This is a genomic window from Streptomyces sp. NPDC045998 (assembly GCF_056430285.1).
Window position 1 is genome coordinate 1 of record NZ_JBWKLJ010000009.1, and the last position, 54,752, is coordinate 54,752.

Here is a 54,752-nt window from a genome sequence, read left to right on the forward strand (position 1 = left end):
CGCCCGGTTACATTCCGAACCCGGAAGCTAAGCCTTTCAGCGCCGATGGTACTGCAGGGGGGACCCTGTGGGAGAGTAGGACGCCGCCGAACAATTTTTGGGGAAAGCCCCGCACCTTCTGGTGCGGGGCTTTTCTGCGTTCAGCGGCTGAACGCCAGCACCCCTGTGTACGGGCCCGCCCGTGCTGACGGTAAAGTCAGGGGGCATCGTTGGCACGTTCCCCCAGGAGGCCCCGGGTGGAGGTACAGGAGACCCGCGTTCAGACGGACCGGGTGCTCACCATCCCCAACATCCTGAGCATGGCTCGCCTGGTCGGCGTACCGCTCTTCCTGTGGCTGATCCTGCGCCCCGTCTTCGGCGGGCCGAATAGCGATGGCTGGGCTCTCCTCGTACTGATGCTCAGCGGTGTCAGCGACTATCTCGACGGCAAACTCGCCCGTCGATGGAACCAGATCAGCAGCCTCGGACGCCTGCTCGACCCGGCCGCCGACCGGCTCTACATCCTTTCGACGCTCCTCGGGCTCACCTGGCGCGAGATCCTCCCTCTGTGGTTGACGACCGCACTATTGGCTCGCGAGCTGATGCTGCTGGTGATGGTGGGAATCCTCCGCCGGCACGGCTATCCCCCGCCGCAGGTGAACTTCCTCGGCAAGGCCGCCACGTTCAACTTGATGTACGCGTTTCCGCTCCTTCTGCTCAGTGACGGGGACGGGTGGCTTGCATCACTCGCTGAAGTTTTCGGGTGGGCGTTCGCCGGATGGGGTACAACTCTCTATTGGTGGGCAGGGATCCTCTATGTGATCCAAGTCCGCCGACTTGTCAAGGCGGATACCACAGCCGATTGAGCCTGTCCCTCTGGTGCGGCGCAGCAACGAAGCGCGCCCCGAAGACAAGACGGCCAGTTACCGGATGGGTGAAGTCGGCTAGACCGTCGTCTCTGCAAGGAGGACGCTTCCGACATGAAAGCCGTTGTGATGGCTGGTGGTGAAGGCACGCGCCTTCGCCCCATGACCTCGAGCATGCCCAAGCCACTCCTGCCGGTGGCCAACCGGCCGATCATGGAGCACGTGCTGCGGCTGCTCAAGCGGCATGGGCTCACTGAGACCGTTGTTACCGTGCAGTTCCTCGCCTCGCTCGTGAAGAACTACTTCGGCGACGGCGAAGAGCTCGGCATGGAGCTCACCTATGCCAATGAGGAGAAGCCACTCGGCACCGCGGGGAGTGTCAAGAACGCCGAGGAGGCGCTGAAGGACGACGCCTTCCTCGTCATCTCCGGTGACGCGCTCACCGACTTCGACCTGACCGACCTCATCAGGTTCCACAAGGAAAAGGGCGCCCTCGTCACGGTGTGCCTGACCCGGGTGCCGAACCCGCTCGAATTCGGCATCACCATCGTGGACGAGGAAGGAAAGGTGGAGCGCTTCCTGGAGAAGCCCACCTGGGGACAGGTCTTCTCGGACACGGTGAACACCGGCATCTACGTCATGGAGCCGGAAGTCTTCGACTACGTCCAGCCGGACGTCCCCGTCGACTGGTCCGGCGATGTCTTCCCGCAGCTGATGAAGGAAGGCAAGCCGATCTACGGCTATGTCGCCGAGGGCTACTGGGAGGACGTCGGCACGCACGAGAGCTATGTGAAGGCCCAGGCCGACGTCCTCGAGGGCAAGGTCGACGTCCAGCTCGACGGCTTCGAGATCTCGCCCGGCGTGTGGGTCGCCGAAGGTGCCGAGGTGCACCCCGACGCCGTCCTGCACGGGCCCCTGTACATCGGGGACTACGCCAAGGTCGAGGCCGATGTGGAGATCCGCGAGCACACCGTCGTCGGGTCGAACGTGGTGGTGAAGAGCGGCGCCTTCCTCCACAAGGCGGTTGTTCACGACAACGTCTACATCGGGCAGCACAGCAACCTGCGGGGCTGTGTGATCGGCAAGAACACCGACATCATGCGGGCCGCCCGCATCGAGGACGGCGCCGTCATCGGTGATGAGTGCCTCGTCGGTGAAGAATCGATCGTTCAGGGCAACGTACGGGTTTATCCGTTCAAGACCATCGAGGCCGGCGCCTTCGTCAACACGTCCGTCATCTGGGAGTCGCGCGGACAGGCGCACCTCTTCGGGGCCCGCGGCGTGTCCGGCATCCTCAACGTGGAGATCACGCCCGAGCTGGCGGTCCGGCTCGCGGGCGCGTACGCCACGACCCTGAAGAAGGGCGCGACCGTCACCACGGCGCGTGACCACTCCAGGGGTGCGAGAGCGCTCAAGCGGGCGGTGATCTCGGCGCTGCAGGCCAGCGCCATCGACGTACGCGACCTGGAGAACGTGCCGCTGCCCGTCGCACGTGAGCAGACGGCTCGCGGCAGCGCCGGCGGCATCATGATCCGGACGTCGCCCGGGGTGCCCGACTCCGTGGACATCATGTTCTTCGACGAGCGGGGCGCGGACCTGTCGCAGGGCGGGCAGCGGAAGCTGGACCGCGTCTACGCGCGCCAGGAGTACCGGCGGGCCTTCCCCGGCGAGATCGGCGACCTGTCCTTCCCGTCCAGCGTCTTCGACTCGTACACCGGGTCCCTGCTGCGCAACGTCGACACGACGGGCATCGCCGAGGCGGGCCTCAAGGTCGTCGTGGACGCCTCCAACGGCAGCGCCGGGCTCGTTCTGCCGAGCCTCCTCGGACGGCTCCAGGTGGACTCGCTGACGATCAACCCCGGACTCGACGAGTCCCGGCCCACGGAGACGGCTGAGTCCCGGCGCGCCGGGCTCGTACGGCTCGGGGAGATCGTGGCCTCGGCGCGGGCGGCCTTCGGTGTGCGGTTCGACCCGGTCGGCGAGCGCATCTCGCTGGTCGACGAGCGGGGCCGGATCATCGAGGACGACCGGGCCCTGCTGGTCCTGCTCGACCTGGTGGCCGCCGAACGGCGCAGCGGGCGGGTCGCGCTGCCGGTGACCACGACGAGGATCGCCGAGCAGGTCGCGGCGTACCACGGCACGCAGGTGGAGTGGACGACCACGTCGCCGGACGACCTGACCCGCGTCGGCCGCGAGGAGTCGACCATCTTCGGCGGCGACGGGCGCGGCGGCTTCATCGTGCCCGAGTTCAGCAGCGTCTTCGACGGTACGGCGGCGTTCGTGCGGCTGATCGGGCTGGTGGCCCGTACGCAACTCACGCTCAGCCAGATCGACGCGCGCATACCCCGCGCCCATGTGCTGCGGCGCGACCTGGCCACCCCGTGGGCGGTCAAGGGTCTCGTGATGCGGCGGGTCGTGGAGGCGGCCGGGGACCGGCACGTCGACACGACCGACGGCGTGCGGGTGGTCGAGGCCGACGGCCGGTGGGTGATGGTGCTGCCCGACCCGGCGGAGGCCGTCACCCATCTGTGGGCCGAAGGCCCGGATGACGCGTCCGCGCAGGCACTGCTCGACGAGTGGGCCGCCGTGGTGGAGAGCGCCGGTCGCTGACGCTCGGAACGGATCCTGACGCGGATCGGATACGGATGTGCCGGGAGGTGCCCAGGGGCGCCCCCCGGCACACCGGTGGGGCCATTCGGCGGTAGCAGCCGCGACGTGCGACGATGTGCGGCATGTCGCAGCAGCCCCCCGTTCGGAGCACAGGTTCCCCGCCTCCGCGTCCCGACGCGTCCATGTCGCTGCTGACCAATGTCATGGACCACGCGCTCGACGACGGGTACGCGGAGGCCTCGGCCCGCCGCACCGCCGAGGGCGGCGGCCTGCCGCGCACACTGCGGGCCAAGCTCGGGCTCGCGGCGGGGCTGGTACTGGCCGCCGCGGTGGTCACGCTCGGCGCCGCGCAGGCGCAGATCTCGGCCCCGGTCGTCGCCAAGGAGCGCGAGGAGCTCATCGACCGGATCGAGTCGGAGACGACCGCGGCCGACAAGCTCGAGGAGCGGATCGAGGCGCTCCGCACCGAGGTGGGGGAGCGGCAGCGCAAGGCGCTGCAGGAGCACGGCGGGGACCAGGGGGAGCTCGTGGCGCTGCTCTCCGGGGCGACGGAGGTACGCGGCCCCGGCGTCAAGCTGGTCGTCGACGACGCCAAGGAATCCGAGCAGGGCGGCGACGGGCCGCGTGAGAGCAGCGGTTTCGCGGACACCGGGCGGGTGCGCGACCGCGACATGCAGCGCGTGGTCAACGGATTGTGGCAGTCGGGCGCCGAGGCGGTCGCGATCAACGGGCAGCGGCTGACCGCCCTGTCGGCGATCCGCGCGGCGGGCGACGCCATACTGGTCGACAACAAACCGCTGGTGCCGCCGTACACGGTGCTGGCGGTGGGGGACGGGAAGAAGCTGAGCGCCGCGTTCCAGGACAGCCCCGACGGGCAGTACCTGCACGCGCTGCAGGAGAACTTCGGTATCCGTACCAGCATTTCGGATCAGGGCGAGGTGCGCCTGCCGGCCGCGTCGAGCCTGATCGTACGCACAGCAGAGCCGAGTCCCGCCGGAGCCGGCACGGATGCCGGGCGGGGCGCGGCCGACACAGGGAAGGGCACATCTTGATCGCCGTACTGGGCCTCGTCGTGGGAGTCGTGGTCGGCCTGTTCATCCGGCCCGAGGTGCCGGCGGTCGTCGAGCCCTACCTGCCGATCGCCGTCGTGGCGGCGCTCGACGCGGTCTTCGGAGGGCTGCGGGCCATGCTCGACGGCATCTTCGTGGACAAGGTCTTCGTCGTCTCCTTCCTCTCCAACGTCGTCGTGGCGGCGCTGATCGTGTTCCTGGGCGACAAGCTCGGCGTCGGCGCGCAGCTGTCCACGGGCGTGGTCGTGGTGCTGGGCATCCGCATCTTCTCCAACGCCGCCGCCATCCGGCGGCATGTGTTCCGGGCGTGAGGCCGATGAGCGAGAACGAACCGACTCCGCACGAGAAGCCGGCTCCCCCGCCGACTCCGGGGCAGGGTGGCCGGGGGCCGCAGAGCCCGGAGCCGCGGCGGCCGGAGCCCCAGCGGCCGGAGCCGCCGGCTCCGCAGGCCATGCCCCCGCAGGAGCTGCCGCCCGAGGTGAAGGGCCCGGAGGCGGACGGTCCGGAGCCGCCGTCGCCGGCGGCGGCGCAGCCGTACGCCGCCGAGCCCGGCCCCGGCCGGCCCGCCGATCCGGAGATGACCGGGCGGCAGCGGCTCGCGGCCGGGCTGTGGCCGCCGCGCGTCACGCGCGCCCAACTCATCGTCGCCGTACTGCTCTTCGTCCTCGGCCTGGGTCTCGCCATCCAGGTCCGCTCGACCAGCGACAACAGCGCCCTCCGCGGCGCCCGCCAGGAGGACCTGGTGCGCATCCTGGACGAGCTGGACGACCGGACGCAGCGGCTGGAGGCCGAGAAGGCGCGCCTGGAGGACCAGCGCACCGAGCTGGTGAACAGCTCCGACCAGGCGGAAGAGGCCCGCAAGCAGACCCAGGAGAAGGAGCGTCAGCTGGGTATCCTCGCCGGTACGGTGGCGGCGCAGGGTCCCGGGATCACGCTCACCATCGACGACGGCGCCGGGGCGGTCGAGCCGGACATGCTGCTGGACGCCGTCCAGGAGCTGCGCGCGGCGGGCGCCGAGGCGATCCAGGTCAACGACGTCCGGGTCGTCGCCGACACGTACATCTCCGGTGAGGCCGGGGACATCGAGGTGGACGGCCGGAAGATCGGCGCACCGTACCGCTTCAAGGTCATCGGGAAGCCCCAGGACCTGGAGCCCGCGCTGAACATTCCGGGAGGTGTCGTACAGACGCTGGAGAAGGAGCAGGCCACCGCGTCGGTGACCAGGTCCGAGAAGATCGTCGTGGATGCCTTGCGAGCGGCGGAGCGGCCTCACTACGCTCGGTCGTCATCGCAGTGAGGCGGGGGTGCATGGGGGCCGCGAGACAAGGGCATGAGGTTGCGGGGGGTCGGCGCATCACCCGCATGGTGCGTGGTGGAAACTGTCCGGAGGATACGGACGTTGTGAGGGTGTCCGGGTCGGCAGGTGTGTTCAGTCAGGGTTCGTCCTGCCCCACGGGCGGGTCTGTTTCGGTCAAGGGGAATCGCCCGTGAAGTTGTTTGCGAAGTTGTTCGGCAAGAGCGCACGCGAGGACGGCAGCAGTGCCAAGCACCGCGCGTCGCGCCACGCCCAGAATGAGGAGCAGGGCGGCGAGCGCCCGCTGTTCCGCGATGAGGTCGCCGGTCCGGGCGGTGTTCCCGGGGGGCAGGGCGCGTCTGTTGACCCTGCTGGTTCCGGCCGCATAGGTTTCGGGGAACCATCGACCTCGAGTACGGGCGGAGACTCGTCCATGCCGGTTTGTACGAGGTGCGGGCACCGTAACGCCGAGGCGAGCCGGTTCTGCTCCAACTGTGGCGCCCCGCTGCGTCCGGGTGTCCCGGCGGAGCGCGCGTCCGAGACGACGTCGACGATCTCGATCTCGGGCCTGGAGGCGTACGACTCCGAGGCCACCGGTCAGACGCAGCTGCCGTCGCTGTCGCCCGAGGCGCAGGCGGCCGTGGAGGCGTTGCCGCTCGGTTCGGCGCTCCTGGTGGTGCGCCGCGGGCCGAACTCGGGCAGTCGCTTCCTGCTGGACTCCGACCTGACGACTGCGGGGCGTCATCCGCAGAGCGACATCTTCCTCGACGACGTGACGGTGTCGCGGCGTCATGTGGAGTTCCGCAGGTCGCCGGAGGGCAGCTTCACGGTCGCGGACGTCGGCAGCCTCAACGGCACGTACGTCAACCGCGAGCGGATCGACTCGGTGGCGCTGTCCAACGGCGACGAGGTGCAGATCGGCAAGTACCGGCTGGTCTTCTACGCGAGCCAGCGGGGCGTGTGACCCGGCAGGGGAGGCGCATGCCGCGACCACCGACGGGCGGTGCCGGACACGGCACCGCCGGGGCGGCCGACCAGCTGGTGAGCATCGGGACGGTGCTCACCCGGCTGCGGGAAGAGTTTCCCGAAGTGACCATCTCCAAGATCCGTTTCCTGGAGGCGGAGGGGCTCGTCGAGCCGCAGCGGACGGCTTCCGGATACCGGAAGTTCAGTCCTGCGGATGTGGAGCGGCTCGCGCGGATCCTGCGCATGCAGCGGGACCACTACCTGCCGCTCAAGGTGATCCGCGAGCACCTCGACGCCCTGGAGCGCGGGGAACAGGTGCGGCTGCCCGCCCCGACCCCCGGTGGACCGCGCGAGTCCGTGGACGCCGGCCCGTGGGAGCCGGACTTCGACACGCCGACGGCGGCCAGGATCGGCCGTGCGGAGCTCCTCGCGGCCGCCGGCGTCGGCGAGGACGAGCTCGCCGAGTGGGAGTCGTACGGGCTGATCACGCCCGTGGCGGACGGCGCGTACGACGCCGAGGCGGTGACCATCGCCAAGCTCGTCGCGGAGCTGGGCGGATTCGGTCTGGAACCGCGTCATCTGAGGGCCGTGAAGGCCGCAGCCGAGCGCGAGGCCGGGCTGGTCGAGCAGGTCGTCGCGCCACTGCGCCGGCACCGGAATCCGCAGACCAGAGCGCATGCGGAGGCGACCGCGAAGGAGCTCGCGGCCCTGTCCGTACGGCTTCACGCGGCGCTGCTGCAGACGGCTCTGGGTGTCCGGTTGCACTGAGCTCCGAGGGGTCCGGAGGGGCCCCGACTACCCAAACCGGTCCAGCACGTCCTAGGGTTGCAATGTGAACGAGCTCGATGTTGTCGGTGTCCGGGTGGAAATGCCGTCCAACCAGCCGATCGTGCTCCTGCGTGAAGTGGGAGGCGACCGGTACCTCCCCATCTGGATCGGTCCCGGGGAGGCGACGGCGATCGCCTTCGCCCAGCAGGGCATGGCCCCTGCGCGACCGCTCACCCATGACCTCTTCAAGGACGTTTTGGAGGCCGTGGGTCAGGAGCTGACCGAAGTCCGGATCACGGATCTGCGGGACGGGGTCTTCTACGCGGAGCTGGTCTTCGCCAGCGGTGTCGAGGTGAGCGCCAGGCCGTCCGACGCCATAGCGCTGGCCCTGCGGACCGGTACGCCCATCTACGGAAGTGACGGGGTGCTGGACGACGCCGGGATCGCGATTCCGGACGAGCAGGAGGACGAAGTGGAGAAGTTCCGCGAGTTCCTCGACCAGATCTCGCCCGAGGACTTCGGCACCAACAGTCAGTGACCCGGCCGCTTTCGGTGACGCCGGCGCGGTGGATCCGCGGCGGCGTCGACCGGGTATCGCCGCTCCGAGCGGTGACGCGCCCCGCCTCCAGCGCATTCGGTGAGGTGTTCCCGGAAGAGGGACACGACAAACCACCCTCAGGGTGATTATCACTCGGCGTGCCGAGTGTGGCGATCGTTGACGCACCCCGGGTGACTGCCTACCGTCGAGATGGCAGGTCAAGGACGGAGGGTCGGCGTGATGAGCAGCGGCGACGGTGCGGTTGGGGGTATCCCCGGACGAAGTCCGGGGCAGAGCGGGCCGTATCCGCTTCACGGAAACGCGTCCGTCCACGGGGTGGTTCAGCAGGAGGCGGCCGATCCGACGGCCGACGTCATCGGATACCGGGGCCCGACCGCCTGCGCGGCGGCCGGCATCACCTACCGGCAGCTCGACTACTGGGCCCGTACGGGTCTCGTCGAGCCCAGCGTGCGGCCCGCGTACGGGTCGGGGACGCAGCGGCTCTACAGCTTCCGCGACGTCGTCGTCCTGAAGATCGTCAAACGGTTCCTGGACACCGGCGTCGCGCTGCAGAACATCCGCGCCGCCGTCCAGCACCTGCGCGCCCGGGGCGATCGCGACCTGGAGCGCATGACGCTGATGAGTGACGGCGCCACGGTGTACGAGTGCTCGTCGCCCGACGAGGTCGTCGATCTCCTCCAGGGCGGTCAGGGTGTCTTCGGGATCGCCGTGGGCGTGGTGTGGCGGGATGTCGAGGCGGCGCTGTCGCAGCTGCACGGGGAGCGCGTCGACACCGGCGAGACGCTCATCGGGCACAATCCGGCTGACGAGCTGGCGCGGCGCAGGCGCGACAGGGCCGTGTGACGGCGGCGTGGCCGCGTTTGCCGTCGGGCTCCCGCGCGGGCTCGCACGTGCGTGCGGGCGATTGTCAGTGGCGTAGGGCAGCATCGGTGATGTGAGAGCCGCGCCGACGATTCTGCATCTGGACATGGATGCCTTCTTCGCCGCCGCCGAGCAGGCGGCGAAGCCGAGCCTGCGCGGAAAGCCCGTGGTGGTGGGCGGCCTCGGGCCGCGCGGGGTCGTCGCCACCGCCTCGTACGAGGCGCGGCGCTTCGGGGTGCACTCGGCGATGCCGATGGCCCAGGCGCGGCGGCTGGCGCCGAACGCCGCGTACCTGGTGCCGCGCTTCACGCTCTACCGGGCGGTGAGCGACCAGGTCATGGAGCTGTTGCGGCGGCTGTCGCCGCTGGTGGAGCCGCTGAGCCTGGACGAGGCGTTCGTCGACCTGGAGGCGGGCCAGGCGGGCGGTACGGCCCGGGACGCGGCGACCGCGCGGGCGACCGGGGAGCGGCTGCGCGCGGACATCCGGGCGGTCACGGGGCTGACCGGCTCCGTCGGCCTCGCGGGCTCCAAGATGCTGGCGAAGATCGCGTCGGAGCAGGCGAAGCCCGACGGGCTGGTGCTCATCGAGCCCGGGACCGAGCGCGAGCTGCTCGGGCCGATGTCGGTGCGGATCCTGCCGGGAGTCGGCCCCGCCACCGGCGAGCACCTGCGGCGGGCCGGGATGACGACCGTGGCCGACCTCGCGGAGGCGGGCGAGGACGAGCTCGTACGGCTCCTGGGCAAGGCGCACGGGGCCTCGCTGTACCGGATGGCCCTGGGGCACGACGACCGGCCCGTGGTGGCCGAGCGGGACGCCAAGTCCGTCTCCGTCGAGGACACCTTCGACGTGGACCTGCACGACCGCGTGCGGGTGCGCCTGGAGGTGGAGCGTCTGGCCGACCGGTGCGTGCGCCGGCTGCGTGGCGCCGGGCGCTCCGGGCGGACGGTGGTGCTCAAGGTGCGCCGGTACGACTTCTCGACGCTGACCAGATCCGAGACCCTGCGCGGACCGACGGACGACCCCGCGGTGGTGCGGGAGGCGGCGGCCCGGCTGCTGGAGTCCGTGGACACCACGGGCGGCGTGCGGCTGCTGGGCGTGGGCGTGACGGGGCTGGCGGACTACACCCAGGAGGACCTGTTCGCCCAGGCCGCCCTGGTGGAGGCTCCGGTGGGCGCACAGGGCGACGTGGCCCCGGAGCCGCAGGAACCGGCCGCAAGGGCAGGAGCGGGGGGAGACGAGGGCGGCGAACCGGGGGCCGCGGAGGACACCGGCGGGGAGCGCAGGTGGCTGGCCGGGCAGGACGTACGGCACGCGGAGTACGGGCCGGGGTGGGTGCAGGGCAGCGGGGTGGGGCGCGTGACCGTGCGGTTCGAGGAGCCGGGCTCGCCCCCGGGCCGGGTGCGGACCTTCCGGACCGACGACCCGGACCTGGAGCTGTCGGACCCGCTGCCGCTGGTCGCGCGGGAGGCGGCGGTGGAGCGGGCGCCGTCGCCCTGACGGGCGGGCCGGGCGGGCCGGACGCCCGGGGCCCGCGGCCTGCAGGGCCGCCATGCCGGAGCGTGGCGTGCCGGGCGTGTCCGGCCGCCGGTGCCGCGGGTTCCGGAAGGCGCGTCAGCCGTCGCGGCCGGCCAGGTTGCCGAGGCCGGGGTCGGGGTCCGGGTCCGGCGGAGACGGGAGCTCCAGGCCGTAGTGGTGGTAGAGCTGGAGCTCCTGCTCGGGGGAGAGGTGGCGGCCCACGCCGAAGTCCGGGGCGTCCTTGATCAGGGCGCGGTCGTAGGGGACGTGCAGGCCGTCGTCGGCGAGGTCGCTGGGGGCCAGGGGGACGAAGGCGTCGCGGCCGAAGAGGCCGGTACGGACGGCGGCCCACTCGGGGACGCCCGTCGCGTCGTCCAGGTACACCTCGTCGACGGTCCCGATCTTGTGGCCGTTGCGGTCGTAGGCCTTGCGGCCGATCAGGCTCCGCGGATCGATATCGGTCTGCACGGTCCCTCCAACAGGTCGCACCGGCTCGCAATTGCGCTACATCACTACGAAAGTGCACATCGGTGACGTCGGCCACTCGAGGGATCGGGCCCGGACCTCGCTGGTAGGCTGGCAGACGGCTGTTGACCCCATGCGGGAGAGTCCTTCGGAGAAACCTTTCGGAGGCGCCGAAGGAGCAAATCCTCCCCGGAATCTCTCAGGCACCCGGTACCGCATGGACGAGGTCACTCTGGAAAGCAGGGCGGGCGTCGGACGGCATCCGCTCTCACCGACGGTGAAAGCCGGGCGGCCCCCCGTGGCGCCCGGTGAAGCTCTCAGGTTGAGATGACAGAGGGGGAGGCCGTCCGGGCACCCGCGCCATGGTGCCCCTCGCAGGTCGTGACGACCAGGAGGCCTCCGTAGATGACCGCCAACCGTACTCCGCTCTCCGAGCTTGAGCAGGGCATCCCCTTCGAGCAGCGGCACATCGGCCCCGACGCCGAGGCCCGCGCCAAGATGCTCGCGCAGGTCGGCTACGGCTCGCTCGACGAGCTCACCGCCGCCGCCGTGCCGGATGTGATCAAGACCGCCGAGGCGCTCGGCCTGCCGGCCGCGCGCACCGAGGCCGAGGTCCTCGCCGAGCTGCGCTCGCTTGCCGACCGCAACCAGGTGCTCGCCCCGATGATCGGGCTCGGCTACTACGGCACCTTCACGCCCCCGGTCATCCTGCGCAACGTCATGGAGAACCCCGCCTGGTACACGGCGTACACGCCCTACCAGCCGGAGATCTCGCAGGGCCGCCTGGAGGCGCTGCTCAACTTCCAGACCATGGTCGCCGACCTGACCGGCCTGCCCACCTCCGGCGCCTCGCTGCTCGACGAGGGCACCGCCGCCGCCGAGGCCATGTCGCTGGCCCGCCGCGTCGGCAAGGTCAAGGGCGGTGTCTTCCTCGTCGACGCCGACGCCCTGCCGCAGACCATCGCCGTCATCGAGACCCGGGCGGAGCCGACCGGTGTCGAGGTCGTCGTCGCCGACCTCGCCGAGGGGATCCCGGCGGAGGTGGCCGAGCGCGGCGTCTTCGGCGTGCTGATCCAGTACCCGGGCGCCTCCGGTGCCGTACGGGACATCAAGCCGGTCATCGACCGGGCCCACGAGCTCGGTGCCGTCGTCACCGTCGCCGCCGACCTGCTCGCGCTGACGCTGCTCACCTCGCCCGGCGAGCTGGGTGCCGACATCGCCGTGGGCACCACCCAGCGGTTCGGCGTGCCGATGGGCTTCGGCGGTCCGCACGCCGGCTACATGGCCGTGCGCGACACCTTCGCCCGCTCCCTCCCGGGCCGGCTCGTCGGCGTCTCCGTCGACGCCGACGGCAACCGGGCGTACCGCCTGGCGCTCCAGACCCGCGAGCAGCACATCCGCCGCGAGAAGGCCACCAGCAACATCTGCACCGCGCAGGTGCTGCTCGCCGTCATGGCCGGCATGTACGCCGTGTACCACGGCCCCGACGGGCTGAAGCAGATCGCCCAGCGCGTGCACCGGTACGCCACGATCCTCGCCGAGGGGCTGCGCGCCGGCGGCGTCGAGGTCGTCCACTCGAGCTTCTTCGACACCGTGACCGTCCGGGTGCCGGGCAAGGCCGCCGAGGCCGTCGCCGCCGCCCGCGAGAACGGCGTCAACCTCCGCCTCGTCGACGCCGACCACGTCTCGGTCGCCTGCGACGAGACCACCGGCCGCGCGCAGCTCGCCGCCGTGTGGGAGGCCTTCGGCGTACGCGGCGACATCGAGTCGCTGGACGCCGAGACCGCGGAGGCGCTGCCCGAGGCGCTGCTGCGCTCGGACGCGTACCTCACCCACCCGGTCTTCCACGCGCACCGCTCGGAGACCGCGATGCTGCGCTACCTGCGCAAGCTCGCCGACCGCGACTACGCGCTGGACCGGGGCATGATCCCGCTCGGCTCCTGCACGATGAAGCTGAACGCCACCACCGAGATGGAGCCGGTGACCTGGCCCGAGTTCGGTCAGATGCACCCCTTCGCGCCGGCCGACCAGGCGCAGGGCTACCTCACCCTCATCCGTGAGCTGGAGGAGCGCCTCGCCGAGGTCACCGGCTACGACAAGGTGTCGATCCAGCCCAACGCCGGTTCGCAGGGCGAGCTCGCCGGTCTGCTCGCGGTGCGCGCGTACCACCGCGCCAACGGCGACACGCAGCGCACCGTCTGTCTGATCCCGTCGTCCGCGCACGGCACCAACGCCGCCAGCGCGGTGATGGCCGGGATGAAGGTCGTCGTCGTCAAGACCGCCGACGACGGCGAGATCGACGTCGAGGACCTGCGCGCCAAGATCGAGCAGTACCGCGACGAGCTCTCTGTCCTGATGATCACCTACCCGTCGACGCACGGCGTCTTCGAGGAGCACGTCGCCGACATCTGCGCCCAGGTGCACGAGGCCGGCGGCCAGGTGTACGTGGACGGCGCCAACCTCAACGCGCTGGTCGGGCTGGCGAAGCCGGGCGAGTTCGGCGGCGACGTCTCGCACCTCAACCTGCACAAGACCTTCTGCATCCCGCACGGCGGCGGCGGTCCCGGTGTCGGTCCGGTCGGCGTCCGCGCCCACCTCGCCCCGTACCTGCCGAACCACCCGCTCCAGCCGGGCGCCGGCCCGGAGACGGGCGTCGGCCCGATCTCGGCCGCCCCGTGGGGCTCAGCCGGCATCCTGCCGATCTCGTGGGCGTACGTCCGGCTCATGGGCGGCGAGGGCCTCAAGCGCGCCACGCAGGTGGCGGTGCTCGCGGCCAACTACATCGCCAAGCGCCTGGAGCCGCACTACCCGGTGCTGTACACCGGCCCGGCCGGACTCGTCGCGCACGAGTGCATCGTCGACCTGCGTCCGATCTCCAAGGCGACCGGCGTCAGCGTCGACGACATCGCCAAGCGCCTGATCGACTACGGCTTCCACGCGCCGACCATGTCGTTCCCGGTGGCCGGCACGCTGATGATCGAGCCGACCGAGAGCGAGGACCTGGCCGAGCTCGACCGGTTCTGCGACACGATGATCGCGATCCGCGGCGAGATCGAGAAGGTCGCCTCGGGCCAGTGGCCCGCCGAGGACAACCCGCTGCGCAACGCCCCGCACACCGCGGCCGCGCTGGGCGGCGAGTGGTCGCACGCGTACAGCCGTGAGGAGGCGGTCTTCCCGGCCGGGGTGTCCGCCGCGGACAAGTACTGGCCGCCGGTGCGCCGGATCGACGGCGCGTTCGGCGACCGCAACCTGGTCTGCTCGTGCCCGCCGCTGGACGAGTACGACAACTGACGGCGTCGGTCATGACGAAGGGCCGGTACGGATCACTCCGTACCGGCCCTTCGCCGTGCGCCGGCCGGCTCAGGCGGCCGTCATGACCTGTGCGGTGCCGAGCGGTCGGTGCGGCGCGATGATCTGGCCGTCCGGCAGAAGTTCACCGGTGTCCTCGAAGAGGAGGACGCCGTTGCACAGCAGGCTCCAGCCCTGTTCCGGGTGGTGCGCCACCAGGCGGGCCGCCTCTCGGTCGGCGGAGTCGGCGGTCGGGCAGGGTGGCTGGTGCTGGCACATGGATGGGTTCTTTCGCTGCGGTGTGGTGTCTGTCCTGCGGCTCGATGCGGTGTTCATGGCCGCCCCCCGTAGTGTCGGTCGATCCGGTCCCAGTGTTGCCCCACGGGCGTCCGTCCGCAGGGATTTCGCGGCAGCTCTTCCTACTGCCTAAGGACGTATCACCCGTGCGGATGGTTCAACTCAAACCCCCTGTCCCTTCGGGTGGTTCGGGGTGGCCCCAGTGGGCTAGCCCGTACGGGCCACCCCGCGGCGTCACGCGGTTGACTCCAGCAGTGGCGGCGGTCCGAGGCGCAGCGTCAGGACCGGCAGCAGGTCCGCGACCCGGTACGGGAGGTGGGCGGCGATCCCGGGCGGCGCGGGCGCCAGCGGCACCAGCAGGTCCGTCGGGGCGGGGCTGCCGGTGGCCGGGTCGGCGTCCGGGTCGCCGTGCAGCCACAGCGTGAGCATGTACAGCTCCGGCACGGACAGCAGCCGTGGCTGGTAGTGCGTCGTCATCGTCTCGGCCTGGTGCAGGGCGCGCTCGGTCGAGGCGAGGTAGGGCCCCTCGAAGAAGTGCGAGAAGGCCCACCCGTCCGGGGTGAGCCTCGTGTCCGCGGCGGCGACGGGGCGGTCGCCGCCGCGGATCAGGAACCGCCAGCCGGTCAGGCGCGTGCGGGGCGCGCCGGCGGCCGGAACGATCTGGTCCCGTACGTCCAGCACGTCCAACTCGTGGACGGGCAACGGGAGTTCGGGGCTCAGCGGTCCCTGGACGGACCGCAGAGCGGGGGTGTGGGCCTCACGGACGGCGGCGGAGCCGAGCGCCATGAGAACACTGCGAAGGGCGGGCGCGGGTGCCTGGGAGACATGGAGCGGCATGGTTGGGTCGCCTCTCACTCAAGAGACAGGTGATGCGGGGGAGGTGCGGACGGCACTGTCGGCGACGGGGTCAGAGGGCGGGCCGGTGCGGGGGCCGTCGGGCCATGGCCGGGCGCCGACTCTCTGCCTCGTTCGCGGAGTTTATACGACGCGTGTTCACGTGATGTTTCCGCTAGCTGTCGCCGATATTGCGAACAAGCCCGGATCGGGACTTTGTTATGCGGAGTTTCTGTAGATTTCCCGTGAACCCCACCGCCCCGGCCTGCGCCGCTGCTCAGGGCGCGGTCGGCCGAATCTCGCCGGTGTTTATCATCGGAAGTCAGCGGGACTTGCCCGTGGTAACCACGCGCTGCGGCTTGCCCCCGGAATGTGCCGGACGGTCTTCCTATCCAGCCTACCCGCCACACGGTGTCGGCGGGGGCGTTACAGATCAGTCCGGCTGGGCATTATCGTCCGTGACGCGGGCGGCCGACGCCGCGCGCCACCCACGAGGAGGGACGCTTCGATGGGGGAGAAGGTCGTGGCGGGCGCGTTCGACCTGTCCGATCGGCAGAGGTATCGCCACAAGCTCCAGCAGTGTCTTACGGCCCTTGAGCGACTCCTCGCCGAGAAGAGGTTCGACCGCCCCAAGAATCTGATGGGCTTGGAGATCGAGCTGAATCTGGCGGGCTCGGACGGCCTGCCGCGGATGATGAATGCCGAGGTGCTGGAGCGCATAGCGAGCCGGGATTTCCAAACGGAACTCGGAATGTTCAACCTGGAAGTGAACATCGCCCCGCACCGGCTCGGCGGCCGTGTTTTCGATCAGCTCGCCGAGGAGCTGCGCACCGGCCTCGGGTACGCGCACCGCAAGGCCCAGGAGGTCGACGCCGGGATCGTGATGATCGGGATCCTGCCCACGCTCACCGAGGGCGATCTCGTCTCCGGGAACCTGTCGGACGTCGACCGGTACATGCTGCTCAACGACCAGATCGTGGCCGCGCGGGGTGAGGACTTCGCGCTCGACATCGAGGGCGTCGAGCACCTCAGCTCCACCGCCAGCTCCATCACGCCCGAGGCCGCCTGCACCTCCGTACAGCTGCACCTCCAGGTCACGCCGGCGCGGTTCCCGGACGTGTGGAACGCGGCGCAGGCCATCGCCGCCGTGCAGATCGCCGTCGGCGCCAACGCGCCGTTCCTCTTCGGGCGCGAGCTGTGGCGGGAGTCCCGGCCGCCGCTGTTCACGCAGGCCACCGACACCCGGCCGCCCGAGCTCCAGGCGCAGGGCGTACGGCCGCGGACGTGGTTCGGCGAGCGGTGGGTCTCCTCTGCGTACGAGCTCTTCGAGGAGAACGTGCGGTACTTCCCCGCCCTCCTGCCCATCTGTGACGACGAGGAGCCGCTGCGGGTCCTCGACGGCGGCGCCGTACCGTCCCTCCAGGAGCTCGTCCTGCACAACGGCACGGTCTACCGCTGGAACCGGCCGGTGTACGGGGTGGTCGACGGCGTACCGCACCTGCGGGTGGAGAACCGGGTGCTGCCGGCGGGGCCGACCGTCGACGACGTACTGGCCAACGCGGCCTTCTACTACGGGCTCGTACGGGCTCTGGCGGAGGAGGCGCGGCCGCTGTGGCGGCGGATGCCGTTCGCGGACGCGGCCGCCAACTTCGACACCGCGTGCCGGTACGGCATCGACGCCGAGCTGCGCTGGCCCCGCCCGGGGCGCGGCGGCGGGAGCACGACCGTACCGGCGGTGAAGCTCGTACGGGACGAGCTGCTGCCGCTCGCGTCGGCGGGGCTCGACGCGTGGGGCGTCGAGCGCGCGGACCGGGACCGGTACCTGGGGATCATCGAGGAGCGGTGCAAGCGGCGGGTGAACGGCGCGTCCTGGCAGGTGGAGACGTTCCACCGGGCGCTGGCGGCGGGTCTGGGGCGCGACGCCGCGCTGGCCGCCACCACGCGCCGCTACTGCGAGCTGATGCGGCAGGGCGAGCCCGTGCACACCTGGCCGGTGGGGTTCCCGGCGCCGTAGGGTCTGTCTTCCGGATCAACCCGGGGCAGTGAAGTGGAGACAGGTGTGCAGGCAGAGGCGGGGCGCGTGGCCGATTCCCTTCCCGAGGAGGGGGCGGGGGGCCCTCGAAGGTTCGTCCGTTCCGAGCTGCTGCTCGTGCTGGCCCTCTCGCTCGGGGCCAGTGCGGTCGCCTCGCTGATCAGCTTCGTCGGGGCGCTGACCAAACCGGGCGGCCTGAAGGACCAGGCGGCCCACCTCAACAGCTCGGCGGCGCCCGGGCGGCCGTGGCTCGACCTCGCCTGGCAGCTGTTCGGCATCGCGACGGCGCTCGTCCCGGTCCTGCTCGTGGCGCACCTGCTGCTCAGGGAGGGGACCGGCCTGCGCGCCATCGGCTTCGACCGCCGCAGGCCGTGGAGCGACCTGGGCCGCGGGGCGCTGGTCGCGGCGGGCATTGGCAGCGCGGGCCTGGCCTTCTACCTGGTGGCGCGGGCGGCCGGGTTCAATCTGACCGTCGTCCCCGAGTCGCTGCCCGAGGTGTGGTGGAAGTACCCGGTCCTGATCCTTTCGGCGGTGCAGAACTCCGTGTTGGAGGAGGTCATCGTCGTCGGATACCTGCTGCGCAGGCTCGGCGGGCTCGGCTGGACACCGTGGGCGGCGCTGGTGGCGAGCGCGGTGCTGCGCGGCTCGTACCACCTGTACCAGGGCATCGGCGGCTTCGTCGGCAACATGGTGATGGGCGCCGTCTTCGTGGTGCTGTACCGGCGGTGGGGGCGGGTCGGCCCGCTGGTGGTGGCGCACGCGCTGCTCGACATCGTGGCGTTCGTCGGGTACGCGCTGCTCAAGGGACAGGTGGGGTGGTTGCCCGTCGAGTGACGGGACCCCTGGTGGAGGGGCGGGGCGGGCGACGGCGGTGCCGTCGCACGCCCCTTCGCCGTCTCAGGTGAGCAGGTCGCCCTCGATGACCGTCACCGCGTGGCCCGTGAGCAGGGTGCGCGTGCCGCGCAGCGCGGTGCGGACCAGGCCGGTGCGGGCGCCGCCCTGGAAGCCGGTCAGCTCGTCGCGGCCCAGGCGCTCCGACCAGAACGGCGCGAGCGCGGTGTGCGCGCTGCCCGTCACCGGGTCCTCGGCGATGCCGAGCGCAGGGAAGAAGCAGCGGGAGACGAAGTCGTAGCCGCCGGCCGGTTCCGCGGCGGCGGCCGTGGCGATGACGCCCCGCTCCGACAGGCCGGCCAGCGCCGCCAGGTCCGGCGCGAGGTCGCGCACGGCCTGCTCGTCCGCCAGCTCCACCAGCAGGTCGCCGATGTGCGCGGCGGTGTCGTGTACGGAGACGACGTCGGCGCCGAGCGCCTTCGCGAGCCCGTCCGGCGCGGGCACCGGCGTCAGCGTGGAGGTCGGGAAATCCATTGTGACCGAGCCGTCCTCCGCGGCCGTGGCCGCCAGGATGCCGCAGCGTGCCGCGAAGCGGACCGTGCCGGTCGCGCGGCCGGTGGTGTGCAGGACGTGCGCGGTGGCGAGGGTCGCGTGGCCGCACATGTCGACCTCGGCGACCGGGGTGAACCAGCGCAGCGCCCAGTCCGCGTCGCCGCCGGGCGGGAGCGGGTGGGCGAAGGCGGTCTCGGAGAGGTTGACCTCGGCGGCCACCTTCTGGAGCCAGTGGTCGTCCGGGAAGGCGTCGAGGAGGAGGACCCCTGCCGGGTTGCCGGAGAAGGGGCGGTCGGTGAAGGCGTCGACGATTCGAATCCGCATGGAGCTGACGGTAGGGGGTCGGCGAAGCGGCGGGCCAAGGCCAATCCGGGGTCGCTGGACTCGATGTCCCGTCGGAGATCGGGAGAGCGGGAACGGCTGCACAGGCGAGTGCCCCGTCGGAACGATTGCCTCGCGACGTGTTCCGATATATCGTTGAAGCATCGCGATCAGTCAACGATCGAGGGAGTGTAAGAGATGCGTTCAGCTGAGCACGGACATGGACACGGGCACACGCATGGTCATGGCCACGGGCGCGGGCCCGGCTGGGGCGGGGAGCCCGGCGGCTTCGAGAGGCTGCGTGCCGCCTTCGGGCCGTTCGGGCCGGGCTTCGGGGGAGGGCCGGGCTTCGGCGGCGGCCCCTTCCGTGGCGGGCCGTTCGGTGGTGGACCCGGGCGCGGAGGCGGCCGGGGCAGGGCGCGGCGCGGCGACGTCCGCGCCTCGATCCTGGCGCTGCTGAAGGACCGCCCGATGCACGGTTACGAGATGATCCAGGAGATCGCCGAGCGCAGCGGCGGGGCCTGGCGGCCCAGCCCCGGCTCGGTCTACCCGACCCTCCAGCTGCTGGAGGACGAGGGGCTGATCGTCAGCGAGAGCGAGGGCGGCAAGAAGCTGTTCACCCTGAGCGACGCCGGGCGGGCGGAAGCCGAAGCCGGGCCCGACGCGCCCTGGGAGGAGGCCGGGCGCGGGGTCGACTGGGAGGCACTGAACGAGATCCGGCAGGCCGGTGCCGGGCTGTTCGAGGCGTTCGGGCAGGTCTGGAAGACCGGCAACGCCGAGCAGCGGCAGAAGGCCCTCGCCGTCGTCAACGACGCCCGCAAGAAGCTCTACCTGATCCTCGCCGACGAGGACTGACCCACCCCATGGGCACGGCGGGTTCCGCGACGGGCTCCGTTCGCGGGACCCGCCGTCGGTGTCAACCGCTGCCGCGGATCGGTGACTTACCGAAGTCGTCTCAACAGGTGTCATAGCCTTTACGCTCCTGACCGGCTGCTGCCATGATGTGCCGATGCACGCGTCTCAGGGGAGAAGCGCCGGCCTGGGACTCGCCCTGGCCTCGGCCTTCGCATTCGGTGGATCAGGTGTCGCGGCCAAGCCGCTGATCGAAGCGGGTCTCGACCCGCTGCACGTGGTGTGGCTACGGGTTACGGGCGCCGCGCTCGTCATGCTGCCCGTCGCCTGGCGCCACCGTGACCTGCTGCGCCGCAAGCCCTTCCTGCTGGCCGGGTTCGGGCTGCTCGCCGTGGCCGGCGTGCAGGCCTGCTACTTCGCCGCGCTCTCCCGTATCCCCGTCGGGGTCGCCCTGCTGATCGAGTACCTCGCCCCCGCGCTCGTCCTCGGCTGGGTGCGGTTCGTCCAGCGCCGGCCCGTGACGCGCGCCGCCGCCGTCGGCGTGGTCCTCGCGGTCGGGGGCCTCGCCTGCGTGGTGGAGGTGTGGGCCGGGCTGAGCTTCGACCTGCTCGGGCTGCTGCTGGCCCTCGGCGCCGCCTGCTGCCAGGTCGGCTACTTCGTCCTGTCCGACCAGGGTTCCGACGAGGCCGAGCCCGCCGATCCGCTCGGCGTCATCGCGTACGGGCTGCTCATCGGCGCCCTCGTGCTCACCGTCGTCGCGCGCCCCTGGGGCATGGAGTGGTCCGTGCTCGGCGGCACCGCCGACATGGGCGGGACCGAGGCCCCGGCCTGGATGCTGCTCGGGTGGATCGTGCTGATCGCGACGGTTCTCGCGTACGTCACCGGGATCGTCGCCGTGCGCAGGCTCTCGCCGCAGGTGGCGGGCGTGGTGGCGTGCCTGGAGGCGGTCATCGCGACCGTACTGGCGTGGGTGCTGCTGCGGGAGCACCTGTCGGCGCCGCAGATCTTCGGCGGCGCGGTCGTACTCGTCGGGGCCTTCATCGCGCAGTCGTCGACGCCCAAGGCCGCGCCGGCCGAGCCCGTGGCGGGGTCGGAGCCCCCCGAGGCGGGGGCCGGGAACCAGGTGGCCGCCGGGCGGGCCGCCCCGTAAGGTGACGATCATGCATTCGACCGTGCTGCCGCCTCCCGCCGCGTAAACGCGGGCGGGACTCTCACCAGCCTCCTCTGACGAGGACCGGGCTCGGGGCCCAGGGGCCCCGGGCGGTTCGTCGCTGCCCGCGTACGGAGTCAAGCGGCCACCTTTCCCGTTCTTCGTACGGAGACGTCACGTGTCGAATCCCTCCATGGCCCTGCCCGTCGGGCGGAGCCTCCTCTATCTGATCGTCGCCGGAGTGGCGTGGGGCACCGCCGGAGCGGCTGCCTCGCTCGTGTTCCGGGTCAGCGATCTCGGCCCCCTCGCCCTGTCGTTCTGGCGCTGCGCCGGCGGGCTCGTCCTGCTGCTCGGCGCGCTGGCGCTGCGCCGTCGGCCCGCGGCCCGCAATACGGAGCCCCGGCGTCGCCGGGTGCTGCGCATCCTCGCCACGGGGATCGGGCTCACCGTCTTCCAGAGCGCCTACTTCGCGGCGGTCCAGCTGACCGGGCTCGCCGTGGGCACCGTCGTCACGCTCGGCGCCGGCCCCGTGCTCATCGCGCTCGGGGCGCGGCTGGCCATGGGCGAGCGCCTCGGCCGCGGCGGGTCCGTCGCCGTCCTGGGGGCGCTCGCCGGGCTGTGCGTGATGGTCCTCGGCGACGGCACCGGACAGGTCCACCCCGTGGGGGTCGCCCTGGCGGTCCTGTCGGCGGCCGGGTACGCGGCGATCACGCTGCTGACGCGGTGGCTCGGCCGGGACGGCGGCGGCGGGGACCCGCTCCTCACGACGGTGTGGGCCTTCGCGATCGGTACCGTGGGCCTGCTGCCGATGGCGGCGGCGGAGGGCCTGCTGCCGCACACGGCCGAACTCGGCCGGGTCGTGGGGTTGTTGGCGTACATCGCCGCGGTGCCGACCGCGCTGGCCTACGCGCTGTACTTCGCCGGGGCGGCGGTCGTGCGGGCCGCGACCGTGTCGGTGATCATGCTGTTGGAGCCGGTGAGCGCGGCGGTCATCGCGGTGGCGGTGCTCGGTGAGCGGCTGACGGCGGCCACGGTGACCGGGACGCTGCTGTTGCTGACGGCGGTCGCCGGGCTGGCGACCGCGGAGGCGCGGGCCGCGTCGGTGGTACGGGCGCGGCGGCGCGCGGCGGCGGCCTGAGGCTCCGCGTGTCGGGCCCCCGCGCCCGGGCCCCCGTGCCCGTGCGGGCGCGGGGGCCGCGTACGTGAACGTGTCCCGTACGGACTCGCTCCCCCGGCTCAGAGTGCGGAGAGGTACTCGGGCAGGGCGATGGACGGGTCCAGGTCGTCGGCCGGTATCGGGGCGCCGTAGGTGGTGCTCAGCGGGATGACGCCGGTCCAGTGGGGGAGGCCGAGGTCCTCGGGGTCGTCGTTCGGGCCGCCGGTGCGCACCTTGGCGGAGACCTCGGTGAGGTCGAGGCGCAGGACGGCGGTGGCGGCGAGCTCCTTGGTGTTGGCGGGACGGGAGTCGTGCGAGCGGCCGGGGACGACGTGGTCGACGAGCGCGTCGAGCGCGGTGGTCTTCTCCTCGGGGTCGGTCACCTGGTGGGCGATGCCGTGGACCACGACGGAGCGGTAGTTGAGGGAGTGGTGGAAGGCGGAACGGGCCAGGACCAGGCCGTCGACATGGGTGACGGTCAGACAGACCGGAAGGCCGGGGTCGGGCTTGCCCGCCATGCGCAGGGGGCGCGATCCGGTCGAGCCGTGGACGTACAGGCGCTCGCCGACGCGGCCGTAGAGGGTCGGCAGAACGACGGGCCTGCCGTCGCGGACGAAGCCGAGGTGGCAGACGTACGCCGCGTCGAGGATCGAGTGCACCAGCGCGCGGTCGTACGAGGCGCGCTCGCGGGCGCGGGTGAGGACGGTACGGTCGGTCGGCTCGTACGCGGCCTGCCCGTGAGAGGTCGGCTCCTGGGCGACGGTGGTCTCCGGCATGGCGGACTCCATTGCACTAGTGCATAATGTTGTTTGTGCTAGGAGAGTATCGGATCGTTGGGCGCCGTGCATCCGAGATCGCCGCGAGCGTCGAGCAGGGCGTCGGTACGGGCCGGCTGCAGCCCGGGCAACTGCTGCCCCCCATGCGGGAGTTGGCGTCCGAACTGGGGGTCAACCCGAATACGGTGGCGGCCGCGTACCGCACCCTGCGCGAGCGGGGAGTGATCGAGACGGCCGGGCGCCGGGGCAGCCGGATCCGGCCCCGTCCCGCCACCACGGTGCGAGGGTCGCTCCGGATCGACGCCCCCGAGGGCGTACGGAGCGTGGGGGAGGGCAACCCCGATCCGGCGCTGCTGCCCCCGCTCGCGGAGGCGCTGGCGGCCGCGGCGCGGCGCAACGCCGAGGAGCCCGTGCTGTACGGCCGGGCGCCCGTGGACGAGGACCTCGCGCGGCTCGCGCGCGCCGCGCTGGACGCCGACGGGGTGCCGGACGGGCCGATCGCCGTGATGTCCGGTTCGCTGGACGCCACCGAGCGGGTCCTCGCCGCGCATCTGAAACCGGGGGACGCGGTCGCCGTCGAGGACCCCGGCTGGGGCTCGCTCCTCGACCTGGTACCGGCGCTGGGGCTGCGGACCGTGCCCGTCGCCGTCGACGACGAGGGGCCGTTGCCCGGCGCGGTCGACGGTGCGCTGCGCGACGGCGCGCGGGCGCTCATCGTGACCTGCCGGGCGCAGAACCCGACGGGCGCGGCGGTGAGCGCCGCCCGCGCCGCGGAACTGCGCGAGGTGCTCCGCGGGCGCCGCGACGTCCTGCTGATCGAGGACGACCACGGGCACGGCTTCGTCGACCTGCCGGCGCACCCGCTGGCGGGCGCGACGGACCGCTGGGCGTTCGTGCGGTCGGTCGCCAAGGCGTACGGGCCCGATCTGCGGCTCGCCACGCTCACCGGGGACGCCGTCACCATCGACCGGGTGCTGGGGCGCCAGGGGCTCGGTCCCGGCTGGGTGAGCCTGCTGCTCCAGCGCGCGGTCGTCCACCTGTGGGAGACGGGCGCGGTGGACACACGGGCGGTCGCGCGGGCGTACGCCGAGCGGCGCGACGCGCTCGTACGGGCCCTCGCGCGCCGTGGTGTCGAGGCGCACGGCCGCAGCGGCATGAACGTGTGGGTGCCGGTGGCCGACGAGACCGGGGCGGTGGCCCGGATGCTGCACGCCGGATGGGCGGTCGCCCCCGGCGCGCGCTTCCGCATCGCGGCGGGGCCGGGTATCCGGGTCACCGTCTCCGGGCTGACGGCGGCCGACATCGAGGTGCTGGCCGACGCGGTGGCGGCGGCCGCCGGGCCGATGCCGTCGCGCGGTTACGCCTGAGACCGCTCGCTGCGGCCGGCGCGGCTCTGGGTGAGGGCCGCGCCCGCCAGCACGATGAGGGCGCCGACCGGGGTGTTCCAGGTGAGCCGCTCGTCCAGGAGCGTCACGCCGGCGGCGGTGGCGATGACGGGGATGAAGTAGGTGACCATCTGGGCCGTGGTCGGGCCGACCTCGGTGACGATCGTGTACTGGAGCAGCACGGCCAGGCCCGTCCCCAAGGCGCCCAGCGCGGCCACCGCGAGCAGCGGGAGGACCGGGAACGCCTGCGGCCACGAGGTGAACAGCGGGGTGACGGCCGCCAGTTGCAGCGTGGCCAGGAACAGCTGCGCACCGGTGAGGGAGAGGTGCGACTCGCTGCGGCCCGCGAGCGTACGGCGGACGTAGATCCAGCCGACGGGGTAGCTGAGCGAGGCGAGCAGCGCCATGGCCGTGCCGGTGACGTCCAGTCCGGAGAAGCCCTGCCAGGCGCCGAGGACGGTCAGGACGCCGAGGAAACCGATGCCGAGCCCGGCGACGCGACGGCGGGTGGGCCGGTCCTCGGAGAGGGCGACCAGCGACAGGAGCATGCCCCACAGGGGCGAGGTGGCGTTGCAGATGCCGGCGAGCGTCGAGGGGATCGTCAGCTCGGCGTACGCGAAGAGCGAGAACGGCAGTGCGTTGAGGAGGAACCCCGCCACCGCCAGGTGACCCCATGTGCGGGCGCCGCGCGGCAGGGCGGTGCGCTTCACCGCCATCGCGACCGCGAGCACCGCCGTACCGAACAGCAGGCGGCCGAAGGTGACGTGGAACGGGGCGTACGCCTGGGTGCCCACCTTGATGAGGAGGAAGCTGAAGCCCCAGATGAGGGCGAGCACCGCGAAGCGGATGCGCCAGTCCAGGGAGCGGCGGGGGGTGACGGCTGCGGGGTCCGCGGGGGTCGGGGTGGCCGACCGTGGCGCGGAGGAGGTTGCGGTGCTCATGCCGACCACTGTGGACGCTATGACGTCGTAGAACAAGCGAAATCTTGTCGACGGCTTCGCTTAGCATTGCTTACATGTTGAACCTGGAACGCCTGCGGACCCTGGACGCCGTCGCCCGCCACGGCTCGGTGACCGGCGCGGCCGACGGACTGCACGTGACGACGTCGGCCGTCTCCCAGCAGCTCGCCAAGCTGGAACGCGAGGTCGGACAGCAGCTGGTGGCCAAGAACGGGCGCGGGGTGCGGCTCACCGACGCGGGCCGGCTGCTGGCCGATCACGCGGCGCGGATCCTCTCCCAGGTGGAGCTCGCGCAGGCGGACATCGAGGCGCAGCGCGGGCAGGTGGTGGGCGAGGTGCGGGTGGCCGGCTTCCCGACCGCCGCGCGCGGGCTGTTCCCGGCGGCGATCAGCCGTCTGCGCCGCGACCACCCCGACCTGTGCGTGCGCACCAGCGAGCTGGAGCCCGAGCGCGGCATCGAGCACGTGATGCGCGGTGACATGGACCTCGCGGTGGTGCTGGACTGGAGCAACAAGCGGATGCCGATGCCCGCCGCGCTGGCGCGCGAACCGCTGCTGGACGACGCCGCCGACATCGCGGTACCGGCCGGCCATCCGCTGGCGGGGCGGGCGGAGGTCGACCTGGAGGACTTCGCCGACGACGACTGGGTGTCGTGGCCGCAGGGCGAATTCTGTTACGAGTGGCTGATGTTCACGCTGCGGTCGAAGGGCATCGAGCCGCGCATCGCCCACCTGGCCGGGGAGCACCACACCCAGCTCGCCCTCATCCAGGCGGGGCTGGGGGTGTGCGTCACGCCCCGGCTCGGGCGCGGTCCCGTGCCGGAGGGCGTCACGCTCGTGCCCGTACGGCAGCAGGTGCGGCGGCACATCTACGCGGTGTGGCGCACGGACGCGGACCGGCGCCCCTCGATCCGGGCGGCGGTGGAGGCGCTGCGGGAGGTGGGGCGGGCGGTCGGCAGCTGAGGACGGCGCTGCCGCGGGGCGTTGGCGTAGGCCGTGGGCGTCGCCCGGCGGGGTGGAGGCGCGCCCTGGTCGAGCGCGGCGGCGGCGCGGGCTCCGGCTCCGGCTCTAGCTCCGGCTCTGACCTGGATGGGGGTCGGATGTGTACGCGGTGGGCGGAGGCGGGTGCCGGTACTGGTGCCGGTCGGGTCCCCCGCGGCGGTCGACCGCGGGGGACCGGACCGGCCACGGCCCGACGCGGAGGCAAGGGAGCGGCCCCGCCCGGCTGCCGGGCCGGGTGGGGCATCGCGGGGATCCCCTCCGTGCACCCCCGCGATGACCCGGCCGCACCTTCCTCACCTCGGACCGCCTGCCGTCACGCCAGCTTGATCGAGTCGCCTTCGACCTTGATGGACGCCGCCGGGAGCGGTGACGTGGCCGGGCCCGCCTTGACGCTGCCGTCCGTCGCGTCGAACTTCGAGCCGTGGCACGGGCAGTTGATGACCCCGTCCGCCACGTCCTTCACCGCGCAGCCCGCGTGGGTGCACTTGGCGGAGAACGCCTTGAACTCGCCCGCCCTCGGCTGCGTCACCACGACCTCGCCGAAGACCTTTCCCCCGCCCTCCGGGATGTCGGCCGTCTTCGCGAGCACCTGCCCCGAGCCGCCCGCGCCCCCGGACCCGCCGGTGGTGCCGCTCCCGGCGGCCGACTGCCCGGCACCGGACGGGGCCGGGCTGTCCGAGCCCCCGCACGCGGTGAGCACGGCGGCCAGCCCCGCCCCGCCCGCCGCCGCGACGACGGTACGGCGCCCCACCGTGCCGGTGGTCCCCTGCGATCCGGTCATCCCGGTTTCCCTTCCACGATGATGAGAACGTCACCCAGGGGTACGGGGCGGCCGGGCCGGGCGTTCAGCCGCTCAGCGACCTTTTGCGGAAGTCGAGTTCGAGTAACAGTTGGCTGTTTGCCACAGCTTCCTCTGTGACCAGGTGGGTCGCACCGGACAGCGGCAGCACGGTGTGGGGCCGTCCGCAGCAGGGCCGCTGACAGACCAGGGTATGGGCCGCGGTCGTCGGCGAGACTGTGGAACAGCAGTAGCGGCCGGGACAGCCGGTGGGCGTGCGGGATCAAGGAGGAGCTCGTAGTTCTGCGGCTGGACGTCCAAGTGACCGAGGAAGCGCTCCCAGATGCGTGTCGTACAGCCACGGCCCGTCGGAGCCGCGCCCGTCCCTGATGAGCACGGCGAAGCCCTGCTCGGCGAACCACTGCGTTACCGCGCTGTACCAGCCGTTCGCCCACACCGCGAGCTGGAGCCCGTACCCGGCGTACGGACTGAGCAGCACCGGCAATCGACTCGGCAACGTACGGCTGTGAGGGACCATCCGCGCATGCACGGGGACCACTCGAACAGGCCCTCAGCGGGCCGCCGATCAAGGGACCACCCCCGCATGCGCGGGGACCACGGGGCCGCGATCCGGGCCGACTACCGCCCCTGGGGACCACTCCCGCATGCGCGGAGACCACCCCTCCCGACCTCAATTCGGGAGGAGCGGCGTGGGACCACCCCCGCATGCGCAGGGACCACCCGTAGCTGACCACTCATCAGGTCAGCAGCCCGGGACCACCCCTGCATGCGCGGGGACCACGCGGCGTCCTTGCGGTAGGTGGAGGCGGCGCCGAGACCACCCCCGCATGCGCGGGGACACTTCTCGACCTGTACACGCCAGACCAACGCGCTGGGACCACCCCCGCATGCGCGGGGACCATCCCACGACGCCACCAGCCCGCCGCCTGACCCGGGGACCACCCCCGCATGCGCGGGGACCACCGGTTGGCGATCCGTACGGGCAACGCGGCGCTGGGACCACCCCCGCATGCGCGGGGACCACGTCCAGCACTACAAGGGAGTGCCCCCCATCGAGGGACCACCCCCGCATGCGCGGGGACCACTGGGTTCAGTCCGAGGGCGCGATCTACGAGATGGGACCACCCCCGCATGCGCGGGGACCACTCGTACTGGTCGTAGCGGAGTTCCAGGTTCGTGGGACCACCCCCGCATGCGCGGGGACCACCAACGGCGATGCCCCTTGAGGAGGGCGCTACCGGGACCACCCCCGCATGCGCGGGGACCACCCGGCAGGCGGCATCGGCGTCACCGGCAGCGCGGGACCACCCCCGCATGCGCGGGGACCACCTGCCGAGCGGGATGGCGGCGACGCCGGCCACGGGACCACCCCCGCATGCGCGGGGACCACACCACGACCAACCCGGACAACCCGGCGCACTGGGGACCACCCCCGCATGCGCGGGGACCACAACCCCGCGTACGACATGGTCTCGCAGATCGTGGGACCACCCCCGCATGCGCGGGGACCACTCGTAGATCGCTTCCCGGAACTGGTCGGCCATGGGACCACCCCCGCATGCGCGGGGACCACCGGCATGTGCCGCTGACGGCGGTCCGCGCCGCGGGACCACCCCCGCATGCGCGGGGACCACAGCCGCTCGTACGCGGCCCTGAGCTTGGCCAGGGGACCACCCCCGCATGCGCGGGGACCACCTACTCCGTCACGGCGGCGATGAGCGCGGCCGGGGACCACCCCCGCATGCGCGGGGACCACGGCATCGGTCTTTCGCTCGCTACGGCGGGCGCGGGACCACCCCCGCATGCGCGGGGACCACAGATGATTCACGCACCCCGCCCCGGTAAGACCGGGACCACCCCCGCATGCGCGGGGACCACCTCCAGGACGGCTTCGGCCGCGGTGATGCCGGCGGGACCACCCCCGCATGCGCGGGGACCACACGAACGACCGCGGCCTGGAGGCCGGAGAAGCGGGACCACCCCCGCATGCGCGGGGACCACTCGGGGCTGTCGGACATGGCTACCACCTTCGTGGGACCACCCCCGCATGCGCGGGGACCACGACATGTTGATGTCGACGGCGACCAGGTACGGGGGACCACCCCCGCATGCGCGGGGACCACGTCGGGTCGACCCGGAACGGCGGGCGGCTGGAGGGACCACCCCCGCATGCGCGGGGACCACTGGTGGGTTGGCTCCTCTCGGGCGTATCGCCCGGGACCACCCCCGCATGCGCGGGGACCACTTCCGCCACGACCGGCGCGGGTGCGACCGGCGGGGACCACCCCCGCATGCGCGGGGACCACGCGCCGTACTGGACGTCGACCAGGGAGCGGCAGGGACCACCCCCGCATGCGCGGGGACCACACAAGCCGGACGGCTCCGGCGGCGGCGACACCGGACCACCCCCGCATGCGCGGGGACCACAGGCGCTGACCTGGGCTTTTATCGGGGGCGCAGCCGGATTTTACCCACTTCCCGAGAAGCGGACCAAAGGGGCAAAGCGGGCCTCCGTTTCTTGCAGCGCTTTCATCTTCCGAACCTACGCCGCTTCGCCGCCTTGCTCCATCCCTGACGCGGCGCCTCAGACGCCGGGCGGGACGGCGAGGGGGCGGCAGGGCGGTGGAGGAGGGTGAGGCCCTCATGGTCGGCAGGGTGCCAAGCGTGGTCGTGGGTACGGAAGGTGAAGCCCTGTTCGTTGTCGGTGTGGTATGCGAGCAGGGCGCGACCCTGGCCGGAGTATGTACGGACTTCGTCCCAGAGGATGTCGCGGACGCGGGCGGACGGTGAGCCCAGGAAGACGCCGGGAGAGATCTCCAGGAGCCATCGGGTGAGGAATCCGCGCAAGCCCGCAGGGCAGTTGGTGAGGACGATGACGGTCACCAGATCGGCTCGTCCCCGTAGTTGCGTCCGCTGTCCAGTACACGGTCGCCATCGGACTGGAGCCCCACGCGGTCCGCGTCGGCGGTCGTCGCGGCTTCCTCGTAGCGGAGCAGCTTCTTGATGTCGTTCGCGCAGCGTTCGAGGAGTCGTGTCTTGTTGATGCGGTCGCGGAGGGCCCGGCGGGTGCGCGTTGGGATGTCTTCTTCGCCCGTTGCCGCGGCGTCGAAGGCAGCGGGAATGGCGATTTCCGTTTTGTACAGGTCAGCGATGTCCAGGACGAAGGATCGCTCGTGCCCGGAGTGGATGAAGCCGAGCCCGGGGGAGCAGCCCAGTGCGGCGACTACGGCGTGGGCGACGCCATACATGCACTGGGCTGCCGCTGTGACTCCCTGATTGGGGGCGTCGGCCGCCGAGAAATCGTCGCGGTGGTATTCGCGGCGCTTCCAGGGCACGCCCGTACGGGCCGCCTCCCTGCGGTAGCACTCCTTCAGCCGACGGCCCTCCATACGCAGCAGCTCGTCGCGGGTGCGGCCCGAGGGGTCCTCGTCGGGGAAGCGCAGGCGGTACATGGCCCGCGCCACCTCCACCCGTGTACGGCGATTCGCCCACGCCGTGGCCTGTGCCTCGAGCAGCCCTGAGGAGCGGGTCAGGGCGCGCCCGCCGGCGTAGTAGCGCACGCCGTGTTCACCCACCCACACCACTGCGACTCCGCTCTCGCCGAGCAAAGCCATGGCTTGGTGCGTCACGCGGGTCCCGGGGCCGAGCAGCAGAGTCCCGATCGTGGCCGACGGGATGTGGGTGACACCGTCGGCGTCCGTGGCGGTGATGGCGTTGTCGTCGCGGTGGATGGTGCAGCGTTCCAGATAGAGGAATGAGACGCGGTCGCTGACGCGGGTGAGTTCTCGGGGCGAGGAGAGGCTGCGTTTGCTGACTGTGCTCATGGCTCCACCCGCACCGGAGCCAGTGTCATCAGACCACAGCCGTACGCCTTCGCCTTGCCCAGCCCGTGGGTCAGCGTACGGCGGAACGCCGCCAGGTCGGTGATCCGCAGCCGGCCGTCGAACGTTGCACGCGTAAGACGCACGTTCGGACCTGCCGAGGCGCGCCGGTCCTGCCCCTGTCCCGGGCGGGATGCAACGGCTTCCGCACCCGAGGGCTTGCCGAACCGCATCGGTGTCTGGTCATGCACCAGCACGTCATAGTTCACGTCGGCCGTGGTGGAGACGCCCGGCCTCATCACCACGCTGAATCCCGCGTGCTCCTGGCGCTTCAGCAGCCAGCCGATCTGATGGCGCGGCGTGACGTGAGCAGCCCGCTTGGTCGGTGCGCCGAGGGGGTCCACGTCCCTGCGGATGTGGTGTACCGGGTTGGCTGTGAGGCGGAAGGCCCAGACGTCGCCCTCGCGAAGCGCGTCCAGGAACTCCCCGTAGGCGAACGTGCTCCACCCCTTCTCATCCAGACTCGGCCAGCCGGCCTGTTCGACGAGGTGAGTGAGGTCGGGACGGCAAGGACTCGAGATGAAGAGGTCGACGCGGCCGGCCGGCGCGTGGTCAAGCCGCCAGAGCACGCGAGGGCCATCCCCCTCGCGTGCCGGAGGCTCGGGAAACGCCATGTTCACGGCACCGTGCACGCGGTGCGGTGAGCCGAGGAGCCGTCGTGCCTCGGACCGGGCGGTGTTGAAACGGAAACGGGTCAGATACATCGGAGGTTCCTAGGAGGCGTCCGTGGTGGGGCCGGGGCGGCCGGGCGGCGACGCCCGGCGCAGGTGCGCAGTCGGGTCGTGCGGGGGTGCGGAGACATGGGAGGCCCGGACGCCCCGTATCGCGTACTGCCGGTGACGCGGGTCGAAGGTGACGGGCGTGTCGCGCAGCGAGAAGTCGGGGGTCTCGCCAGCGGGGCAGTCCACGAGGACGTCCAGTTCCGCCGGGGCGGCTATTGCCCCGCTGGAGGATCCGGGACGGGCGAGTTGTCCGACGTACCACCGGGACGCCTGCCACGGCGCGCCCCGCAGCGCCTCTTCCAGGGGCTGATCACTGAGAGACTCCTCGAGCAGGAGCGGGCGGGCCGGTGGGCAGGAACGCCGCCCCAGGTACGGAAGGAACCGGGGTGCCCCCACGGCCGCGTGAAGTTGAAGAACGAGCTCCTTGTCGCCCTCCACTCCGGCGATGAAGATCGCGTCGGCCAAGTAGTACCGCTCCGAAAGCGGCATCGCTCGGCCCGAGTCGGCATGGTGCGCGGTGTGGAAGTCCCGTACCCGCGTTCCCGGTTGATCGATGCGAACGCCGAAGCGCAGCGCGGCCAAGTCGGAGAGGTCAGCGCCTCGCGGACGTCCTTGGGCGGCGGCCAGCAGACCGAGCACGCCGCTTTTCGTCGGAGCGTTCTCCGTAGTGCGGCGCACGAACCGGGCTGCGGAACCCCATGCCTGCAAGGGTCCGGCCAAGCGCAGCAGCAGTACTGTCATGCCGAGGACTCCAGGCGTTCGGCCACGGCGCTTCCGACCTGGTCCAGCAGACCGGGAAGGGTTACCCCGGGGCCCAGTTCCGCCAGTGCCCGCGTCTCCTCGCCGATGCGGAACACCCAGGTGGGCAGGTTTCCCAGACCGTACTGCCGCTCCAGATCGGGCACGTACGCGGCAAGGCGGCGGCAGCTCTCTCGCAGGAACCCTCCTTCCGCGGACTTGGGCACCGGCTCCTCGAAGGCGCCGACGAAGCTGATCGGCCACCGGTCGCGGATCGTGACGATGGCGGCAGAGGGAAGGGTGTGGTTGCCGAAGGAGTGGATCTTTCCGGTCGGCAGAGAGGTGATGAACGCTTCCAGGAAGGCGGTGGCCGCCTTCGACGTGGGCGTGCTCGGGGGCTCGCCCTCCTTGAGGCCGGCACCGAGGTTGCGGTGCAGCTCGTCGACGTCGACCGCCGCGTACCGGTACAGAGTTGCGGAGTGGAAGTCGAGTGTGCCGATCATGCCTGCGCCCGACTCGGATTCCCCGCTGAGGTCGTCGACTGCCGTGTAGTAGTCCGACTCGAGGTCTGCTCGGTGCACGCTCAGCGCGTGTGCCACTTGTGTGGCCGCCTCCACGTTGAGGTCGGCGGAGTCCGCGACCATCCGTCCGAAGAGTGCGATATCCACGGAGTGGCGGGTGTCAACCGCATCACGTGCCCTTGCCTTCAGCCCCTTGTCCTTGAAGGACTTCTTGAGCCTCTCCACGTCCCCGCCGCCACTGACGTCCACTGTCAGTTCGGCAAGTGCATCCAACTGGCGTCGGCTGAGGAACAACAAGTACTTCGCCTCCGAGACCACCGCCTCGTCGCCGTTGTTGCTCCTCCGTTTCGGAGCGTCGAACGACGAGCCGGTGGCCGTCCGCAGGGTCTCCTCGGCGAGTTGCACGGCGGTCTCGGCCAACTCCGGGGCATACGCGGTGATGCGTTCCGCCAGGGCCTCGACGACCTTCTTCGTCCGTACGCCGAGCTCCTCCGGCGGCAGGAGCTCGTTGAACCGCTTCCGGGTGGCGCGCTTCCATGCCTGGCTCGACACCCGAGCCCGGCGTACACCGCCGTAGTAGGCGGACTTGGGCGAGCCGGTGTCGTCCCGGTTCATATTGTTCGGCGGCATGGTCTGAAGGATGTGGATGTCGAGGATGGTGCGGGTCACGGGCGTTCCGTTCTCTTGTCTGGTGACCGGAAAGGGATGGGCCGGGGGACAGGCGGCTGAGGATCGGCGGAAAGCGGGTCAGGAGTCGACGTCGGCTGCCTCTGTGTCCTCCGTCGGCACGGCATCCGTGCCGGCCCCTTGGCTTTCGCCGTCCGTACGCGTAGGGGCGGGGAGTCCGTGGCGACGGTGGAAGTCGCGCCCCCAGGCCCGGCGGACGTCGTCCCGGCGGTTCTCGTCCTGCCACGGCAGGAGCTGATCGGCGAGGAGTGCGTAATCGAGGGGGATGCGCGCGGCACGCAGGAGCAGCACCATCTCGCGCAGCCGGGTCGCAAGGACGTCCACGTCTGAAGCGGTCCCGATACGGACGAACCTCCGGCGTACGGTCTCGCTGGCGTCCTCGACCCGCTCCGTGACCGGGGACACCCCGGACGCGCTGTTTGCCGCGTTGCCGTCGCGGGTGTTGGTCCTGCGGTGGGCCAGACGGCGTACGGCGCGGCCGAGGGACCACTCGGCCAGGTGCATGGGCTCGTCCCGCACGGATTGTTGGTGCAGCGCCCAGAGTGTGACGGCGATGTGGACGGCCGTGTCCTCATGCCTTTCCTGCTCCTCGCGCCGGTTGTGGGCCGCGGAGAAGAAGTAGGCGGGTGCGGCGCGGCCGTCGTTTCGTTCCCGTTCCGCCATCCGCCGCTCTTCGCGGAGTTGGCCCAGCACCTCCAGGTGGTCGAGTCCCCAGGCGGTGGGGGAGGCGTGCGCGTCCCGTCCGGCTTCCCGGCGAAGGCGGGCGACGGCCGCGACCGCCCAGGGCATGCCCTTCCGGTAGCCGGCCTGTAGTCGGCCGATGGCGCGCGAAGTCGCCTCGCGGGGAAGCGACAGGGGAAGGAGGGTGGGCCCGCTTCCGCCGCTACCAGCCCATTCCGGCACGGCCGGAGAACTCTGTGACATGAGATGTCTCCTGATGACGATGGTTCAGGGTGGCGCGATGAGCCGGGATCAGGCCGGCGGGCCCAGTTCCTCTTGCAGCCTTGTGCGAAACCGGAGTTCGGCACGGCCGGTGTCCATCAGGCACGCGCCTCGGCCGGGAAGGTCGACCACTCTGCCGCTGGCTGCTGCCGGTCCGGCGGATTGGATCTCTTGCCGGGCCAGCCGGAAAACGTGGCGCCGCACCGTTTCCCGCCATGCCTGGCGGGCGCCCTGAAGGTCGGGTTGCCGATATAGGCTCCGCAGCCATGCACGGTACGGGCCGTCCAGGGCCGCGTACGCGACCTGCCGGGCCGACGCGGCTGCGGCGTCCGGGTGACCACTGCCCGCCGCGCGGGCGAGGTTGTCGGCGAGGCGCTCCAGGGCTTCGACCGCCTTTTCGGCGTCACTGACAGCGTCCACGGCGGCGGCGCCGTACACCGGGTTGGTCTCGTGGAGAGTGACGACCGGGAGCACGACGGAGTCGTCGACGATCTCGTCGATCACCGACTGCTGGGTGCCGTATACGACACCGACCAGCCGAAGCCGCACCAGTTTCCCGTGGTCGATGTCGCTTTCGGTGATGACCCGCGTGTACCAGCGGGTGATGCCCGCGCGGAGCTGTTCGGGCGGCTCACCACGGCTACCCGCCTCTCCGCCTTGGGCACGGGAGGGCAGCAGGGCCCCGAGGCCGCGCCATGCCGACCTCTCCGGGTCGTGCCGAGACGGAGTGTAGACAAGTGCCCGCCCCTGCTTCTTCTCCTGGACGGAGCTGCGGCGCCATCCGCTCATCGGCTCCAGCAGCCACGGAGCGGACTGGACAAGAGGGTCGCCGTAGCCCAGGACGACCCCCGTCACCGCCCCTCCATCGGCGCACAACCGAATTCGACGGGTCTGCCAGGTGTACAGGTCCCGGAGCCCGAGAGGCTCGGGGCCGCCCGCCCGCACACTGCGGGCGCCGGGCCCGTACGGCTCGTCCTGGCGCCACACCGGCCGGTCCTTGTCCGTCCGCTCGGCCAGCTCGCTTCCCGCGTACGCTTCCTCGAAGGCGATGAGATTGAGCAGCAGCGTCTCGCGCAGGGTGGCCCCCTCGGCGAAAACACCTCCCAGCTGCCCCAGCGCCCCGACGCCCAAGGGATATACCTTCCCCGCCTTGCTCCGTTCGTCATCGCCCTTCATCGCGGACTTGATGCCCGAGGTGTCGAAGGCGTGGGCATGGAGGAGCCACCGTGCGGCCTCCGCGAAGGACAACCGGTCCACACCTGGCCGCCGCGTGGAGAACAGAGCGGAACCGGTGGGCACGTCGGCGACGATCCGGCTGAGCAGGGCCACTTCGTCCTTCGCGGTGCGCAGACCGGCCACCTGGAAGAATGGACGGTGATCGTCGAAGAGCTCGAATCTCCGGATGTGGCGATCCAGGTAGTCGAGAGCCGCCGCGAACGGTGCGGAACTCTCCCAGAGCTCCTCCCAGTCCTCCAGATCAGTCGGTCCCTCCAAAGCGTCGTGGAGGACCGCCAGCAGGAGTCGGAGCAGGACCATTTCCTGGGTGGGAACGTCACCGACGATCCCGCGCAAGCCGTCGGCGTGCGCGAAGACGTCCCGAAGGGACAGCTCGGCGACCGTGCCATCGAGGTGCTGTACCGGTACCCACGGCTCCTTTACCAGGTTGAACGCTGCGGGGGCGTCGGCTCCGGTGCCGCTCCGGTCGGTCGGAGCGGAGCCGGGCCCGATCACCGGGCCGAGGTTCCGGCTCGTGGCGCTCGCGGGGGCATCCGGCCGCTCCGCGATGCGCGGATCAGCGTCCTGAGCTCCCTGCTCCTGTGCATGGTGACCGCCCCCCTCGTCCTGTGCGCCGCCGTGGCCGTCCGGACCGCTCCCGGGTGGCATGCTGGGTCCGGCCACCCGCAGCCCCTCGGCGCGGCTGTAGCTCAACGTGAATCCTGCAAGCCGGGTCTGGCAACGCTCGTCCAGAACGAGCAGCAACTCCCCTGCCAGCCAGGGACATTCAGGTACCTGCCAGGCCGGTACACGGAACTTCTCCAGTTCCGCGATGGTGCGATCGATCAGCCACTGCTTGCTGAACCGCCCGGGCAAAGTGAGCGCGCTGGCGGCCACCGCCTCGGCCGCCCGTCGGCTCGGCGGAAAGTCCGTGGCCAACACCAGTCCGCCTCGTCCGCCCTCCCTCCCCTCGTCCAGCCATGGCACCGTGGTCAACCGACCGTCGGCTCGCCGTTGGACCACCAGGACCTCCAGCGTCTCCTCGCCGTCCCGCACCTGCGCCCGTCCGGTCCGGCTGTCGTCCGCATCCCCCGCATGGGCTTCCAGCCACCCGTACACGGGCCGCCCGGGACGCCGTACCGGCCCCAGCAGAAAACCGTCCGCCCTGCGCCGCTTCTCCGCGAGCAACGCCCGGTGCCGCTCGTCGGCCTCGGCGATGGACCCACCCCACGCCGTGGGTCCCAGCGGCTCGTCGCCGTAGGCGCTCTGTACCAACGGACTGATGTCGTGCGGCAGACGCACAGGCACGCCGTCGAGGTGGGGTGTGAGGGCGGCGAGTGAGCGGAGGAGGGTCCAATCGCCCGGGTATACGGCTCGAGAGCCCGCATCGGGGACCGGCGGAGAGGCAGCCCAGTCGACTCCGGTGATCAAGCACCGAGGGGTGGACAGACGCGTCGGCCGGAACGACGGATGCCGGTGCAACCGCCCCATGCGCTGCAACACCAGGTCCACCGGGGCCAGGTCGGTCACCAGCAGGTCGAAGCTGACGTCGAGGGACTGCTCCACCACCTGGCTGGCCACCACCACGTGCCGCCTGGGCCGGTCACCGCCCGGGCCGAACCTGCGGAGCAATGCCGCGTCGTTGGCGGCGCGGTCGGCGGCCAGGAACCGCGAGTGCGCGACGGTCACGTGGCCTTCGCCGAACCGTTCTCGCAGTATCTCGGCCGCCTCCAGGGCCCGCCCCACCGTATTGCGTACGACAAGGGCGCATCCGCCATCGACCAGTTCCGCCTCCAGCCGGTCGGCCAGCGCGACGAGCTCGTCTTCCATTCGTTCCAGCACGACGGTTGTGCCGCGGTCGGAGGCCGCGGCAGGCCGTGCGGTCAGGGCGGTGCGGCCCGGTGACACGGCGGTCAGCAGAGGGTAGGCATCGGCATCGTCGACGCCCTGCACCGCCGCAGCGCCTTTGGCTCCTGCGTACGCGGCGGCGAGAGCCTGCCTGCGAGCGGCCGGAAGGGTGGCGGAGAGCAGTACCACCGGAACGCGGTAGGCAGCCAGCCACTCCAGTGTCCGGTCCAGGTAGCGGTTCATGTAGGCGTCGTAGGCGTGCACCTCGTCGATCACCACTACCTTGCCCGCGACCGCCAGGTGCCGAAGAGCCAGATGCCGGCTCTTGAGGGCGGCGAACAGCACCTGATCCACGGTTCCGACGGCGAACGACGCGAGCAACTGCTTCTTCCGACCTCGCAGCCACTGGTGAGCGTGAAGCCCGGCGGAGTGCTGCGGTACGTCCTCTTCGTTCCGGTCCGGCAACGTCTCCTTCCCGCTCGCGTCCAGCTCGACGGCGGCGATGGTCCGATGTCCCACGCGTAACATGCCGGACCAGACTTCGTTGAGCGCTGCTTTCGCGTGGGCCAGGACCACAGACCGCGACGGCGCTGCCTCGGCGGGCAGGGCCTCGAGCCACGACAGAAGCCTGCCGAACATCGCGTCCCCGGTCGCGCGGGTCGGGAGCGCCAGCAGGAGCCCACCGGCCCCCGAACGCGCCGCGAGGATCTCCGCCGCCGCGAGCGCGGCCTCGGTCTTCCCTTCGCCCATCGGTGCTTCGATGATGAGAAGGCCGGCCGGATCCATCGCGCCCGCCATCCGGACCGCTTCCTGTTGAACCGGGCGCAGTGCTACACCCTTGAGCTGGGGAAAGCGCTGGGAGAACAACGACTGCGGCGATGCGGCGGGCACTTCGGGCTGCCAGAGCCCCGGCAGGTCCAGGCCCTCCCACGCAGCCTGCAGCCTGCGTCGCTCACCGAGCCCACCCAGCGGATGCCACGACTCGGGCGCGTACGGGAACAGCTCGGGGGCGCTGGCGATCCAATCAGCGAGGATGACCACAGCCGTCAGCAGCACCTGCGCCGGCTGGGGTAGCCGGATCTCACGCCAGGATGGCAACAGGTGTGTCACATCGGCTAGTTCGGCACACCAGTCAAGCAGCTCGTACTGGGTCTGGTGCCACACGGCCTCGCTGGGTCCCGGATGCCGCACGAGGTGTGGACGCAGGCGCAGGTCGTGGATCTGCTGGCTTCCTGGCGGCACCCCGTGGTGCCCTCCTGCCACCACCGCGAACTGCCCTGCCGCACGGGCCCCCAGCCCGCATCGCGCCTCCATCCATTCCTGGATCAGCACTTGGCCGGCGAGCCCATGGGGGGCCAGCCTTCTGTCCTGCCCGTATGCCTTGGCGGTGGGCATATCCAGACCGTGATCCCGCATACGCCCGGCCAACTGTTCGACCTGACAGGCGAAGGCAGGCGTGCATTTGCCGATGTCGTGGAATGCCGCCAGGAAAGCTACGAGCCGCGACGCCTCCTCGTCTCCTCCAGGGAAAGGCTCCGACACAAGGCGCTTGACGGAGAGGGGCAACCAGTCGTCCCACAGTTTTTGCGCCACCGCACCGCTGTCAGCCATGTGTCGCCAGAGCGGCAGCCAGCCATCGGTCTTGCGATCGTGCTTGGCCCAGGCGGACCGGGCGGCATCTGAGAGGTGCTGGGGAGAGAGCTGTGTCCTCCGAGGGGCCGGGCCCTCGGAGACAGAGACAGGGAACAAGCCAGAGTCCTCCCATACGGCGTTCGCGCTGCATGACCCGCGGCTGGACGTTTTCCAGGAACCGCAACGTGGTGTCCGGTGCGGGCGCCCAGTGGTTCGGGGCGCCCGCCGGGATTCCCCTTGATCAGCGCCTACGGCTTAACGCCGCCCCCGCCATCACCAGTGCCACCCATACCCAGGGGCGATAACCAGAGGCGGCGATCATGGCGATGATCAGGCCCCAGACAGGGGGCGCGAGTGACTGACCAGGATCAATGGAGGTGGGCATTGCTAGAATCACCTTGTTCCTGTGGCTGGTAACGCGCTGACAGGGACGGGCCGGACTCGGCCTGCTCCGCTGCAACGGAGCAGGCGTCAACGAGTCCGGCCCTCGGCGTTCGAGAGCCGGACTGTGGCCATGGCAAGGAGCGTAGAGGGCTCTGAGCCCGCCCGGGTCGCTTTCGCCAAATCCCGTACCGGGTACTGTTGTTGAGTATCTGGTACCAGGAGAGGTACCCGGTTGCCTGCAAGTCGGTGCGAGCGACGGAACGCCGCAGAACACCTCCTGAGCCCCGCATGCGCGGGGAGCACGATGCCAGCACAGGTACCCGGGGATCACCCCCGCGTGCGCGGGGACCATGCGAATCGCAGAGTACTGAGCGCACCAGCGCCGGGACCACCCCGGAGGCCCCCCACCGCCCGCGGGGCGATGCGTCGTCCAGTGGGCGGTGCGCTTCTCGGTAGGGGCAAACGATCATGGCGCCGCGGTGGACGGTCGGCAAGCTGGCGCTCGACACCTCCAACTGACCACCCGCCACCGGCCGGACCGCGCTCGGGATGTCATGCGGGTGCGCGTGTCACTCCGGAGCGTTCCGGATGTCCTGCCCGCCGCTGCCCTCACTACCTTGTCGACGGCGCCCACCAGACCGACCCGTCCGGAGCCCGGGGAGCAGCGATGCCGACGACCGTCACCACCGACCGCCCCACGCCCGCCGTGCTGAGGCATCAGGAGCGCCAGGTGCTCTCCGCGGTCGGATGCGGCCTGCGGGACGACGAGATCGCCGCCACCCTCGCCATCACCGAGGACGCCGTGGCCGAGCACCTCGCGCGGATCCTGGCGAAGCTCGGTCTGCGCGACCGGGCCGCCGCCATCGTCCACGCCTTCGACAGCGGTCTGGTCGTCCCCGGACGCGGCCCCCGCACGCGGTCGGTGAGACCGGTTCGACGGACCGCCGCCGTACGAGCGGCGGGGCCGAAGGTACGGATCTCCCTGCTCGGGCCGCTGCAGGCATGGCGGGAGGGGCGGCCCCTGAACCTCGGGCATCTGCGCCAGCAGGCGGTCCTGGCGGCCCTGGCGCTGGGTGCGGGGCGGTCCCTCAGCCGGCAGGACCTGCTCGACGACGTATGGGGCATGGAGCCGCCGGTCGCGAACGTGGTGCCGGTGTACATCTATCGCTTGCGCAAGGCCCTGTGCGCCGGGGACGGTCCGGATGCGGTCATCGAGCGCGGGCTCCGTGGTTACCGGCTCGTCTCCGGTGCGGTCGACGTGGACGTGGTACGCATGGAGGCACTGGTCGCCGATATCGGGAAGGCCGATCGAGCGGGTGAACCGTCCGAGGTGGTCCGCCTCTGCGCCCAGGCGCTGGAGTTGTTCCGCGGGGAGCCCCTGGCCGGTCTGCCGGGGCCGCTCGCCGAACTGGCGCGGCTGCGGCTCACCGAGCGCAGGATCGCCCTCACGCAGCGGAAGGTGGAGTGGCAGCTGCGCCTTGGCCAGGATGCGGAGGCGATTGCCGAACTGTTCGCCCTGTCGGCGGCGCACCCCCTCAACGAGCCGCTGGCCGCGATGCTGATGCGGGCGCTGTACCGGAACGGACGCCAGGCCGATGCCCTGACGGTGTTCGAGCGCGCCCGCCGCCGGCTCGCCGATGACCTCGGGGTTTCTCCGAGCCGGCTGCTGCGGCGGGCGCACCAGATGATCCTGCGCGGTGACGAAGTCGGCCTCGGTCTCAGCCCCTCGGCCGGGCCCGCCACCGGCCGCTGATCACCAGGAGGCGGGGTACCAGGCGCCGTTGTACCACTGCTCGTTGGCGCTGTCGTTGTGGTGATCCATGTTGAAGTCGTGGGGGTAGTTCCGGACGTGGTTGTTCGGGTACGTCCAGATGCCGGCGGACTCGTCGCAGACGTAGTCCCAGTGGCAGATCGTCTTGACCGGTACGTTGCCGAAGAACTTGTCGGCGCCGGCGAGCGGAGCGCCGACGATACCGCCGAAGGGCACGGATCCGCCGTTGGCACCGGGGCCGCCCTGGCGCTTGGGGTCCGCGATGAGAATGGCGTTGACGTTGTCGAAGGTCTGCCAGTTCTCGGTGACCCAGATGTGCACCACCGCGGCGCCCAGCGAGTACCCGCCCATCTTGACGTGCTGGCCCGGGCACGCGGCCCGCTGGTCGCGCACCAGCCGGTTCAGCTCGTTGACGCCTGCCCGGGCGCTCGCGCCGTTGGGGATCTGGGTGGGGTACCCGACGTGCTGCTGGATGTTGCCCGTGAAGCCGTCGTTGTTCCACGAGCTTCCCGTACCGCCGACGACGATCGTGTAGGTGCCCTCGCACGGAGCCGCTGCCGCTGCCGTTCCCGCCGCCGCTTGCGCCGTGGACGCCTGTGTCACCGAAAGCCCCGCCGTCAGCAGAAGCCCGGCCAACGCGGCCGTCATCCTCTTCGCTCGCATTCGATCCTCCCCATGTGGTCTGCCTACGCCTACGACGGTGGCAGCGGCCGATGACCTACCGATGAAACGCGCTCCGATGAAAAGCGCGGGGAGAGCCGATTCCATCGGTATTTCATCCGTGCCCTCCACTGTCGGCCGCCAACGACCGGACTTCCCGACGGAGAGGCACACCATGGCAAGAGGCGGCTTATACCGCGTGTTCACCGGACTGGCCCTCGTGGCCGGCATCTGGGCGTTGGTCTTGGCGATATCCGCGTCGGTCGCCGTCGCCCGACCCGGACCGGTTCCGGGGCCGCGGCCGGGCGACGACCGGGCCGGCGTCTCCCGGTACTTCAGTGGCCCGCAGGGCATGGCCATTCCGACCGCGCCGTGTGATCCGGCCGGTCCGTCGGCCACCGACGGCATCATGGCCGACCAGCTCAACCCGCAGCTGGACGCGAAGATGGCCGGCTATCTGAACGCGTACAAGATGTCCTGCGCGCGGATGGTCACGCAGGCGGTGAAGGACCGGGGGCTCAACCCGAGAGCCGCGGCGATCGCCATCGCCACGATCATCGTGGAGTCCAGCATGAACAACTACTCCCAGGCCGTCGACCACACCAGCGTCGGCCTGTTCCAGCAGCAGGACTGGTGGGGCACCCGCGAGCAGCGTCTCAACCCGGCCTACGCCACCAACGCCTTCCTCGACGCGATGGAACGGCTGTATCCGGGCGGCTCGTGGAACAACGCGCCGATCGGCGAGGTGTGCTGGCGTGTGCAGCAACCGCGAGAGGACCTGCGCCACCTGTACGGGATCGAGGCGGGCGACGCCACGCTGATCGCCAACGCGCTGTGGGCCGGTACGAGCGGCGGCCTCAAGCACCCGTACGCCTCCGGCCGGGTGGTGTCCGGGCGGTCCGCCGACGGACGCCTCGAGGCTTTCGCCGCCGGTGCCGACGGGGTGTACCACGCGTGGCAGACGGCGGTGAACGGCGCGTGGTCGCCGTGGCGGTTCGCGGGTGGCCCGCGCAACGCCCAGCTGGCGGTGGCGTCCAACGCGGACGGCCGGCTGGAGCTGTTCGCGCTGTCGGACAGCACGTTCGACCACATGTGGCAGACCGGGCCCAGTGCCGGGTGGTCCGCCTGGGAGAACTTCGGCACCGGCGGGTACCGGGTGGCGGCGGGCAACAACGCCGACGGCCGGATCGAGGTGTTCGCCTCGAACGCCGACGGTGTGTTCCACCGCTGGCAGACCGCGCCCAGCGGGGGTTGGGCAGGCTGGGAAGGCACCCGCGGCGGCCCGGCCAACGCGCGACTCGCCATGGAGAACGCGCCCGACGGGCGCCTCGAGGTCTTCGCGCTGTCCGACTCGACGTTCGAGCACCTGTACCAGACCGGCGTCAACGGCGGGTGGTCCGCCTGGGAGAACTTCGGCACCGGAGGACGCGCCGTCACCGCCAGCCACAATCAGGACGGCAGGCTGGAGGTGTTCGCCTCCAACGCCGACGGTGTGTTCCACCGCTGGCAGACCGGCCCGGCCTCGTGGTCGGCGTGGACCGGCACCGGCGGGATCCCCGACGCCGAGCTGGCCACGTCGCGGTCGGTCGACGGGCGGGTCGAGGTGTTCGCGATCAACGCCACCACCGCGAGCCACGCCTGGCAGACCGGCCCGAACGCGGAGTTCTCGCCGTGGGAGACCTTCGGCGGCGGCGGCACGTCGATCGGTGCGGGCAACAACGCCGATGGTCGCGTCGAGGTCTTCGGCACCAGCCGCGCCGGCGTCCACCACCGGTGGCAGACCGGCTTCACCACTTGGTCCGAATGGGCCTGGTTGAACGACTCGGGTCCCGCGATCACCTAGCCAACGCGCGCCCGCCGCCGTTCCGCCCGCCGCTGAGGCGGTTCGCGGGACGACGGCGGGCGCTCGACGTCGGGGGTGCCGGCGGTGTCGGGGGTGTCGGGGGTCAGGAGGCGAAGGACCTCTCCAGCCGGGGGATCAGGTCCCGGAGGTCCTGTTCCCAGCAGCCGGCGTTGTGGCCGCCGTCGCACTGGGTGCCCCAGCCGGAGCCGTCGCCGTAGTTGACGTAGTAGTAGGGCATGCCGAGGGCGTCCATCTCGGCCTTGACGTTCTTGGCCGCGCCCGAGACCCAGAACTCCATGTTGAGCGGTGAGCCGCCGCCGTCGCCCGTGTAGAGGGAGACCCCGACTCCGGCGAGCCGGTCCATGTGCTGGGACGGATCGACCTCGTTCCACCGCCAGTCGACGTTGAACACGGGGTACGGCGAGCCGAACAGGGCGTCGCTGTCCACACCCGGCTTGTACGGGGATTCCTTGGGATCGCAGTATCCGGAGGCCGAGGCGCACACCGCGCCCAACGCGTCGGTGACGGTGGCGACGACGGCCATCCGCAGGTCCATGGACCTGGCCGACAGGTCGATGTCTCCCGACAGGGACGCGGTCTGGCTGAAGAGGTCGGGGCGGACCTGGGCGTAGTGGAAGGCCCCGAACCCACCCATGGAGATGCCCGCGATGGCCCGGGCCTTCTTGGCGGCGATGGTCCGCAGGTTGGCGTCGATGAACGGAATCACCTGCTTGAGGTGGAAGTTCTCCCAGTTCTGGGCCCCCAGGGCCGTCTTCTGGTTGAGCCAGTTGGCGTACCAGCTCCGCGCGCCGCCGTCGGGGATGACGGTGATCATCTCGTTCGACATGCTCAGCGCCGGATAGTTCTGCTGGATCGGGTCGTCGGGTGACCCGTGCAGGAAGTACAGCACCGGGTAGCGCCGGCCCGGGTCGTCGTAGTAGCCGCTCGGCAGAATGATCTTGATGTGCTGCTCGCCCGCCACCTCGGGCGTGGTCACGGTGAGGTAAAAGTTGGTGGCACTTCCTGTCGCCGCGCCGACCTGGGTCAGGCCGAAACCGTTCGCCATCGGCGGCGGCGCGGTACGTCCGTCGGCGGCCTGTACCGGACCCGCCGGCGCGACCACGGCCATGGCGGCGAGCATCCACGCCACCGCCAGTCGCCGCCAACCTGTTCTCCGTATCACTGCGTCCCCCTTTGAGGTTGTCGGCATGCTCAGTCCAGAACCTTGATCCGCAAGTGCGGTGAAGCCGCTATCTGTTCCTCGGTGAATCGCCCGGTCACCCACTCGCCGGCCGAGAACAGCTTGGTCTGGTCGGCGTAGTGCGGTGAATTCGGGTCGGCTGACTGCGAGTAGGCCATGACGGAGAACGCCTGCGGCGGGCCATCGGTGGTGAACCGGACCTGTTGGATGAAGCTGGATCCGAAGACGACGTCCAGTTCCCCGTCGACCTGGCCGGGAGTGATCACGTTCAGCACGCCGAGTTGGCCGAGCGAGCCGTGGATCGGGATCTGCTCACCACCGCGGGTGACCTTCTGGATGTCCGACAGGGGGGCGTTCAGTGGAATCCCCGCCTTGCGCAGCGCGAGCACGGCGCGACCGAACGCGTCACGGACGGCGGAGCTGCCGGCGTCCAGCGAATTGGGCGTGTGCACCGGGTCCTTGGGGTCGAAGGGAACCCGCCAGGGCAGTTTCTCGACTCCCTGCCCATTGAGCAGGAAGGACCAGTAGTTCGCGAAGAGCCAGGATCCGCGGCTGTCCGCCGTGTAGTCGTGGCTCTTCCAGGCGGCCAGGATCGGGCACGCCTCGGTCACGTTGACCAGGTTGCCGTCCACCAGGATGAGCCCGAAGGGCAGGCCCTGACACATCGTCACCGTGGCGTTGAGCGCCAGGTCGGCCGCCCTGCTGTTGTCGGCGAACAGCAACTTCCCCATGGTCTCCGGTGTGAAGCCCTTGCCGGGCAGGCCGTCGGTGCCGTTGATCCGCTTCTGCGCGGTCAGGATGAGTTCCTGGGTACGCAGCGAGCGGGGCGCCGACATGTCGCCCATCACCCGGGGAAAGGTCAGCGGCTGCTCGGGGTTGGCCAGCCAGGCGCTGTCGTTGGCGTTGCCCACGAAGTCGGAGCGGATCAGGCGTGGTTGCTTCCGCGGGTCCAGCAGGCCCGGGGCGACCGCGTTCGGGTCGTCGGGCCAGGCGCACGCGCTGCGTTTGCCGTCGAGGATGGAGATCGGCGGCACGTTCGGCAGCCGCAGTGACTGGTTGAACAGCAGCTGACCGGTCTGGGTGAGGCACGCGCGCGCGTGCTCATCGGTGATGTTCGGTGTGGCCTGGATGTCCGCGTACAGCGCGTTGCCCTTGCGGTCGGAGGCGACGGTGTTGAAGAAGGGGACGCCCTGCGTGGTCTCCAGGGTGTTCACCACGTCATGGACGTCCTTGGCCTGATCGAGGCGGAACCAGGTGTTCAGCGCCCGCAGGTTGTCCATGTTCACGTCGCGTACCGCGTGCGCGCTGACCACCCAGGGCAGCGGGACGCCCTGCATCGAGGTGGTGACCGGGCCGTAACGGGTGGACCACAGCGTCCTGGTGACCGTGGAGAGGGAGCCGTCGGGCTTCCGCACCTCGACCTCGACCTTCTGGGAGGTCATCTGCTCCCAGACGCCGTCCACCAGGTACATGGTGGGGTTCAGCGGGTCCACTTGTACGTCGAACAGTCCGAACGGGGCCACCGTGGCGACCGTATGGCTCCAGGCCACGTTCTCGTTGTGGCCGATGTTGACTGCGGGGAAGCCCAGCAGGCTGGCCCCGGAGACGTTGACCCTGCCCGGGATCGTCAGCTGGCTCTGCCACATGCGGTTCTTGCCCTGCCACGGGAAGTGCGGGTTGGCCAGCAGCATGCTGGTGCCGCCGGACACGCCCTGCGAGCCGACCGCCAACGCGTTGCTGCCCATGCTCTGCTGGCGGCTCACCGCCATCGCGTCGCGGATCTTCGCCGCGGTCCGCGCCGCGGTCTGCGCCGCGGTCTTCGCCGGGGTCCTCGCCGGTGCGGACCCCGGCCGCGCGGCGGCCGGGGCGCCCGGGGGTGCGGCGTTCACCTGGCCGTCCAGCAGGGCGTCGGCGCTGCCCATGATGATCTCGGCATGCGCGTGCCGGTAGACGTCCAGCTCCGTGATGGGCCGCACCCAGGCCGCACCGCGGCAGGCGGGGTCGGAGAGGTCGTCCACGCCGGTCTCGGCCAGGTACCTGTTGTATCCCTGGACGTAGCCGCGGATGGCCTCTCTGACCTCCGGCTCCGGCCCGTCGGGGGCGGGCTTGCCGAGGAGCCGCTCCACCACCCGGTTGTCCTTGATCCGCTGGAAGTACAGGTCGCTGTTGAGGTTGGTGGTGGTGTTCTGGTTCTGGCCGGGACTCGCCTTGCCGTCGGGCCCCAGGTGGCGGGACCTCTGGGCGTTGACCATCAGATAGGTGTCGGCCAGGGTGCAGATGTTGTCCTTGGCCGCCGCGTATCCGTAGCCGGTTCCGAGCCCCTCCCAGCTCGAGGCGATGATGTGCGGGATCCCGTACTCGGTGTAGCGGATCGTCGGCTTGTCCGGCGCCGGCTGGGCGGCGGCCGTTCCCGTCACCGCCGTCCCGGTGGCCAACGCCGTGCTCATCACCGCCACCGCGGCCGCGACCGCCATCGGCAGCCTCGCTCTGTGTCTCCTCCGTACCATCGCCGTCCTTCCCCAGTCGTACGGGCGTCGTCCGAACGCGGCCATGCTGAGGAGGACCGATGAAATCCCGATGACCAGCGGCAGCGGACGTCCAGGGCCCGCCCGGTGGACCGGACCGGACACTCCCTAGCCGACGTGCTCCCGCCTGTCAGTCCGTAACCTTCCGGGGTCCGTCGGGCCCGCCCCGTTGCTAGCTTCCGTACCGCCGTACGCACGGCCCCGACCGTCCCATCCCACTCACCCCGAGACCGCCAAGGGGAGGAGGACTCGTGCTTCCACGACGTTCCCGACGCGCACTGACCTGGGTTCTCGCGGTGACAGCCGCCCTGCTGCTGCCGACACCGCTGACCGCGACTCCGGCCGCGGCCGCCCGGACCGCGGCCGCCCCGGCCGCTGCCGTCGCCACCGCGGCCTGCCCGGCCGCCGGCATCGTGACCCAGCACTTCCACAGCGGCCACAACGGTGTCGACATCGCCAACGCGGTCGGGACGCCGATCCACGCCGTGGGCGACGGCGAGGTGACCATCTCCGGGTACGAGGCCGGCTACGGCCAGTGGATCCGGGTCCTGCACCCCGACGGGAGGATCTCCGAGTACGGGCACATGTCCCGGCGGGACGTCTCCGTCGGCGACCGCGTCGTGGCCGGCCAGCAGATCGCGCTGATGGGCTCCGAGGGGCAGTCCACCGGCCCCCACCTCCATCTGCGGATCTGGGGAGACCGGTCCACCTCCTACGGCGTCGACCCCGAGCTCTACCTCGGGGAGCGCGGCGTGGTGCTGCCCTGCACCCCGGGCAGCGGTCCGCGGCCCACACCGCTGGTGCATCCGGCGGAGTCCGGCCGGGTCGTGTCGGCCCGGTCGGCGGACGGGCGCCTGGAGGTGTTCGCCGCCGGAGCCGACGGCGTCCACCACGCCTGGCAGCGCGAGGTCAACGGCAACTGGTCGGAGTGGGAATCGCTCGGCGGACCCCGCAACGCCGAACTCGCCCTCGCGCCGAACGCCGACGGCCGCCTGGAACTGTTCGCCCTCAACGGGAGCACCTTCCAGCACCGCTGGCAGTCGAGCCCGTCCGGCGGCTGGTCGGGATGGGAGTCCTTCGGCACCGGCGGCCGGGACACCGCCGCCGGCGTCAACGCCGACGGCCGCATCGAGGTCTACGCGTCGGGCCCGGCCGGGCTCTTCCACCGGTACCAGGTCGCCCCGAACGGCGGCTGGTCGGAATGGGAGTCCGCGGGCGGCGGCCCCGCCGACAGCCGGGTGGAGATGGAGAAGGCACCCGACGGGCGCCTGGAGGTCTTCGCCCTCAACGGCACCACCTTCCAGCACCGGTACCAGACCACCCCCAGCGGCGGCTGGTCCTCCTGGGCGGGATTCGGCGAAGGCGGCCACGACCTGACGGTCGACCACAACGCCGACGGCCGTCTCGAGGTCTTCGCCTCAGGACCGGTCGGCGTCTTCCACAGGTACCAGACCGGCCCCACCAGCTGGTCCGGGTGGGAACCCGTGGGCGGCCCCGCCGACTCGCAGCTCACCAGCGAACGAACCCCCGACGGCCGCGTCGAAGTCTTCGCCATGAACGGCACCACCGCCATGCACATCTGGCAGACCGCCGTGAACGCCCCCTTCGGCGACTGGGCGCCCTTCGGCACAGGCGGCACCGAGGTCACCGCCGCCACCAACGCCGACGGCCGCATCGAGGTCTTCGGTACCAGCCACGCCGGTACCTTCCACACCTGGCAGACCGGCTTCACCACCTGGTCCGACTGGACCTGGCTCAACAACTCCGCCGGCCCCGCCGTCGACTGACCCCTCCGAAGGAACTCATGCTTCCGATCAGCAGACGGAGCCTGTTGCGTGGAACCGCCGGCGCCGGTGCCCTCCCGTTCCTGGGCGCCCTCCCGTTCCCTGGCGCCGGCCCGGCCGTCGCCGCGGCCTTTGAGGACGCCCCGCCCCCTCGCCGGGTCGGCGCAGGACCCTTCACGCACGTCTACGACCCGTCCACGTCGGCAGGCCCGCGCTATCTCAACGACCACACGCTGATCAAGGCTCAGGGCCGCTGGCACCTGTTCGGCATCGTCGGGAACAGCGCGCCGCGCGGGGAGTCCCCGGACAGCGCGGCGGAGGTCTCCTTCGCCCACGCCTCCGCGCCGAGCCCGAGCGGACCGTGGATCAGCCACCCCGACGCGCTCACCGTCGACCCGTCCTACTTCGGTGAGGAACACCTGTGGGCGCCGCACGTCGTCGAGGCGGGCGGCAGGTTCTGGATGTTCTACGCCGCGGGTGGCGCAGGCGGCGTGGGAGGCGCGGGTGGCGCAGGCGGCGTGGCGATCAACCTCGCCACGTCGACCGACCTGTTCACCTGGACGCGCGAACCGTCCGGCCCGCTGTTCCGGGGCCTCGCGGCACGTGACCCGATGGTGCTGCGGGTCGGCGGCGAGTGGGTCATGTACTACACCGAACTCTCCGGCCCGGGCGGCCACCACGTCGTCGCCCACCGGCGTTCCGCCGATCTGCTGCACTGGAGCGAGCCGGGCGTCGCGTTCACCGACGCGAGCACGGAGGCGACCGTCTCGGTCACCGAGTCCCCGTACGTCGTCGAACGAGACGGCTGGTACTACCTGTTCCTCGGTCCGCGCAACGGCTACGAGGGAACCGACGTCCTCGCGTCGCGCGACCCCTTCCGTTTCGGGCTCGCCGGATACGCGGGACATGTGCCCGGTCACGCCGTCGAAGTGGTCCGCGACGGGGAGAGCTGGTACGCCAGTGCCGCGGGCTGGTTCCGGAACGGGCTGTACGTGGCGCCGCTGTCGTGGCGGGAGACGCCACCGCCGTGGCAGAGCCCCGACAACCCGGTGGCGGGCCTCGACGTGGACGGCCGCCTGACGGTGTTCGCCCTCGACGCCGCCGACCGCGCGATGCTGCGCCGCGTCCAGCTCGACCCGCACACGGACGTCTGGTCGGAGTGGGAGCCCTTCGGCGGGCCGGCCGGTGCGGTTCCCGCGCTCGGACGCACCGCCGACGGCAGGCTCGAGGTGTTCTCGCTCGCCCCGGGAGGCGCCAACCTGCACCACCGGGTGCAGCGGTCGGACGGCGGCTGGCACGACTGGGAGGAGTTCGGCGGCCCGGCCGGTGCCGCCCCCGCCGTCGCCCGCGACGCCCACGGCCGGCTGGAGGTCTTCGCCCTGAGCCCCGGCGGCGCCTCCCTCGCGCGGCGACGGCAGAGGTCGGCCGGGTCCCGGGCCTGGGACCCGTGGGAGCCTGGATTCGGCGGGGCGGCGGGCGCGCCACCGGTCGTCGCGGCGAACGCCGACGGCCGGCTGGAGGTGTTCTCCCTCGCCCCCGGCGGCTCGGGCGTCGACCACCGCTGGCAGGAAGCCCCCGGCGGCCCCTGGACCGCGTCATGGCACCGGTTCGGTACCGCGGCCGGCGCCGCGCCCCGGGTGGCCCTGGACGGCAGCGGCCGGCTCACCGTCACCGCGATCGGCCCGTCGGGCGTGGGGACCTTCGCCCGGCGGCAGACCGTGCCGAGCGGCGGCTGGGGCGAGTGGCTGCCGCTGTTCGGCTGGAGCGCCGCGGCCCCGGCGCTCGCCGTGAACGCCGACGGCCGGCTGGAGGCGTTCTCCCTGACGCCCGGCGGCGCCCAGCTCGGCCACCGCTGGCAGGTCGCTCCCGGCGGGGACACGCATCCCGGCGGGGAGTTCGGCGAGCCCGGCGTCCGGCTCGCCGCCACACCCTCGGCGGCGCTCGACGCCACCGGGCGGCTGCACGTCTTCGCCGTCACCGTCGGGGGCCGGATGCGGACCCGCGTCCAGGCCCGGCCGAGCGGCGGGTGGCAGCCGTGGACGGCTTTCGGGGACCGCGCGGTCGCGCCCCTCGTGTCGGGCAGCCCCGCTCTCTGAAGTGCAGCGGGGTGTGCGGATCTCGCCATATGCACGGTGCTGTGGTGCTGCGCCGGCGCCGTGCTTCCCCCCAACCGAGGCCCCTGGCCCCGCCGTACGGTGACTTGCCCCACTCGGCGCCGCCCGGAACGAGGCCTCCACGGCCCCGGGCGGCCGGTTCCGGCGATGTGTCCGAAGTACGCCGGTGAACTCCCCTGAGAGATGAGTATCGTTCCGCTGGTCGGACAAACGGCGCGGAACGGGGGAGCGGTGAGCGGCGTAGTGATCCATCTGCCGAGGGGAAGCGGTGGCGCCGACGGCGGCGAACCCCACGGTGACGCGGTGACGTTGCGGCTGGGTCCCGGCGAGGTCGCCCGCTTCGGCCGGGGCTCCACGACGGTCCCCGTCGAGCTGCGTCTCGACGACCCGGCGATCTCCCGGCTCGCCGGGGAGATCCGCGTGACCGACGACCACTGGCAGCTGACGAACCACAGCACCACCCACAGCTATCTCGTGGAGAACCCGGAGGGCGCGGGGGAGTACCTGAGAGTTCAGCCGCGACGGGTCGGTGCGCCGATCCCGTTCGAGTTCTCGCGCGTCGTGCTGCCCACGCGCGGTGACCTCGCGGTCTCCTTCCAGGTGTTCGCTCCCGACCACGTCTACCTCGACCCGGAGGCCATGGGCGTTCCCTGGGGGAACACCACGGTCACCGCGTACTCCCTGGACGAGACGGCCACCTACTTCCTCGTCCTCGTGGCGCTCTGCGAACCCCGGCTGCGCGATCAGTCGCGTGTGGCGGTCCCCACCACTCCCCAGATCGTCGAGCGGCTCAGGGGGCACCTCACCTGTGGGGCGCTGACCGCGCGGGCGGTCAGCTCGCACATCGACTACCTCGCCGAGGAGAAGCTGCGCATCGGCGGCCCGGCCGTCCACGAGCCCGGCAAGGGCGACCGCCGCAACGGCAAGCGGGAGGAGATCGTCGGGCTGGCGCTGCGGTTCGGGCTCGTACGGGAGGAGCACCTCGCGCTGCTGCCACCCCTGTCAGGGGTCGGCGGGCGGGAGCGGCAGTCCGCCCGATGAGACCGCGGCACGGCCTGGAAGACACCACGGAATGCGACCGTACGGACCTGCTCCCGCCCGGCTATCAGGTCGGGAACTGGGTGGTCACCCGGCTGATCGGTTCCGGGGGCTGGTCCACGGTGTACGCGGCGCGACCGGCCGGCGGACGCCCGGACGGAGCCGGCGGGACCGCTGCGTCTCCCGGCCCCACCGACGTCGCGCTCAAGATCATGCCGACCGCCGGGCTCGCGCCGCGCCAGGCGCGCAGGGTGGTGGAATCCGCCCGCCGCGAGGTCGAACTCGGGCGCAGGGCCGGGCATCCCCGGCTGATCGGCCTCCTGGAGTCGTTCGTGCTCACCGCACCCGACCGCCCCACCCTGGAGGGCGCGATCGTCCTGGTCATGGAACGGGCCGCCGGAAGTCTGCGGGAGCTCCTCGACGCGGGGGTGCCCGAGGCCGATCGCGGCCGGCTGATCGCGGGCATCTGCGAGGGGCTCGCCCATCTCCACCGGTCGGGCTGGGTCCACGCGGACCTCAAGCCGGAGAACGTCCTGCTGGGCAGGGACCGCTCCGTGAAGCTCTCGGACTTCGGCCTCGCCACCGAGCTGACGGGGACACACGGATACGCGCCTCCCATGGGCACCCTGGACTACTTCCCGCCCGAGCGCTGGCGGGCGCCCCTCGGCGAACTCGGCGTGCGGGTCCGGCCGACCGCGGACATCTGGGCGCTGGGCATCGTCATCCACGAGGTGTTCGCGTCCGGCGGCTCACCGTTCGCCGGGGCCACCCCCGTGGCGCGGGGTGCCGCGGTCCAGGAGTACGGCGAGGGGCGTGCGCCGCTGCGCATGGACCACGCCGTGCCGCCGTTCTGGCGGGCGCTGGCCGCCGACTGCCTCGCCCCGACGCACGAGGCCCGCGCCCCGCACACCGCCGAGAGCCTGCTCGCCCGCATCGTCGCCCACCAGGACACACCCGAGGCGGGGGCGGCCCGGCGGGGAGACCGGGCCCGCGCCGCCGTCCTGGCCACCGCGCTGTGCGGGATCGCCGGCGCGACCCTGTCGTCGGACGAGGCCCCGGTGGGCTCGGCCGCGCCGCCCGGCACGATCCGGGTGTACAACGCGGAGCGGGACTGCCGGGAGCGGGCCGATCGGCATCCGCGGTGCAGCCTGGGCTTGGCGATCGATCCCGCACGGCCCTACACCGCGGAGAACGTCGTACCGACCAGGGTCTGGCACGGCGACGTGCTCACAGCCGACTGCCAGGTGCCCGACGCGGAGCCCATCATCGACGAGGAGGACCAGCGGTCCACCCGCTGGTTCCGCGTCCGCCTCCCGCCCGGCTCCCAGCCCCCCACGGGCTGGCTCCCCGCCGTCCGCGCCAAGGAACGGCCGGCGCTGCCGGAGTGCGACTAGGGGGTGTCTTGGCCGGGCCGGCGTTCGGCACCCTCGCACTCGCGGTGGTTGGCGTCGAGCCGGTGGCCTGGCAGCCGCCCTCGGCGCATGCCGATGGCCGGTCGCCGTGCTGCGACGGTGAAGGCGGTGGGAGGGCTATCGGGTTCTGAAGCGGCGGAAGAGGTTGCGGGCCACGTACACGCCCGGTCCGCCGAAGCCGACGATGTCGACGCGCCCGTCACCGGTGATGTCGGCGACGAAGCGGGGGTGGTGGCCGACCCGCCAGGCGCCTGCGTCGTCGTCGTAGCCGAAGCCGCGGCACACCAACTGTGCCTGCTCGAACCGGCCGTCGCCGCAGTTGTGCGAGACCCAGACCCCTTCGTCGCCGAAGCCGACGATATCCGGGTTGCCGTCGCCGGTGACGTCGGCGAGGTACCGGAGGTGCTTCTTGCTCGTCCACCCCTGGGCGAGCCCGAAGTCGTTCAGGACGAGCTGGGACGGCTCGAACGTGCCGTCGCCGCGCCCGCGTGCGACGACGACGCCCTGCGGGCCGAACCCGACGATGTCCACGGCTCCGCCGGCGGTGGTCCGGGCCAGGTGGCGGGGGTGCTCCTCGACCGAGCTCCACCCCTGGTCGACCCCGAAGTCGTCGAGGATCCACAGGGGGTCGGCGAGCTTTCCTTCCT

Annotated in this window: 43 protein-coding genes, 1 rRNA gene, 1 CRISPR repeat array and 1 riboswitch; of the genes, 26 read left to right on the forward strand and 18 right to left on the reverse strand. The window is 71.5% G+C overall.

Going from position 1 to position 54,752, the window contains the following annotated elements:
• The 11 genes from rrf to AC07FJ_RS25135 all read left to right on the forward strand — a co-directional run.
• Positions 1-92 (forward strand): 5S ribosomal RNA (gene rrf, locus AC07FJ_RS25085); the annotation flags it as partial.
• Positions 93-236: 144 nt separating this feature from the next.
• The gene (gene clsA, locus AC07FJ_RS25090; protein WP_479051534.1) at positions 237-845 is read left to right on the forward strand and encodes a cardiolipin synthase ClsA; all 609 of its coding nucleotides are present in this window, start codon (positions 237-239) and stop codon (positions 843-845) included.
• Between the two features lie 114 nt (positions 846-959).
• Entirely contained in the window at positions 960-3,455 is a 2,496-nt protein-coding gene (locus tag AC07FJ_RS25095; RefSeq protein WP_355367142.1) for a mannose-1-phosphate guanyltransferase, read from the forward strand.
• A 122-nt stretch (positions 3,456-3,577) separates the two neighbouring features.
• Complete coding sequence (locus tag AC07FJ_RS25100) at positions 3,578-4,507, forward strand: DUF881 domain-containing protein (protein WP_479051535.1); 930 nt, start codon at positions 3,578-3,580, stop codon at positions 4,505-4,507.
• Positions 4,504-4,836, forward strand: a complete 333-nt coding sequence (locus AC07FJ_RS25105) for a small basic family protein (protein ID WP_064068997.1) — start codon at positions 4,504-4,506, stop codon at positions 4,834-4,836. The genes AC07FJ_RS25100 and AC07FJ_RS25105 overlap by 4 nt, the downstream gene beginning before the upstream one ends.
• Positions 4,837-4,841: 5 nt before the next feature.
• On the forward strand, positions 4,842-5,822 hold the full coding sequence (locus AC07FJ_RS25110; protein WP_479051536.1) for a DUF881 domain-containing protein: 981 nt from the start codon (positions 4,842-4,844) through the stop codon (positions 5,820-5,822).
• An 82-nt stretch (positions 5,823-5,904) separates the two neighbouring features.
• Positions 5,905-6,783 carry an FHA domain-containing protein gene (locus AC07FJ_RS25115; RefSeq protein ID WP_361420822.1) on the forward strand — a complete coding sequence of 293 codons (879 nt, stop codon included), beginning with the start codon at positions 5,905-5,907 and terminating at the stop codon, positions 6,781-6,783.
• Between the two features lie 17 nt (positions 6,784-6,800).
• A complete protein-coding gene (ftsR, locus tag AC07FJ_RS25120) occupies positions 6,801-7,553 on the forward strand; it encodes a transcriptional regulator FtsR (RefSeq protein ID WP_479051537.1) in 753 nt (250 codons plus the stop codon).
• A 64-nt stretch (positions 7,554-7,617) separates the two neighbouring features.
• On the forward strand, positions 7,618-8,091 hold the full coding sequence (locus tag AC07FJ_RS25125; protein ID WP_033327106.1) for a bifunctional nuclease family protein: 474 nt from the start codon (positions 7,618-7,620) through the stop codon (positions 8,089-8,091).
• Positions 8,092-8,331: 240 nt separating this feature from the next.
• Complete coding sequence (locus AC07FJ_RS25130; protein WP_479051538.1) at positions 8,332-8,955, forward strand: MerR family transcriptional regulator; 624 nt, start codon at positions 8,332-8,334, stop codon at positions 8,953-8,955.
• A 91-nt stretch (positions 8,956-9,046) separates the two neighbouring features.
• Positions 9,047-10,471, forward strand: coding sequence for a DNA polymerase IV (locus AC07FJ_RS25135; RefSeq protein WP_479051539.1), 1,425 nt, complete (start codon positions 9,047-9,049; stop codon positions 10,469-10,471).
• Between the two features lie 114 nt (positions 10,472-10,585).
• On the opposite strand, the gene AC07FJ_RS25140 is transcribed toward AC07FJ_RS25135, so the two are convergent.
• Complete coding sequence (locus tag AC07FJ_RS25140; protein WP_479051540.1) at positions 10,586-10,957, reverse strand: PRC-barrel domain-containing protein; 372 nt, start codon at positions 10,955-10,957, stop codon at positions 10,586-10,588.
• A gap of 123 nt (positions 10,958-11,080) precedes the next feature.
• Positions 11,081-11,180, forward strand: a riboswitch (glycine riboswitch).
• A 179-nt stretch (positions 11,181-11,359) separates the two neighbouring features.
• Between AC07FJ_RS25140 and gcvP the strand changes: the two genes are divergently transcribed.
• Positions 11,360-14,245 carry an aminomethyl-transferring glycine dehydrogenase gene (gene gcvP, locus AC07FJ_RS25145; protein ID WP_479051541.1) on the forward strand — a complete coding sequence of 962 codons (2,886 nt, stop codon included), beginning with the start codon at positions 11,360-11,362 and terminating at the stop codon, positions 14,243-14,245.
• Between the two features lie 69 nt (positions 14,246-14,314).
• Here the strand turns inward: gcvP and AC07FJ_RS25150 are convergent, their stop codons facing one another.
• Both AC07FJ_RS25150 and AC07FJ_RS25155 read right to left on the reverse strand, forming a co-directional pair.
• Positions 14,315-14,521, reverse strand: coding sequence for a DUF5999 family protein (locus tag AC07FJ_RS25150; RefSeq protein WP_479051542.1), 207 nt, complete (start codon positions 14,519-14,521; stop codon positions 14,315-14,317).
• A 252-nt stretch (positions 14,522-14,773) separates the two neighbouring features.
• The gene (locus tag AC07FJ_RS25155; protein ID WP_479051543.1) at positions 14,774-15,376 is read right to left on the reverse strand and encodes a hypothetical protein; all 603 of its coding nucleotides are present in this window, start codon (positions 15,374-15,376) and stop codon (positions 14,774-14,776) included.
• Positions 15,377-15,881: 505 nt separating this feature from the next.
• Between AC07FJ_RS25155 and AC07FJ_RS25160 the strand changes: the two genes are divergently transcribed.
• On the forward strand, positions 15,882-17,387 hold the full coding sequence (locus tag AC07FJ_RS25160) for a glutamate-cysteine ligase family protein (RefSeq protein WP_479051544.1): 1,506 nt from the start codon (positions 15,882-15,884) through the stop codon (positions 17,385-17,387).
• 45 nt (positions 17,388-17,432) lie between these two features.
• Positions 17,433-18,239: a CPBP family intramembrane glutamic endopeptidase gene (locus AC07FJ_RS25165; protein ID WP_479051545.1), complete on the forward strand. Its 807-nt coding sequence runs from the start codon at positions 17,433-17,435 to the stop codon at positions 18,237-18,239.
• Positions 18,240-18,302: 63 nt separating this feature from the next.
• Here the strand turns inward: AC07FJ_RS25165 and AC07FJ_RS25170 are convergent, their stop codons facing one another.
• Positions 18,303-19,112, reverse strand: a complete 810-nt coding sequence (locus AC07FJ_RS25170) for a PhzF family phenazine biosynthesis protein (RefSeq protein WP_479051546.1) — start codon at positions 19,110-19,112, stop codon at positions 18,303-18,305.
• A gap of 195 nt (positions 19,113-19,307) precedes the next feature.
• On the opposite strand from AC07FJ_RS25170, the gene AC07FJ_RS25175 reads away from it, so the two are divergent.
• The 3 genes from AC07FJ_RS25175 (at position 19,308) to AC07FJ_RS25185 (ending at position 22,249) form a co-directional block, all read left to right on the forward strand.
• Positions 19,308-19,964 (forward strand): PadR family transcriptional regulator, encoded by a 657-nt coding sequence (locus tag AC07FJ_RS25175; protein ID WP_479051547.1) that lies wholly within the window; start codon positions 19,308-19,310, stop codon positions 19,962-19,964.
• 154 nt (positions 19,965-20,118) lie between these two features.
• Entirely contained in the window at positions 20,119-21,111 is a 993-nt protein-coding gene (locus AC07FJ_RS25180) for an EamA family transporter (protein WP_361420736.1), read from the forward strand.
• 193 nt (positions 21,112-21,304) lie between these two features.
• Positions 21,305-22,249 carry a DMT family transporter gene (locus AC07FJ_RS25185; protein WP_479051839.1) on the forward strand — a complete coding sequence of 315 codons (945 nt, stop codon included), beginning with the start codon at positions 21,305-21,307 and terminating at the stop codon, positions 22,247-22,249.
• A gap of 98 nt (positions 22,250-22,347) precedes the next feature.
• Here the strand turns inward: AC07FJ_RS25185 and AC07FJ_RS25190 are convergent, their stop codons facing one another.
• Positions 22,348-23,043, reverse strand: a complete 696-nt coding sequence (locus AC07FJ_RS25190) for a pyridoxamine 5'-phosphate oxidase family protein (RefSeq protein ID WP_479051548.1) — start codon at positions 23,041-23,043, stop codon at positions 22,348-22,350.
• A gap of 35 nt (positions 23,044-23,078) precedes the next feature.
• Between AC07FJ_RS25190 and AC07FJ_RS25195 the strand changes: the two genes are divergently transcribed.
• Complete coding sequence (locus AC07FJ_RS25195; protein ID WP_479051549.1) at positions 23,079-24,410, forward strand: aminotransferase class I/II-fold pyridoxal phosphate-dependent enzyme; 1,332 nt, start codon at positions 23,079-23,081, stop codon at positions 24,408-24,410.
• On the opposite strand, the gene AC07FJ_RS25200 is transcribed toward AC07FJ_RS25195, so the two are convergent.
• Positions 24,401-25,369: a DMT family transporter gene (locus tag AC07FJ_RS25200; RefSeq protein ID WP_479051550.1), complete on the reverse strand. Its 969-nt coding sequence runs from the start codon at positions 25,367-25,369 to the stop codon at positions 24,401-24,403. The genes AC07FJ_RS25195 and AC07FJ_RS25200 overlap by 10 nt on opposite strands.
• 74 nt (positions 25,370-25,443) lie before the next feature.
• Between AC07FJ_RS25200 and AC07FJ_RS25205 the strand changes: the two genes are divergently transcribed.
• Positions 25,444-26,349, forward strand: coding sequence for a LysR family transcriptional regulator (locus AC07FJ_RS25205; protein ID WP_361420721.1), 906 nt, complete (start codon positions 25,444-25,446; stop codon positions 26,347-26,349).
• A gap of 352 nt (positions 26,350-26,701) precedes the next feature.
• On the opposite strand, the gene AC07FJ_RS25210 is transcribed toward AC07FJ_RS25205, so the two are convergent.
• A complete protein-coding gene (locus tag AC07FJ_RS25210; protein ID WP_479051551.1) occupies positions 26,702-27,169 on the reverse strand; it encodes a Rieske (2Fe-2S) protein in 468 nt (155 codons plus the stop codon).
• A gap of 344 nt (positions 27,170-27,513) precedes the next feature.
• On the opposite strand from AC07FJ_RS25210, the gene AC07FJ_RS25215 reads away from it, so the two are divergent.
• On the forward strand, positions 27,514-27,696 hold the full coding sequence (locus tag AC07FJ_RS25215) for a hypothetical protein (protein WP_479051552.1): 183 nt from the start codon (positions 27,514-27,516) through the stop codon (positions 27,694-27,696).
• A CRISPR array of direct repeats spans positions 27,697-29,614; the repeat unit is 29 nt; unit sequence GGGACCACCCCCGCATGCGCGGGGACCAC.
• Between the two features lie 102 nt (positions 29,615-29,716).
• Here AC07FJ_RS25215 and cas2e read toward each other — a convergent pair.
• From cas2e to casA, 7 genes are all read right to left on the reverse strand, one after another.
• Entirely contained in the window at positions 29,717-30,070 is a 354-nt protein-coding gene (gene cas2e, locus AC07FJ_RS25220; protein WP_479051553.1) for a type I-E CRISPR-associated endoribonuclease Cas2e, read from the reverse strand.
• Positions 30,067-31,011, reverse strand: coding sequence for a type I-E CRISPR-associated endonuclease Cas1e (cas1e, locus tag AC07FJ_RS25225; RefSeq protein ID WP_479051554.1), 945 nt, complete (start codon positions 31,009-31,011; stop codon positions 30,067-30,069). Before cas1e ends, cas2e begins: the two co-directional genes overlap by 4 nt.
• Positions 31,008-31,772 carry a type I-E CRISPR-associated protein Cas6/Cse3/CasE gene (gene cas6e / locus AC07FJ_RS25230; protein ID WP_479051555.1) on the reverse strand — a complete coding sequence of 255 codons (765 nt, stop codon included), beginning with the start codon at positions 31,770-31,772 and terminating at the stop codon, positions 31,008-31,010. Before cas6e ends, cas1e begins: the two co-directional genes overlap by 4 nt.
• Positions 31,773-31,781: 9 nt before the next feature.
• Complete coding sequence (gene cas5e, locus AC07FJ_RS25235) at positions 31,782-32,531, reverse strand: type I-E CRISPR-associated protein Cas5/CasD (RefSeq protein ID WP_479051556.1); 750 nt, start codon at positions 32,529-32,531, stop codon at positions 31,782-31,784.
• Positions 32,528-33,718, reverse strand: coding sequence for a type I-E CRISPR-associated protein Cas7/Cse4/CasC (gene cas7e, locus AC07FJ_RS25240; RefSeq protein ID WP_479051557.1), 1,191 nt, complete (start codon positions 33,716-33,718; stop codon positions 32,528-32,530). The genes cas5e and cas7e overlap by 4 nt, the downstream gene beginning before the upstream one ends.
• 78 nt (positions 33,719-33,796) lie before the next feature.
• The gene (gene casB, locus AC07FJ_RS25245) at positions 33,797-34,525 is read right to left on the reverse strand and encodes a type I-E CRISPR-associated protein Cse2/CasB (protein ID WP_479051558.1); all 729 of its coding nucleotides are present in this window, start codon (positions 34,523-34,525) and stop codon (positions 33,797-33,799) included.
• Positions 34,526-34,708: 183 nt separating this feature from the next.
• Positions 34,709-39,490: a type I-E CRISPR-associated protein Cse1/CasA gene (casA, locus tag AC07FJ_RS25250; protein WP_479051559.1), complete on the reverse strand. Its 4,782-nt coding sequence runs from the start codon at positions 39,488-39,490 to the stop codon at positions 34,709-34,711.
• A 934-nt stretch (positions 39,491-40,424) separates the two neighbouring features.
• Here casA and AC07FJ_RS25255 point away from each other — a divergent pair.
• Entirely contained in the window at positions 40,425-41,510 is a 1,086-nt protein-coding gene (locus AC07FJ_RS25255; RefSeq protein WP_479051560.1) for an AfsR/SARP family transcriptional regulator, read from the forward strand.
• Here AC07FJ_RS25255 and AC07FJ_RS25260 read toward each other — a convergent pair whose 3' ends face one another.
• A complete protein-coding gene (locus AC07FJ_RS25260) occupies positions 41,511-42,191 on the reverse strand; it encodes a cutinase family protein (RefSeq protein ID WP_479051562.1) in 681 nt (226 codons plus the stop codon). It lies immediately after the preceding gene.
• 172 nt (positions 42,192-42,363) lie between these two features.
• Here AC07FJ_RS25260 and AC07FJ_RS25265 point away from each other — a divergent pair, with 172 nt between their 5' ends.
• Positions 42,364-44,031, forward strand: a complete 1,668-nt coding sequence (locus AC07FJ_RS25265; protein ID WP_479051564.1) for a PLL family lectin — start codon at positions 42,364-42,366, stop codon at positions 44,029-44,031.
• Between the two features lie 103 nt (positions 44,032-44,134).
• Here AC07FJ_RS25265 and AC07FJ_RS25270 read toward each other — a convergent pair whose 3' ends face one another.
• Complete coding sequence (locus tag AC07FJ_RS25270) at positions 44,135-45,172, reverse strand: alpha/beta hydrolase (protein ID WP_361420819.1); 1,038 nt, start codon at positions 45,170-45,172, stop codon at positions 44,135-44,137.
• A gap of 71 nt (positions 45,173-45,243) precedes the next feature.
• A complete protein-coding gene (locus tag AC07FJ_RS25275; protein ID WP_479051566.1) occupies positions 45,244-47,679 on the reverse strand; it encodes a penicillin acylase family protein in 2,436 nt (811 codons plus the stop codon).
• Positions 47,680-48,008: 329 nt separating this feature from the next.
• Here AC07FJ_RS25275 and AC07FJ_RS25280 point away from each other — a divergent pair, with 329 nt between their 5' ends.
• From AC07FJ_RS25280 to AC07FJ_RS25295, 4 genes are all read left to right on the forward strand, one after another.
• Positions 48,009-49,544 (forward strand): DUF8189 domain-containing protein, encoded by a 1,536-nt coding sequence (locus tag AC07FJ_RS25280; RefSeq protein ID WP_479051567.1) that lies wholly within the window; start codon positions 48,009-48,011, stop codon positions 49,542-49,544.
• Positions 49,545-49,561: 17 nt separating this feature from the next.
• Entirely contained in the window at positions 49,562-51,637 is a 2,076-nt protein-coding gene (locus AC07FJ_RS25285) for a DUF8189 domain-containing protein (protein ID WP_479051568.1), read from the forward strand.
• A gap of 249 nt (positions 51,638-51,886) precedes the next feature.
• Positions 51,887-52,696, forward strand: coding sequence for an FHA domain-containing protein (locus AC07FJ_RS25290; protein ID WP_479051569.1), 810 nt, complete (start codon positions 51,887-51,889; stop codon positions 52,694-52,696).
• Positions 52,693-54,087 (forward strand): serine/threonine-protein kinase, encoded by a 1,395-nt coding sequence (locus tag AC07FJ_RS25295; protein ID WP_479051570.1) that lies wholly within the window; start codon positions 52,693-52,695, stop codon positions 54,085-54,087. Before AC07FJ_RS25290 ends, AC07FJ_RS25295 begins: the two co-directional genes overlap by 4 nt.
• A 135-nt stretch (positions 54,088-54,222) precedes the next feature.
• Here AC07FJ_RS25295 and AC07FJ_RS25300 read toward each other — a convergent pair.
• The coding region (locus AC07FJ_RS25300; protein WP_479051571.1) for an FG-GAP repeat domain-containing protein at positions 54,223-54,752 on the reverse strand (530 nt) is incomplete at its 5' end.

Bases quoted from the DNA above. Each gene is read 5' to 3' on its own strand.
- AC07FJ_RS25095 (WP_355367142.1), top strand. From the start codon at position 960: ATGAAAGCCGTTGTGATGGCTGGTGGTGAAGGCACGCGCCTTCGCCCC.
- AC07FJ_RS25100 (WP_479051535.1), top strand. From the start codon at position 3,578: ATGTCGCAGCAGCCCCCCGTTCGGAGCACAGGTTCCCCGCCTCCGCGT.
- AC07FJ_RS25110 (WP_479051536.1), top strand. From the start codon at position 4,842: ATGAGCGAGAACGAACCGACTCCGCACGAGAAGCCGGCTCCCCCGCCG.
- ftsR (WP_479051537.1), top strand. From the start codon at position 6,801: ATGCCGCGACCACCGACGGGCGGTGCCGGACACGGCACCGCCGGGGCG.
- AC07FJ_RS25130 (WP_479051538.1), top strand. From the start codon at position 8,332: ATGAGCAGCGGCGACGGTGCGGTTGGGGGTATCCCCGGACGAAGTCCG.
- gcvP (WP_479051541.1), top strand. From the start codon at position 11,360: ATGACCGCCAACCGTACTCCGCTCTCCGAGCTTGAGCAGGGCATCCCC.
- AC07FJ_RS25150 (WP_479051542.1), bottom strand. From the start codon at position 14,521: ATGTGCCAGCACCAGCCACCCTGCCCGACCGCCGACTCCGCCGACCGA.
- AC07FJ_RS25155 (WP_479051543.1), bottom strand. From the start codon at position 15,376: ATGCCGCTCCATGTCTCCCAGGCACCCGCGCCCGCCCTTCGCAGTGTT.
- AC07FJ_RS25160 (WP_479051544.1), top strand. From the start codon at position 15,882: ATGGGGGAGAAGGTCGTGGCGGGCGCGTTCGACCTGTCCGATCGGCAG.
- AC07FJ_RS25170 (WP_479051546.1), bottom strand. From the start codon at position 19,112: ATGCGGATTCGAATCGTCGACGCCTTCACCGACCGCCCCTTCTCCGGC.
- AC07FJ_RS25175 (WP_479051547.1), top strand. From the start codon at position 19,308: ATGCGTTCAGCTGAGCACGGACATGGACACGGGCACACGCATGGTCAT.
- AC07FJ_RS25180 (WP_361420736.1), top strand. From the start codon at position 20,119: ATGCACGCGTCTCAGGGGAGAAGCGCCGGCCTGGGACTCGCCCTGGCC.
- AC07FJ_RS25185 (WP_479051839.1), top strand. From the start codon at position 21,305: ATGGCCCTGCCCGTCGGGCGGAGCCTCCTCTATCTGATCGTCGCCGGA.
- AC07FJ_RS25190 (WP_479051548.1), bottom strand. From the start codon at position 23,043: ATGCCGGAGACCACCGTCGCCCAGGAGCCGACCTCTCACGGGCAGGCC.
- AC07FJ_RS25200 (WP_479051550.1), bottom strand. From the start codon at position 25,369: ATGAGCACCGCAACCTCCTCCGCGCCACGGTCGGCCACCCCGACCCCC.
- AC07FJ_RS25205 (WP_361420721.1), top strand. From the start codon at position 25,444: ATGTTGAACCTGGAACGCCTGCGGACCCTGGACGCCGTCGCCCGCCAC.
- AC07FJ_RS25210 (WP_479051551.1), bottom strand. From the start codon at position 27,169: ATGACCGGATCGCAGGGGACCACCGGCACGGTGGGGCGCCGTACCGTC.
- cas1e (WP_479051554.1), bottom strand. From the start codon at position 31,011: ATGAGCACAGTCAGCAAACGCAGCCTCTCCTCGCCCCGAGAACTCACC.
- cas6e (WP_479051555.1), bottom strand. From the start codon at position 31,772: ATGTATCTGACCCGTTTCCGTTTCAACACCGCCCGGTCCGAGGCACGA.
- cas5e (WP_479051556.1), bottom strand. From the start codon at position 32,531: ATGACAGTACTGCTGCTGCGCTTGGCCGGACCCTTGCAGGCATGGGGT.
- casB (WP_479051558.1), bottom strand. From the start codon at position 34,525: ATGCCCTGGGCGGTCGCGGCCGTCGCCCGCCTTCGCCGGGAAGCCGGA.
- AC07FJ_RS25255 (WP_479051560.1), top strand. From the start codon at position 40,425: ATGCCGACGACCGTCACCACCGACCGCCCCACGCCCGCCGTGCTGAGG.
- AC07FJ_RS25260 (WP_479051562.1), bottom strand. From the start codon at position 42,191: ATGCGAGCGAAGAGGATGACGGCCGCGTTGGCCGGGCTTCTGCTGACG.
- AC07FJ_RS25265 (WP_479051564.1), top strand. From the start codon at position 42,364: ATGGCAAGAGGCGGCTTATACCGCGTGTTCACCGGACTGGCCCTCGTG.
- AC07FJ_RS25270 (WP_361420819.1), bottom strand. From the start codon at position 45,172: ATGCTCGCCGCCATGGCCGTGGTCGCGCCGGCGGGTCCGGTACAGGCC.
- AC07FJ_RS25275 (WP_479051566.1), bottom strand. From the start codon at position 47,679: ATGAGCACGGCGTTGGCCACCGGGACGGCGGTGACGGGAACGGCCGCC.
- AC07FJ_RS25285 (WP_479051568.1), top strand. From the start codon at position 49,562: ATGCTTCCGATCAGCAGACGGAGCCTGTTGCGTGGAACCGCCGGCGCC.
- AC07FJ_RS25295 (WP_479051570.1), top strand. From the start codon at position 52,693: ATGAGACCGCGGCACGGCCTGGAAGACACCACGGAATGCGACCGTACG.